The following is a 57,671-nucleotide window of genomic DNA, read 5'->3' as shown; positions in this document are numbered from 1 at the left end:
GTGGGTGGTGTCGGACCCGGACGCCTTCGCCGACCGGGCCCGCGTGACCGTCGTGGGCGCGCACCTGTACATGGGCAGCAACCTCGGCACCGAGGAGGCCCTGCTCGGGGTGTTCGAGCACGCGGTGGCCGCGGCGGGTGCGGTCCGCGCCGCGCTCGGCCGCGACCTCGCCTTCCTGGACCTGGGCGGCGGGTTCGGCGCGCCCTACGCCCAGCCGGGCCCGCTGCCGGACCTCGGCACCCTCCGCGAGCGGCTGGGCGACCTGTTCGACCGCACCGTGCCGGGCTGGCGGGCGGGTGCGCCGCGGATCGCGTTCGAGTCGGGGCGCTACCTGGCCACCGCCTGCGGCACCCTGGTCTGCACGGTGCTGGACGTGAAGCGGTCCGGTGGCAGGCGCATCGCCGTGCTGGACAGCGGCGTGCACCACCTGGGCGGCATGTCGGGCCTGGGGCACGAGGAGGTGATCGGGCCCCGGGTGCTGACGGACGCACCCGGCGCGCCGACACCGGGCTGGACGTTGGCGGGTCCGCTGTGCCACCCGCTCGACACCTGGGGCAGCGACCTCGTGCTGCCCGAACTCCGGGTGGGCGACCGGATCAGCGTGCCCAACGTCGGCGCGTACGCGCTGAGCGCGAGCCTGGTGCTGTTCCACGGGCACGCGATGCCGTGGGAGGTCGTCCTCGACGAGGGGACCGAGGTGGACCGGAGCAGGCTGACCCCGGTGCGGGAGCGGCCGTGACCAGGGTGGTGCACGTGGCCGACCACACCGGCCGGGTGCTGGTCACCCGGGACGACACCGACCACGCCGTGCGCCGGCTGACCGCCGCGCACGGGCACCGCTGCCCGACCCGGTTCGCCGAGGCGGCCACCGCGCTCTACCGCGAGTTCGGCAGGCGGGTCCGCACCGAACTGGTCTCGGCCCTGCCGCACCCGGCGGGTGTCCGGGTGGACGACTGGGACGCGGGCGCGCTGCGGCGGGCCGTGGTCGCCTCGGCCGGGCCGGGACCGCTGGTCAGCCTCGACCCGCTCCTGGACGCCGTCGGGTCGGCGCTGCGGGTCTCCCGCGGTTTCCGGCCCAGGGGCGTCCACCAGGTCGGCCTGGTGCCCCGGCCGGGGGCGCCGTCGCTGTCCGCGCAACTCGTCCGGCTGGGTGCGGGCGGCGCGCGGGCGGGCTGCACGCTGGTCGAGGACGACGTGTACACCGGTGGCACGCTGGCGGCGGTGGCCCGGCTGCTCGCCGGTGCGGGGATCGCCGTGGCCGGCGCCGCGTGCGGGATCAGGGTCCGGGTCGAGGGCGCGCCGGACACCCCGGTGCCGCTCCGGTCCACGGTGGAGTACCGGGTTCCCCTCGGCAGGCCGGACCTGGTGCAGGTGGCCGACCCGCGCAGCTTCCTGTTCGGTGTGGACGGACTGGTGGTGCGGGTGGGCGCGGACGGCTGGGGCCGGGCGCCGTACTGGGACCCGTTCGTCAGCGCCGCCGCCCGGCTGGGGGTCGCCGCCGAGCGCGAACGGCGCTTCGCGACGGCGATGATCGCGGCCAACACCGCCTTCTACCGCGGCCTCGCCGAGACGACCGGGGTGGTGGTCGCCCTCGCGGACCTGCCGAACGCGGCCCCGGTCGGCGCTCTCGACCCGACCCCGGACCCCGGGACGCCGGTGGTGGACTACCTGGCGGCCGTGGTCGACGACCTCGACCGCGCCACCGAGCGGGTGGCCGCACTGGACCGGGGCGGCGTGTCGCAGGCGGTGGCCGGGTGAGGCTGGTGCTGCTCGACGTCAACGGCACCCTGGTCCCCGCCGGGGCGACCGAGGTGGACCGGGGCGCGCTGGCGGGCGTGGTCGAGGCCGTCGAGGGGCTGCGCGGTCGTGCGCAGGTGGGCTTGTGCTCGGACTCCCCACTGCGGTCGTTGCGGGACTTCGGGACGTCGCTGGGGCTCGCGGAGGGGTTCCCGGTCGTGGCGGAGAACGGGAACGTCACGCGGATCGGCGGCGTGACGCGGGTGCGGGTGCCGTTCCCCGGGCTCGCGGAGGTCCGGGCGGTGATCGCGGGGACCGCGACCGAGCACGGGCTGCGCCGGCGCGGTGAGCAGGAGTCGCCGGAGTTCGGCGGTGCCCCGGTCGAACCGGGGGTGTGGGCGTTCGGTGCGGGCAGGGTGGCCTCGGTCGCAGTGTTCGCGGAAGGCTCGTTCGTCGAGGCCGCCGGGCGGCGGGTGGCGGAGTGGGCGGCGGACCGGGCCCCGCTGGCGGTGGACAGCAGCCCCGCCCACGGTTTCCTCGGCGTGCACCCCTACCCGGTGCTGCGGTCGGGGAAGGCGGCGGCGCTGACCGCGCTGGCCGAGGCCGGGTGGGAGCCGGTGATGGTCGGCGACACCATGTCCGACTGGGTGCCGCCGGGGACGGGGGTGCGCTGCGGGTTCGTCGGCGGGGCGCTGGTCACCGCCGAGGTGCGGGCGGCGGCGTGGGCGCTGGCCCGGTCGCCCGGCGCCGAGGGGGTGGCGGAGCTGCTGCGCAGGATCGCGGAGGAAGCGGACGAGAGGGGAACGGTGTGACTGTCGTGCGGGTCGGGGTGGTGGGGTGCGGGATGATCGCGCAGCTCATGCACCTGCCCTACCTGGTGGAACTGGCGGGCGAGTTCGCGGTGACCGCCGTGTGCGACCTCGACCGCGACCTGGCGGCGGAGGTGGCCGCGCGCTTCGGCGTGCCGGGGGTGTACGGCTCGGTGGCGGAGCTGCTCGACGCCGGGCAGGTCGACGCGGTGCTGGTGCTCACCCAGGACCACTTCGCCCCGGCCGCGGCCGCTCTCGAACGAGGGGTGCACACCTTCACCGAGAAACCGCTGTGCCACACCCTCCGGGAGGGCGAGGCCCTGGTCGAGACGGCCGAGCGGACGGGCGCGGTCCTCATGGTGGGCCTGATGAAGCGCTACGACAGCGGTGTGCGGCAGGGCCTCGCCGCCATCCGCGGCCTGCGGGAACCCGCGCTGGCCCGCTCGCACGTCGTCGTGGGCCCCCACTACGGCAACTGGATCGTCCCCGAGCTGCACACCGGCATCCGCGGGGGCGCCACCGCGCCGGGGCCCGACCCGCGACGCGACCGCGTCATCGCCGAGTTCGGTCCCGCCCCGGCGGCGATCGTCGACGCGTACATGGACATGTTCGGCGTGTGGAGCCACGACATCAACCTGCTGCGCGCCGCGTTCCCCACCGACCCGCACACCGTCCGCGCCACCGCCTCCCCGGACGGCACCGCGCTGACCGCGACCCTCGACCACCCCGGTGGCCTGCACTGCGTGTTCCAGGGCGGCAGCGTCGACGTCCCCCTGTTCGACGAGGGCCTGGCGGTGTGGTCCCGCGAGGCGGTGGTGGAGCTGACGATCACCAACCCGTTCCTGCGCAACACCCCGTCCACGGTTCGCACCCGCCACGCCGGACCGGCGGACGGCACCACCCGCCCGCCCCTGGTCGACACCACCACGACCGGCTCGCACGACGAGGCGTTCCGCGCCCAACTGCGCCACTTCCACCACTGCGTCACCACGGGCAGCCAACCGCTGACGAGCGGCCGGGAAGCGCTGGCCGACACCCGGCTCATGCTCGCCATCCTCCGGGCGGCCAACGACTCCGCCACCGGTCGCCGGTAGGGGAGGTGGGCTCGTCGCTGGTCGTCGCCCAACCCGTGCGCGGCGGGACCGCGCTCCAAGGCTTCGGCGAGCCGGTCCAACCGTGGCCGATCCAGTCGACACGACCCGCCCGGCCCCGGGTACGGGTCAGAGGAAGGTCGTCAGTGCGACGGGCACGGCCAGGCCGGACAGGCCGTTGAACAGGCAGTCGAGGTTGGGGTTGGCCACACCGACCGTCTGCGAGGTGGTGCCGGCCAGCGTGCCGCCGGTCTGCCAGGTGGTCAACTGCACGGTGCCGTCGAGCACGTTGGTGCGGACCGTGAAGTCGAACGTGGTCCCCTCGTCGCCGGGGGACCACTCGATGACGCCCGAGCCGGTGAGGGTGAGCAGCAGGTTGCACGGCACGCCGCCGAGGCTGGTCGCGGTGCCGGTGACGGGGGTCGCCACGCCGCCCGCCAGTTGCGGGTGGGAGCCGTTCGGGGACGTGCAGTTCGACAGGCCGGCGACGGCCACCACCGACGCCGTGGTCTGCACGGCGGTCATCGCCGGGCTGAAGCTGAGCTGGACGTTGATGGTGCAGGTCAGATCGGCGACCGCGGCCGCCGCGGGCGGCGCGACCGCGGTGGCCGGACCCAACGAGATGATGGACGCGGCGGTCACTGCCCAGACCCTGGCCCGGTTCCGCGTGGTCATCCCGAGACGTCTCGACATGTGCACCTGCCTCCAAGCGGGCATAAGATCGACAGTGACAGCTTGTGTACTCATCGTGATCGACAGCAAGCGGCCGAACGAGTAGCGGTCACCGGAAGCGGCGCTGGGAACCGGGTTCGGGGCAGTCGGGGGCCGGTGCGGCACGAAGGCGGTGTCACGAACCGTCCGCGGCGTCGAGGGGTGGTCCGACGACCCGGGAGTCCCCGACGAGGTCGTCGAGGTAACCGGGCAGGGTTCCGGGGCGGGCGTCGTCGACCGAGAAGCGCGCGCTCCGCCGTTGCCAGTCGTGGTTGCCGCGCACCACCGACATCAGGGCCGTGCGCACGTAGCGGTCGACCAGATCGCACTGCTCGGCGGTGAGGTCGAGTGCCGCACACGTCCGGGAGGTGCGGCCGCACAGTCGCCGGAAGGCGACGAGGCGGTCTTCGACCATGCGCCGGACGCGCGACAGCCCGTCCACGCTCCGATCCGTGGTGCTGTTCGAGGAAGAGCACGGCGTTGAGGGTGTCGCCGCGGGCGCTCTCCTTGACCGTGGAGGCCACGTCGTTGCACAGGACGACCACCTCGGTGGCCAGGTCTCGCAAAGCCTGGACGTGGTGGCTGTCCAGGACCTCGTCCGGGATCTCGAAGTGCTGGGTGCGTTCGCACAGGTCGTACACGGGCGCGGTGCCGATGGTCAGCGCGCGCAACCGGAGGTAGTCCTCCACGGACTCGCCGGGCACGTCCTCCCGCGCGACGGACTCCTCCAGGTTCCCGGTGAAGTACCGCCGCCACTCGCGGGCCGCCCTGACCCGCCACGCCGGTGACATCCCCCGGCAGGAACGCTCCCAGAGATCCGCCCACGCCGTGACCACGGGGCCGGCCCCCACGGGCGCGGGACCGGCGGGCAGGGACGTCAGGCGCAGCAACTCCTTGCTGACCGCGACCACCTCGGGCCGCAGCCCACCGGGGTGGTCGAACTGGTCGTCGAACAGGAAGAAGAACCCCATGGCGTCCGCGCCCAGGCGCAGGTCCTCACCACGGGCCTCGGGGAAGAAGCGGCCGGCCAGTTCGGTGAGCCGCCACCCCTCCACCCGTCGTGAGGCCGCGTCGCTCCGGAGCATCCCGTGCCGGCGCAACCACGCCATCGAGTCCGGGTGCACCGCGGGCACGTCGGGGCTGACCGCGCGGGGAAACGGGATGTGGAACGCGGTCTCCTGCGGTGCGGCCGATCCGTCCACCCGCTCCACCCTCCCCTGGTCGGCAGAGCCAGGATCACTGAGAAGGGTCGAGGAAAGCAACGGCCGACGAGGTGCCCGATCGCGCGACTGCGGATGGAACGGCCCTCCTGCCGACACCTCCGACCACGGCGCTGTCCGCGCGGAGGCGGACCGACGACCCTGACGGGTGATCCGCGGGAGGTGGGGAATCGAAGTGCGGCAGTGCTGCGACACCGAGCCGTTTTCGTCGTGACGTCGCAGGTCACGGTGCAGGCTGAGCAGCGGGAGCGCGGTAGGTGGGCGGGGACCGGCGCCCGGTCCCCGCCCACCGGGTCGGCGTCAGGGGGTCCAGCGGACGTTCGGGTTGAGGCGGCCGGACCAGTCGAAGACCGCCATGTTGTCCCAGCCGTTGCCGCTGCCGTTGATGTCGGCCGGGTCCCAGCCGTTGCCGGGGACCGCGTACCAGGTCGGCTCCCAGTAGAAGACGCCGATGGCGCCCGCGTTGCGCGCCGTGTTCTGCACGTGGGCGAAGTTCGTGGCCTGTCCCGCCCACGTCAGCGGGTAGTCCGCGCAGCCGGAGGTGACGGAGTTGCCCGTGCCGTCGGCGTTCTGGCCGGTGAAGGGGTACGCCGTCTCGGCGAGCACGACGTCCTTGCCGTAGCGGGAGCGCACGTCGGTGATGACGGTGTGGAGGTTGGCCAGCGTGCCGTGCCACGAGCAGTAGTAGGACAGCGCGGTGATGTCCCAGGGCACGCCCTTGGCCCTGATCCCGTCGTAGAACCAGCGGGCGTGGTCGAGGCTGTCGGCGTTCGCCGTGTGGATCATGACCTTGGTGCCGCCGTTGCACGCCTTGGTGGCGTTGTAGCCGGCCTTGAGCAGGAGGCTGAGGTTGGTGAAGTCGTTGTTGACCACCTTGCCCTCGTTCCAGAGCATCCCGACGTTGATCTCGTTGCCGATCTGCACGCTGTCGGGCGTGGTGCCCTGCGCCTTGAGGCCGCTGCACACCTCGTGGGTGTAGTTGTAGACGTCGGTCTGCAACCGGCCGATGTCGTGGCCCGACCAGGCGGCCGGCTTGTACTGCTTGCCGGGGTCGGCCCAGGTGTCGGAGTAGTGGAAGTCGATCAGCAGCTTGAGGCCCTTGGCCTTCACGGTCCTGGCGTAGGCCAGGACCTTCGCCTTGTTGTTGTAGCCACTGCGCGGGTTGTTCCAGACGCGCAGGCGGACGTAGTTGACGCCCACGCCCTTGAGGATGTCGAGCGGGTCCCGGGCGGTGCCGGACGCGTCGTAGTACCTCGCGCCGAGCTCCAGGGCGCGTTGCGCGGTCGAGACGTCGGCCCCGAGCATGGTCAGGGAGCCGGCCGCGGAGACGGTCGGGGTGATCGCGGTCAACGGGAGCACGGCGGCCGCCAGGGCGAGGGCGGCCCTGGCCGCCCGGTTCGGTCCGGACATCCGATCTCCTTCGATCGAGGGTGCGGTGGCCTGCGGCGGACTCGTGTTGTGAACGTGCACAACAAGGGAAGCGCAGATGCGGACCCGAATCAAGGCCGGAGCGGACCGAACCGGGTGGGAGCGTGCACAGGGCCGCCCCGAACCTCAGCAGCAGACGTGGTTGCCGATGTTCGCGCAGTTCTCCCCGACCTGGGCGATGCCGATCCGCGCCGCGGGAAGGGGCTGCGCGCCGGCCTGCCCGGCGCCGACCGCGGTGAGCGCGGCCAACACCAGGAATGCGGCGGAGAGCGCACGGGTGAATCGCACTGGCTTCCTCTCGATCGGTTCCCCGCGGACGGCGGACGGCATTCCGGGGACACCCTCCCGCCACGTGGGTGGGGGGTGTGGTGAAACGCGCTTCACCGCCGGTGGGATTTCGGCGCCCCGCGGCGCCGGATCGCCCCAGTCAAAACCGCCCGGTCACGCGGTGTCGAAGAACCGACACGCGGCGTTGTCCCGCGGCGGGACGGGGACCCCCGCCGGCCTGCCCGGACGGCCGTTCCGCGGCGGGACCACGGACGGGGGAGCGCACGTCACCGGATTGGCCTGTGCGGAGGACGGGTACCCGCGTTACCTTGGGAGCGCTCCCAGAGCGCTCTGCGCCATCGCCGCCGCGGAACCTTCGAGAGGAGTTCCATGCGAAGCACCCTCCGGGCCCTCGCGCTGACCGGCCTGCTGGCCGCGAGCGCGGTCGTGGCCGCCGCCGGCCCGGCCCAGGCCGACGTGACGATCTGCCAGCAGTACGGGACGACCACCATCCAGGGCCGCTACGTGGTCCAGAACAACCGGTGGGGTTCCTCGGCCAACCAGTGCATCAACGTCACCTCGACCGGGTTCCAGATCACGCAGCAGCAGGGCTCGGCGCCGACCAACGGCGCGCCCCTGTCCTACCCGTCGGTGTACCTGGGCTGCCACTACGGCAACTGCTCGCCGGGGTCGAACCTGCCCATGCAGGTCAGCCGCATCCGCAGCGCGACCTCGTCGATCAACTACCGGTACGTGGGCGGCACCTACAACGCCTCCTACGACATCTGGCTCGACCCCACGCCCAAGACCACCGGGGTGAACCAGATGGAGATCATGATCTGGTTCAACCGCCAGGGCTCCATCCAGCCGATCGGCAGCGCCGTGGGCAACGCCACCGTCGGCGGCCGCACCTGGCAGGTGTGGCGCGGCAACAACGGCGGCAACAACGTGATCTCCTACGTCGCGCCCTCGCCCATCACGTCGTGGTCGTTCAACGTGCTCGACTTCATCAACGACGTGCGCAACCGCGGCGCCATCACCACCTCGTGGTACCTGACCAGCATCCAGGCCGGGTTCGAGCCGTGGAACGGCGGCACCGGGCTGGCGGTCGACAACTTCTCGGCCTCCGTCAGCGGGTAACCGCACCCCGCCGACGACCGCACGCCGGGGTGCGCCCGACCGCCAGGGCGCACCCCGCGCCGTGATCGTCCGTTCGGGTCGCCCGCTTCCCCGGGCGGGCGGTGCTCGGCACACTCGGGCCATGCGGACGATCGACTGGGCGGACGGCCGGATCATCGCGATCGACCAGACCCTGCTCCCCGGCGAGCTGACGACCCTGCGCATCGACACCGTCGACCAGCTCGTCCACGCCATCCGCCGGTTGGCCGTCCGCGGCGCGCCCGCACTCGGCGTGGCCGGCGCGCTGGGCGTGGCGCTGGCCGCGTGCGGCGGCGGGGACGTGCGCGCCCAGGCCGCCCGGCTGCGGGCCGCCCGCCCCACGGCGGTCAACCTGGCCTGGGGCGTCGACCGGGTGCTGGCCCGGCTGGACGAGGGCCTGGACGCGGTGGTCGCCGAGGCCGTCCACGTCCTGGAGGACGACGTCCGCCGCAACCGCGACCTCGGGCTCAGGGGCGCGCGGTGGCTCCTCGACCGGCTCGGCGGACCGGTCAACGTGCAGACCCACTGCAACGCCGGCGCGCTGGCCTGCGTCGAGTGGGGCACCGCCCTCGGCGTGGTCCGCGCGCTGCGGGACGCCGAAGCCCTGGGCCACGTCTACGTCGACGAGACCAGGCCGCTGCTCCAGGGCAGTCGGCTGACCGCGTGGGAACTCGCCCGGATGGGTGTCGAGCACACCGTGGTGGTCGACTCGGCGGGACCCACCGTGATCGCCCGCGGCCTGGCCGACGCCGTCGTGGTCGGCGCGGACCGCATCGCGGCCAACGGCGACGTGGTCAACAAGATCGGCACCTACCCGCTGGCCCTCGCCGCGGCCAGGGCCGGCATCCCCTTCCTCGTCGCCGCCCCCGAATCCACGATCGACCCCGCCACCCCCGACGGCGCGGGGGTCGACATCGAAATCCGCGACCCCGCCGAAATCGTCGGCGACCACCCGACCAGAGCGCTGAACTACGCCTTCGACGTCACCCCGGCCGACCTGGTCACGGCCATCATCACCGACGAGCGGACGATTCGTGGAAAACCGCTGGGCTGAAACGCACACCGACCCCCTCGACGCCTGCGCGTACGGTTCCCGGCTGCTCGGCCGCGAACCGGACCTCGTCCTGCACGGCGGCGGCAACACCTCGGTCAAGGCGGTCGTCACCGACCTCACCGGCCGCCGGGTGGACGTGCTGCACGTCAAGGGCAGCGGCTGGGACCTGGCCGACATCGAGCGGGCCGGGTTCGCGCCCCTGCGGCTGGAGCGCCTGCGCGAGCTGCTGACCGTGCCGAGCCTGCCCGACGACCGGATGATGAACGAACTGCGGTGCGCCCTGCTCGACGCGGGCGCGCCGGACCCGAGCGTGGAGACCCTCCTGCACGCGGTCCTGCCGCACCCCGCCGTCCTGCACACCCACGCCGACGCCGTGATCACCCTGACCAACCTGCGCGAACCCCTGGTCGAGGAGGTCTTCGGCGACCGCGTCGTGGTCGTCCCCTACGTGATGCCGGGCTTCGCGCTGGCCAAGGAGTGCGCCGAGCTGTTCCCCCGGCACGCCGGCGAGCGCACCATCGGCGTGGTCCTGATGAACCACGGCCTGGTCACCTTCGGCGAGGACACCGAGGAGGCGTACGCCCGGCACGTCGAGCTGGTCAGCGCCGCCGAGGCGCACCTGGCGCGGCACCGGCCGACCCGCGCGCCCGCCGCGCCCCTGCCCCGCGTCGACCCCCGGGACCTCGCCGCCCTCCGCCGGCGGATTTCCGAGGCCGCGGGCCACCCGGTGATCGTCACCCGGCACACCGACCCGGCCATTGCGGCCTTCGTGGCCAGGCCCGACCTCGCCGACCTCGCGGGGCGGGGCCCGGCCACCCCCGACCACGTCATCCGCACCAAGCGGGTGCCCCTGGTCGGCCGGGACGTGGAGGGCTACGCGGCCGAGTACCGCCGCTACTTCGAGCGGCACGCGCGACCGGGCCTGACCATGCTCGACCCGGCGCCCCGCGTCGTGCTCGACCCCGAGCTGGGGATGCTCACGATCGGCCGGCGGGCGCGGGACGCCGACATCGCCCGCGACATCTACGCGCACACCATCGACATCCTGGAGCGGGCCGAGGAACTGGGCGGGTACCGCGCCCTGCCGCCGCGCGACCTGTTCGAGATGGAGTACTGGGAGCTGGAGCAGGCCAAGCTCCGGTTGGCGGGGCCGCCGGCCGAGTTCACCGGCGAGGTCGCCCTCGTCACCGGCGCCGCGTCGGGCATCGGCCGGGCCTGCGCCGACGCGCTGCGCGCCAGGGGCGCGAGCGTCATCGGCCTGGACCTCACCCCTACGGGAAGCCGTACCGACTACCTGGGCCTGCGGGTCGACGTCACCGACACCGCCGCGGTGCGGGCCGCGGTGGAACGCGGCGTCGAGCGGTTCGGCGGGGTGGACGTGCTCGTCGCCTCCGCCGGCGTGTTCCCCGGCAACACGCCCATCGCGGAGCTCGACCCGGACACCTGGCGACGCACCATGGCGGTCAACGCCGACTCCACGGCCGTGCTGTTCCGCACGGCGCACCCGTTCCTCGAACTCGCGCCGCGCGGCGGCCGGGTCGTGGTCATCGCCTCGAAGAACGTCCCCGCGCCGGGACCGGGCGCCGCCGCGTACTCCGCGTCCAAGGCCGCGGTCACCCAGCTGACCAGGGTCGCGGCCCTGGAGTGGGCGGCCGACGGCATCCGGGTCAACGCGGTGCACCCCGACGCGGTCTTCGACACCGGTCTGTGGACCGAGGAGGTGCTGGCCCAGCGCGCCGCGCACTACGGCCTCGACGTCGAGGCGTACAAGCGGCGGAACCTGCTGGGCGCGGAGATCACCAGCGCGGCGGTCGGCAGGGTGGTCGCGGAGATGTGCTCGGACACCTTCGCCTGCACCACCGGCGCCCAGGTGCCGGTCGACGGCGGCAACGAGCGGGTGGTGTAGACCGATCCCCCGCTGTTCGCCGGCTGTTCGCCCCGGCGCGACCATCGGCGGGTTGACGGCGGAGGGCCAGGATCGGGAACCTCGTCACCGGCCGGATGATCTCCGCGAACACCGGCCGGCGCTGAACGTCCCTGCCGCTCGACCCCGGATGGAGAGCATGGTCGCCGTGACCGCCCGAACGACGGACCGGACCCGCACCACCTCCCGCACCACCTCCCGCACCGCCCTGAGACTGCTCACCGCCCTCCTGGGCGCCACCCTGATGGCCGTCCTCGTCCCCGGGGCCGCCTGGGCCGCGCCGCCGCAGGCGCTGCCCGGGAACGCCGCCGCCGCCGACGCCAAGTGGCAGCCCGCGTTCGACTACGACACCGACGGCTGCTACCCGACCCCGGCCATCTCGCCGACCGGCGTGATCGCCACGGGCCTGAACAACTCCGGCGCCCTCAACGGCAACTGCCGCGACCAGTCCGACCTGGACAACACCAACTCGTACTCGCGCTCCAAGTGCAACAACAACTGGTGCGCCTACCTGTACGACCTCTACTTCGAGAAGGACCAGGCCGTCCCCGGCATCGACTGCTGCGGCCACCGCCACGACATCGAGCACGTCATCGTGTGGGTCAGCAACGACCAGGCCCAGTACGTCTCGACCTCCGCGCACGGCAACTACTCCACCTACCCCCGCTCCCAGGTCTCCTGGGAGGGCACGCACCCGAAGATCGTCTACCACAAGGACGGCCTGAGCACCCACTGCTTCCGGATCGCGAGCTCCACCGAGCCGCCGGAGAACCACTACGGCACCTGGCAGTACCCGGACCTGGTCAGCTGGGACCACTTCCCGGCCGGCATCCGGAACACCCTGGTGAACGCCAACTTCGGCAGCGCGAGCCTGGCCATCAAGGACGGCGCGTTCAACCACAACCTGTCCCAGGCCAAGCCGAGCGGCATCCCGTTCGACCCGAACGCCTGATCGACCGGTAACCGGAATTCCCGGAACCCGGTCGTCGGGAGCGGTCCGCTCCCGACGACCGGGTTCCGCCGTACCTGGCCGGGGTCGCGCGAAGGTGGGACAGCTCCGCGGTGACGAACCCGGGGTGCTCCTCGACCCGACAACGCCCCGACCCCGACCCCGGCACCTCCACCCGCTCGTGCTGCTCGTGCTGTCCGGGTTGGACGGTGAACGCGTCCACGTCCGGTCGCGCGACGGAGGAACCTGACCCCTTGATCGGGTTGCCGCGCCCGCAAACCCCGCCGAACGGCCACTGTGCGTAGCGCTGTGTCCGCTGTGGACTGTTCGTCGCGAACCTTATGGGTGATGTGGCAAATGGGCGTGTCGTCTCACCCGAGCGGGGTAGCCGATGGGGCGACCGGCCCTGACGATCCCGAGTCGAGGACGCGCCGGGGGCCGCCTGTAGGCGACGGGAAGGACCAGAACGGACATGTCGACCACGACACTGGCCGCCATCGACCTCAGCCAGGGCATCTCCGACGCCTGGCGCGCGGTGGCCACCTTCGTGCCCAAGCTCGTGGGTTTCCTGCTGATCCTGCTGATCGGCTTCTTCATCGCCAAGTTCCTGGCGAAGGCCGTGGACAAGGTCCTGGAGCGCGTCGGGTTCGACCGCGTCGTCGAACGCGGCGGCGTCAAGCAGGCCCTGGCCCGCTCGAAGTACGACGCCTCCGACATCATCGCCAAGCTCGTCTACTACGCGGTGCTGCTGATCACGCTCCAGGTCGCCTTCGGCGCCTGGGGCCCCAACCCGGTGTCCACGCTGCTGACCGGCATCGTGGCCTGGCTGCCCCGCGCGGCCGTGGCGATCATCATCGTCGTGGTGGCCGCGGCGGTCGCCAGGGCGGTCAAGGACCTCGTCGGCAACGCCCTGGGCGGCCTGTCCTACGGCCGCGTGGTGGCCACCACCGCCTCGGTCTTCATCATCGGCCTGGGTGTGATCGCCGCGCTCAACCAGATCGGCGTGGCCACCACCGTGACGATGCCGGTGCTGATCACCGTGCTGGCCACGGTCGGCGGCATCGCGGTCATCGGTGTCGGCGGCGGCCTGGTCCGGCCGATGCAGCAGCGCTGGGAGCAGTGGCTCAGCCGGGCCGAGCAGGAGGTGCCGCAGGCCCGCGCCCACGCCGAGGCTTACCAGCGGGGCCAGGAGGACGTGGCGCGCACCGCGACGACCGACGCGCCCACGCAGCAGGTGCCGACCCCGCAGACGACCGCGGGCCAGGTCCGGGGCGACGGTCCCGCCCGCGGCTACTGACCGCGGCCGAAGGAGCACACCTCCCGGGGGCCGACCCCCGGGCCACCAGCCGACCCGCGCGTCCGGGTTCCGCCCAGGACCACCTCCGCGAGCCGCGGGCGCACGACAGCGACGAATGGAGAACGACCGTGACCAACTCGATCCGCGAGCGCATCACCCGCTGGACCGGCCGCGACGTCCACGACCCCGCCGGTGAGAAGATCGGCGGTGTCGAGCAGTTGTGGTTCGACGACCAGGACGGCGAGCCCACCTGGGTGTCGGTCAAGACCGGTCTGCTCGGGCTGCGGCAGTCGTTCCTGCCGGTGCGCGGCCTGACCGAGGGCCCGGACGGCGAGCTGCGCACCCCCTACCCGAAGGAGCAGGTCAAGGACGCGCCCAACGTCGAGGCGTCGGACGACCACCTCGACCCGGACGAGGAGCGGCGCCTCTACAGCCACTACGGCCTCACCAGCGGCACGGGGAACCAGGCGGGCACCGGGCAGCAGGCCGCCGCCGGGAGGCAGGCCGCCGCCGGGAGGCAGAACGATGCCGGGAGGCAGAACGATGCCGGCCGACAGACCGCCACCGGTCACCAGGCCACCACCGCCGCCGCCGGCCGCCGCACCGCCGCCGACACGGGCCACGACACCTCCGGTCCGAACACCGACGACGCGATGACCCGCTCCGAGGAGCACCTGCGGGTGGGCACCGAGCAGCACGAGGCCGGGCGGGCCCGGCTGCGCAAGTACGTGGTCACCGAGACCGAGCAGGTCGCCGTGCCGGTCACGCGCGAGGAGGTGCGGGTCGAGCGCGAGCCGATCACCGAGGCCAACCGCGGCGCCGCCCTGTCCGGGCCGACCATCTCGGAGGAGGAGCACGAGGTGACCCTGCACGAGGAGCGCCCCGTGGTCGACACCGAGGCGGTCCCGGTCGAGCGCGTGCGGCTGGCCAAGGAACAGGTCACCGACACCGAGACCGTCGCCGGTGAGGTCCGCAAGGAGCGCATCGACACCGACGGCGACGTCCAGGGCGGTCGCAGCCCGCGCTGAACCCGCTCCCGCCGCCCCCCGCGGGGGGCGGACCGGGCACCGGCCGGGTTGAGGTCCGACCTTCCCTTCCCACGACCCGACCCGGACCGGCGACACCGGGACCCCGACCGTGCCGATCGCGGTCGGGGTCCCGGCCTACGCGGCCTCGGCCGTCGAGCTTCAGACCGCGGCGACGCCCTCGACGACCGACAGCCGGGTGTCGGTGGGCAGCACCCGGGTCAGCCGGAGCCCGGCGCGGGTGAACAGGGCGTCGAAGTCGGCGCGGGTGCGTTCCCGCCCGGTGAACGAGCTCATCATGAGCAGGTCGATGACCTTGCCCGGGTCGGGGTCGTTGCCGGGCGGGACCACCGCGTCGGCGACCAGGACGCGGCCGTGCGGGGACATCGCCCGCCGGCAGTGCTCCAGTACGCGCAGGGCGTGCTCGTCGTCCCAGTCGTGCAGGATGCGCTTGAGCAGGTAGGTGTCGCCGGGCGGGGCCTCGGCGAAGAAGTCGCCCGCCACGAGGTCCCAGCGGTCCTCCGCGCCGAGTTCGCCGAGCCGGTGCCCTTCGAGCACGTGCGGCTGGTCGAACAGCACCCCGCGCGCGCCCGGGTGCTCCCGCAGCACGGCCAGCAGCAGTCCGCCGTGACCGCCGCCCACGTCGACCACCACGGCGTCGGGCGGGAGGTCGAGGGCCCGCGCGACGAGGGGGTTCTCCGGGTCGGACATCGAGGCCATGCCGTCGTGGAAGACCGCCGCGGTCCCGGGGTCGCGGGCGAAGTGGTCGAAGAACGGCATCCCGAACAGCCGGTCGAACGGCGAGGTCCCGGTGCGCACGGCCTCCTCCAGCTCGCCGGCGGGGCGCCAGAACGTCGCGTCGGTGAGCATCAGGATCGCCGCGCGGAAGGACGACGGCGCGTCGGTGCGCATCGGCTCGGCCGCGGGGGTGAGCGCGAACCGGCCCTCGTCGTCCTCGGTGAAGATGCCGTGCGTGGCCAGCAGCCGCAGCGCCCGGCGCAGGTTGAGCGGGTGGGCGCCGACCGCCCGCGCCAGGTCCGCGACCGGGCGCGGCCCCCCGGTCAGGTGGTCGGCCACGCCCAGCACCGCGACGGCGCGCAGGGCGGCGGGCACCAGGTAGCTCATCGCGAGGTCCATCAGGGCGAAGCGGGGATCGGCTTCCGCCGGCGGTGCGACAGGTCCCGGGGAGTTCTCGGCGCTGGTCACCCACGGCACTGTATCGATTACCGAAAGTGATCACCAGTGCCGTGCTCGGGTTTCACCGGCCCCGAACGTGACTGCTCGTTAACACTTGGTGATCAAACGAGTACCGTCGGTATCAGGATAGGGGAGGGGTGTCATGGGTGTTCCCCGGTGGGGGCGGCACGGGGTGCGAGCCGTGCACAACGCGTTCGACGGCCACGCGGGCACGGTCCTCCAGATCGGGGTGGTCGCCGGCGACGTCGTGGCGCCCCGGGCGGGTCCCGGCCTGGACGGGACCGCGGACGGCCTGGCGGCCGTGGTGCGCCGGCAGTGGGAGGCCGAGGCGTCGGTCCGCTCGCTGCGCCGGCCCGAGCCGCTGCGCCTGCGCTGGGCCCCCACCCGCCGCCGGGTCGCCTGCCCGACCGCGCCCGTCGTCGAGGGCGGTGACCTCGACGACCTGACCCGGCGGTTCACCTCCCTGGCGGACCGGCGGCTGGTGCTGCTCGGCGGACCCGGCGCGGGGAAGTCGGCCACCGCGCTGCTGCTCACCCTGGACCTGCTCGCCCGGCGCGGGCCCGGCGAGCCCGTGCCGGTGCTGCTCTCCCCCTCGTCGTGGGACCCGCACGGCGAACACCTGGAGGACTGGGTCATCCGGCGGTTGGAGACCGACTACCCGGCCCTGCGCAACCGGAGCGCCCACGGCCGCCACGCCGCGCGCCGCTTGGTGGCCGAGCAGCGCCTCGTGCCGCTGCTCGACGGGCTGGACGAGCTGCCGGAGGCCCTGCTCGCCCCGGCGCTGGAGTGCGTCCACCGGGCGTTCGGCCGGGGCCGCCCGCTGGTGCTGACCTGCCGCGGCGACGAGTACGAGGCCGCGGTGCGCGCCTCCGGCACGGCGCTGCCCGCGGCCGCCGTCGTCGAGCTGGAGCCGGTCGCCGCCGCCGACGCGGCCGAGTTCCTGTCCACCGCGTCGCCGCAGTCGGCCGGGCGCTGGGCCCCGGTGCTCGACCGGCTGCGCACCGAGCCGGACTCGGTGGTCACGCGGTCGCTGTCCACCCCGCTGGCGGTCAACCTCGCCCGCACCGCCTACACCCGGCCCGACCGCGACCCCGGCGAGCTGGCCGACGTGCGGCGGTTCGCCGATCCCGCCGACGTGGAGCGGCACCTGCTCGACGCCCTGGTGCCCGCCGTCTACGGCGACCAGCCGACGCCGCCTCCCCGGCTCGCGCCGCTGCCGTCGGTCACCGGGCGGTACCCGGCGGACCGCGCTCGGCGCTGGCTGGGCTTCCTGGCCCGCCACGCCACCGGGCCCGCCGGCCGCGACATCGCCTGGTGGCGGCTGCCCCGCCCCCGCCTCGTGCTGGTGCCCGCGATCGCCGGCCCGCTCTGCTGGGCGGCGGTCACCGAGGGCTCGTCCCTCCCGGTCGGGTTCGCCATCGGCTTCGCGTTCACCTGGCTGATCGGCATCGCGCGCCGACGGGTGCCGCGGCGCCGGCTGCTCCTGGCCCCGGTGGTGCTGGGGGTGGCGTTCTGGTTCTTCACCTACTCGCACCCCCGGCCTCCCGGCGAGGTCGTGGTGGCGGCGGCGGGGCTGGTGCTGCTGGTCGCCATCGCGTTGTCGGCCGACCGCCCGCCGCACCGCACCGCCCTGCGCGCCCTGGGTCGCGGCCGGACGATCGCGTTCCGGGCGACCCTCGGTTTCGCGATCCCGGCGGCGACGACGGCCCCGGCGCTCGTCCTGCACGGGGTTGTGCACCCCCGGGACTGGTGGATCCCGGCCGCCCTCGGCCTGGTGGTGGCCTGGGCCGTCGGCCTCGGGACCTGGTTGACCGTGCCGCCGGACGGGTTCAGCGTGCCCCGACCCGGCCGGTCGCTGCGCGGTGACCTGGTGTCGTCCGCGGTGTCCCTGCTCGCCTGGGTCCTGGCGTTCCAGCTGCCGGTGCTGTTCGCCGTGGTCGTGAACGGCCGGTCCGTCGAGGCCACCACGGTGCTCACGGCCGCGGGTTTCGGCTCGGGCGCTGGCCTCGGGTACGTGATCGGCAACGCCTCGGTGCTGTACGCGGCGTCCCTGGCCTGGTGGGCGTTGCGGGGCAGGTTGCCGTGGCGGTTGCTGCGGTTCCTCGACGACGCGCACCGGCGCGGCGTGCTCAGGCAGACCGGCGCGGTCTACCAGTTCCGGCACAGCCACCTCCAGCGGCACCTGGCCCACGGGGACGGGTAGGCGTTCGTCGCGGTGGCGGTCCCGACCGGCAGGCGGCCGTCGCGCAGCTGCGCCGGCAGCGCCGGTCGCGCGGCGACGCCGGGGCCGTACACGTCGGTCGGCGCGCGGGGGAGGCGACGGAAGGCGGCAGCAGGGCTGAGGTGGTGATGGGGATCTCCCATGAGGTGGGTGTGGTGCGCGCCGTTGCCCGGGGTGGTGAGGTGGGCGTGGACCGCGAGGTGTGGGTGGAACGGGCCGGGAGAAGGCGTCCACCGCCGTCCCGGGTGCGACGACCTCGGGGCGGGTTGTGCGGAACAGTGGGCGAACAGCCCGGATGAGGGCCGCGTGGTGCCGCACCGTCCAACCAGCGGCACGGGCCGTACCACCTGCCGCGCCGCGCGCCGCGCACCACCCGGCGACCGCGCGCCCGAGCCCGCCGGGCACCCTTGTCCGGGCCCTGCCGGCTTCCCCGTGCGGGCGTTTCCGCACCCACTACCGAGGAATGACACGTGACACTGCCCTACGCCCCCGACGACGACCACGCCGCTGACCGCTACGTCAACAACGCGCTGCGCAGCCGAGACCCCGAGACGTGGCGACTGCTGGCCTCCGACGCCTACGTCGAGCAGACCGAGCGGGTGCTGCGGGCGATGCTCGACCGGATCACCGTGACGCGCACGCACCGCACGGCCGAGCGGGCGACCGCGCGGGCGCGGGCGCTGGAGGGGGAGATCACGCAGGCCGAGTACCAGCGCGACGCGGCCGAGGACGCCAACCGGTTCACCAAGACCGCCCACTTCGAGACGCTGGTGCGCGAGCACCAGCGGCTGATCGCGCCCGCGGCGCGGCGGCTGCGCGGCGACGACGTCCGCGACGAGCTGATGGACCTGGTGCTCGCCCTGGGCTCCGCCGTCGACGCCCACCGCGGCGCCGTGCTGGCGGGCGAGGGCGAGCCCACCGCGGCCGACCGGGCGCTGTGGGCGAGGCTGACCGCGCTCGACGTGCCGGGCACGCCGGACGGCGAGGGGCGCGCGTCGGTGGAGGAGCTGGTCAGGCGACACGCGGAGCGGCAGGACGACCTCGGGCGCGTGCTCGCGGGGATCGTCCTGGACGTGGCGGGCGACGAGGCGTCGGTGCCGCGCGCCGCGCTGCTGGCCGTGTGGAAGAAGTCGGTCGCGCCGACCCTGGCGCCCGAGCAGAAGAACGAGTTCGCGGCCAAGGGCAAGGGCTCGCTGGCGACCGAGAAGCTCCGCAAGACGATGGGCCACCTGGAGCGCAAGGGCCTGGTCAAGCGCTCGGACTCGCCGGACGGGCCGCGGCTCGACCTGCTCGACCGGGCCGGGCTGGAGGAGCTGGCCGACGGGCGGGAGCCGTGACCGCCGGGTGCCCCTCCGGTGCGCGGCGGCACCGGGGGCGCCCCGGTGCCGCCGCGCGATGTCGACCGGGGTGGTGACCTGCCCCGGCGGGGCCGGGACAGGTCGGGTGGGTTTCGACTAGTGCGCCACCGGCACGCCCGCGGTCCGCAACGCCCTGATCGCGTCCGGCACGGTGGGGTGGAGGTCGACCACCCCGTCCGGCAGCGCGATGTCCAGGGTGCGCAGGACCGCGCGCCGGGTGGAAGCCAGGGCGAAGGCCACCCCCTGGTCCCGGGCCCACGTGGTGGCCTCGACCACCAGGCGGACCCCGGTCGAGCCGAAGAAGCCGACGTCGGTCAGGTCGAGGACCAGTCCGGCGGGGCGTCGGTCGAACTGCGCGGTCAGCGCGGCGCGGATCGGCTCGTCGCAGGTCATGTCGATCTCACCGGCCACCGAGACCACGGGGATGCCGTCGCGGTCATCGACGCCGATGACGGCCACGGGTGTTCTTTCGACGGGAAAATGCCCCAATTGGGCTCCTCGGTTGGCACGAGAACCGGCAACCGAGCTTCTGCTTAACCCGAATCGTCGTTCCGCGTAGCGGACGCTTATCGCAGAGCTCCATCGTAGATCGCCACCACGGCGGGCACAACCGTGCCGGGTTCAGGCGACGCCCAGGGTGAGGCGGATGGTGAAACCGCCCTCGTCGCGGCCGAAGGTGACGTGGTGGCACAGCTGGTGGACCAGCCACAGCCCCAGGCCACCGGTGGTCCGGTCCCACGCGGGCAGCAGGCCGGCGAACGGGTCGTCGAGGCCCGCGCCGGTGTCGTGGACGGTGACGACGAACTGCCGTGGCGCCGACCACACCCGCAGCCGGACGGGCGGGCGACCGTGGCGCAGGGCGTTGGCCACCACCTCGCTCACCGACAGCACCAGGTCCTCGACCTCGGCCCGGGGCAGCCCGGTCCGGTCGTGGTCGAGCACACCCCGGCGGGCGGCGGCCGGGGTCGGGTCGACCAGTTCGAGCAGCGGCGGCGTGCGCTGGAGCGGGTGGTCGACCACCGGTCGCGGCGCGGTCAGGAACGAGGGCGGGTCGACGTAGCGCTCGTTGACCAGGCGCCGGCCGTCGGCGGTGACCACGAACGGGTGAGTCGCCGCGACGTCGTCCAGGATCCGCCGCGGGGTGGTGCGCGTGTCGTAGCCGCACATGCTGCGCAGCGGGAACTCGTCGAAGACGTGGTTGACCGCCGCCTCGTAGCGCGCCCACCAGTCCCAGCCGGCACCCAGGCCCGAAGGGGGGACCTCGCCGAAGATGCGGATGCGCCGCGCGCCACCGGCCACGAGGTCGGCCATCAGCCCCCGGTAGGACTTGATCGCGACGGCGGGTCGGGCGTAGAGGTCGTCGGAGGTCGGGAACACCACGTCCGAGGCGTCCGGCAGCGCCTCCCGCACCAGCTCGGCCTTGTGCCGCTCCAGCGACACCACGGTCGCCTCACCGGCGTCCAGCCCGGCGCGGACGAACGGCACCGCCACGGCCAGGAGTTCGTCGTGGGAGCGGTAGTGGACCGCGGCGTGGTCGTAACCGCGCGGCCGGGAATCCGCGCCGGTCCTCATGCCGCCCGCTCCATGGCACCCGCTCCGCGCGAACCGGTTCGGGTCCTGCACCTCGAAGGATCGAGCGGGACCGGACGACGGCGGTCGCAACACCGTCGCCACGAGGTATGCGCAGTGTAGTGGATTCGCGGGGTACCGGTGTCGGGCGGCGCGGGCACGTCGCGCCCGAGGTGCCTCGGCTCGACCCATGAGCGCGGCGGGCCGGCACGGCACCGGGTTCTGGAACCCGCGTGATCCCGCTACCGGATCACCGATCCGATCGGGATACCGCAGGCGAGTGCGTAAGGGCCGTGCGGGACCAGTTGGCGTACATGCCGTAGGCCAGTGCGCGAAAGGTTGTTCCTGGCTCCCTTGGTCGTTGTCCTATCGCGACTGTGTGGGGACTTGTCGGGCTGGGGCACCACGTTCGTGGATGGGATATCGGTGTCGCCGATATGCGCAGGTCGGTGCGCATCCGCGTGGCTACACTCGGGTCCAGTCGCAGGTCAGGGGTGGTGATGGGGGCAAGGCGGAACCGTCGGGGCTGCCGGGGGCGCGGGGCTCGGCTGGCGGCGGACAACAGCACGGCGCTGTGTTCGGCTTGTGCGCGGAGGGAGGCTCGGGTTGTCCACGCGCCCGAGAAGCCGGCGAGGTTCTGGGCGACGCCGGAGTTCCGGGAGGCGTTCGCTCCTCGCCACTTCGGGCGGGTCCTGAAGGTGTACCGGTATGCCCACGACCCGCCGCTGACGCAGGCTCGGTTGGCGCGCTGGCTCTACATGTCGCAGCCGCAGGTGTCGTACCTGGAGCGTGACCGGACGCCCGCGCCGAGTGACCTGGTGCGGTTGGAGCGGTGGGCCCGGGCGCTGCGGGTGCCTGAGGCGCTGTTGTGGTTCCGGTTCAGCTCGTCACCGGATGTGGCGGGGGAGCAGCAGGGACGCTCGTTCGGGTGGTTCACGGTGGGCGCGTCGGTGCCTGCTGCGGATCGGGTTGTGGGGCTGCCGGAGGTGGAGACGTTGCGGGCGATGACGCGGACGTTCCGGCGGCTGGACAACCGGTTCGGCGGTGGGCACGCGCGGTCCACGGTGAGCCGGTACCTGGTGGCTGAGGCCGTGCCGCTGCTGTGGGCTGGGCGGTTCCGGGACGGGGTGCGGCGTGAGCTGTTCGGGGCTGTTGCGGAGATGAACCAGCTCGCCGGGTGGATGGCGTACGACGTGGGGGACGTCGAGGTCGGGCGGAAGCACCTGCGGTTGGCGTTGCGGTTGTGCAAGGACGTGGGAGATCACGCTCTGGCGGCGGAGATGCCGGCGGGGATGAGTCATCACGCGGCGTTCTTCCGGTCGTCATTGGTGGCGGTCGACCTGGCGCGCGGCGCTCGGGACAACGCGTCGCGGACCGGGCTCGGGGTGCTCCAGGCGGAAGCCGCAGTGATGGAGGCGCACGGGCTCGCGTTGCGGCGTGACTCCAAGGGAGCGGTCGCGGCGCTGCGGGACGCCGAGGCGTTGTTCTTCGGTGCCGAGGGCTCGGCGGTGCCGGAGTGGCTGGACTACTTCGACGCGGCGTACCTGGCGGCGAAGTTCGCGCACACCTTCCGTGACCTCGGGCGGCCTGACGAGGCCGAGGGGTTCGCCCGGCGGTCGCTGGAGATGACCGAGGGCTACGAGCGGGGGCGGCTGTTCAACACGGCGTTGCTCGCCTCGATCCTGGCCGATCAGCGGCGGGTGGAGGAGTCGGTCGAGGTCGGGTTCTCGGCGCTGCGGATGGCGGGCAACCTGAACTCGGTGCGAACGGTGGCCTACCTCGCGGACGTGGCCGCTCGGCTGGCACCCTTCAAGCAGGAGGCGGTGGTGGTGGAGCTGTTCGCGGAGATGCGGGCCATGGAGATCATCGGGTCACCGGAAGGCCAGCACGTGTAGCAGACCGATCTGCGCGGCGGCTCCGATGATCTCGCCGCCTGCGAGCATGTCCTTGATGTCGGCGAGGGGAATCCAGGCGACGCGCTCGGCCTCGTTGATGTCGGCCTGCCGGCCGGTGTCCTCGGCCCCGTGGCCCACGTAGATCAGGTTCTCGAAGTCGGCGGTGCCGGTGAGCGGCTGGAAGGTGGTCAGCAGCTCGACGCCGCGGGGCTTCCAGCCGGTCTCCTCGACGGCCTCGCGCAGGGCGCAGTCGGCGGGGTCCTCGTCCGGGTCGAGGTAGCCACCGGGCAGTTCCCAGGTCCAGCGGTCCATGACCCAACGGTGGCGGTAGATCATGAGGACGTTCTCGCGGGCGTCGTCCAGGACCAGCGTCATGACGGCCTTGGGCATCCGCAGGACCCACTGCTCGAAGTGGACGCCGTCGGGCAGCTCGACGTGGGCGATGCTGACGTTGAGCTTGCGGGTGTCGTCCACCAGGCGCTCGCCGTGGATCGTCCAGCGGGTCAGCTCGGCGGGAGTCTCCTCGGCAGCCACGTGGTCGAACGCTACCGGAACGTGACTGGCCGATCAGGAGCGCCGGACGAGCCGGTCCGGGAGCAGGATCAGTCCGGAGAAGGATTCCCCCTTCGGGGAACGTCCGAACCAGCCCCGATCCCACCCCGCGTCCGACCCGCCACCCCGCGTGGAGGCGGGGCTGAGCGCAGACGCACCGGCCTCGACGAGCGACAAGGGGGCGGCGCCGCGGCACCGCCCCCTCACCACGACACCCACTACCCCTGCCGGGATTCCAGCACCTCGATGATCCGCGGCCGCAGCTCGGCCGCCCGGACCACCGAGTCCACGGACCCGACCTCGACCGCGCGCCCGATGCTGTGCACCCGGTCGAACTCGCCCGCGACCTCGCTCAGCTTCTCGGCCCGCACCGACGAGCGCAGCTCGTCCAGCTCGGCGGTCAGCGCCGCCCGGTCGGCACCGGCCGCGGCCGCCGCCCTGGCCTGCAACTCCCGCACCCGCGGGTCGGCCGCGGTGCGCGCGGTGACCTCCCGGGTGAACACCACCGCGGCCGCGGGGGCGCCGCCGAGCACCGAGGCGAACGAGCCCTCCACCGCGAGCACGGTCATGTTCGGGTTCAGCGCCTTGGAGAACACCACGAACGCGCCGCCGTGGTAGCGGGAGATCACGCAGAACACGATCGGTCCCCGGAAGTTCACCACGGCCCGCCCGATCTCCGCGCCGTACTCCAGTTGGAGCTCGCGCATCGACTCGGGCGAACCGTCGAACCCGGACAGGTTCGCCAGCACCACGACCGGCCGGTTGCCGCTGGCCGCGTTGATCGCCCGCGCCACCTTCTTCGACGACCTCGGGAACAGCGTGCCCGCGGTGTAGGTGTCCGGGCCGTCGGTGGGCGGGAAGCCGCGCCGCTCCACCGGCCGGGACTCGATCCCCAGCAGGCAGACCGGGATGCCGCCCAGGTGCGCGTCCTGCACCACCGCCGTCTCGGCGTCGGCCATGCCCGCCCAGCGCTCCAGCACCGGTCGGTCCTGGTCGGACAGCGCGCGCAGGACGGACCGGATGTCGAACGCCTTCTTGCGGTCCGGGTTGTCCAGCGGGGAGAAGATCTGCCCCACGGTGGTGAAGTCGCTGCCCACCGCCTGGTGCGGGTAGCCGGTGATGTCGCGGTCGTGCGGGTCGCTCGTCCCCACCCGGCGCGGCCCGTCCTCGCCGGGCGCGACGTAGGTGTGCTCGTAGTGGGCCATCAGCACGTCCCGGGCCGAGACCAGGTCCGGCGCCCAGTACTGCGCCTGCCCGTTGGGGCCCATGACCCGGTCGTACCCGCCGATGCCGAAGTTGTCCTCCGCGGACACGCCGCCGGAGAAGTCCAGCGACTGCTTGCCGGTGAGCACCATGGCCGAGTCGGGGGTCATCACCAGGATGCCCTTGGTGTGCATGAGCATCGTGGCCTCGGCGTTCCAGTACGGCTGGGCGCCCACGTTGATGCCCGCGACCACCACGTTGATCTCGCCGCCGGCCTGGGTGAACTCGACGATCCGCTTGAGCGCGGCCGCCACCCAGTCCATGTTCTCGGTGCCGGACTCCATGGAGATCCGGGCGCCCGCGGACAGCGCGTACCACTCCACCGGGACCCCGAGCCGCTCGGCCAGGTCCAGCGCGGCGACGACCCGGCGGCACTCCGGTTCGGACAGCGCGCCGAGGGAGTCGGTCGGGTCGCCGAGCAGCACGACCCGGGTGACGCCCTCCGGGTGGCGCGCGGTCGGGGTGCTGACCACGCCCGCGACCACGGCCGCGGTGTTCTGACCCCTGGGGCGGTCCACCGGCACCAGCGCGTGGTGCTCGTCGAGGTCGTGCTCGGTGAACTCCCCGATCATGCCGGTGATCTCGTACGGGTACACCGTGTTGCGGCTGCCGGCCCGCAGCACCTTCAGCCGGTAGCCGTCCAGCGGCGGGATCGGCGCGTCGGAGGGCTCCCCGATGGTCAGCGCCGGGGCGCCGCCCGCGTCGAAGGAGATCCGCAGGGCGATCCGCACCAGCTCGCCGGTCGCCAACCGCTGCCGCAGGATGAACTCGATCTCCTCCAGGCCCGCACCGGCCGTGGTGGGCAGGACCCGCTTCGCCAGCAGCTCCAGCTCGTCGGCGGTGATGTCGCTGGTGGGCCAGACGTAGATCACGATGCGGTTGGTGTTGAACCGCGCCGACGACGGCCGCAGGGACTGGGCGCGCCGGATCGAGTCCAGGCACGTCGCCAGCGTGTCCTCGGCGGTGGGCAGGGCGGCGAGGCGCCCCTCGTGGTCGCGCAGCGCCACCAGGTCCCGGACCTGGCTGAACGCCACGATCCGCTCGTCCGCGCGGTTCTCCCGGGCGACGCAGTGGAACAGGTACACGTCCTCGTCGGAAGAGGACAGTCGCGTGAGGTCGAACTCGCGCAGCCGCGCCAGCTGCATCCGCTGCGCGATGTACGGGTGCAGGCCCCGGAGCAGCCGGTCCTCGGCCATCCCGGCGCCCGAGGGGCGGAACGTGACGTGCTGGTGCATGGCCGCGCCGCCGCGGCCCGCGACGGTGAGCGTGAGCCGGCGGACCTGCTCGGGCAGCGGGTGCGCGGCGACCACGGCCGCCAGCGCGGCGGCCAGGTCGGCGGCGTCCTCGGGCTGGTCCCGCCACGCCAGGTAGACGTCGGCCTCCAGCGGACCGTTGTCCGAGGCCAGGGCGCCCAGGCCCCGCAGCGCCTCGCCCAGCTCGGCGTGGTGGGTCGCGGTGGACACCACGGTGAAGTCGGTGCGCTCGGCGGTCACGAAGGTGCGCTCGCCGATCGTGCTGGTCCGGATGTCGACCAGGCGGTTGTTGCCGTAGTACCGCCGGGTCAGCACCTCCAGCATCAGCGCGTCGTCGAGCGTGCTGCGCTCCAGGTACCGGCTGAACAGCCGCACCAGGGGCTCGGTCGTGCGCACCATCCGGGCGACCCGCTCATCCCGGTCCTCGGCCCGCGGGTGCGCGGTCAGGTACCGCACGTGCCGGCGGACCTCGGCGTAGCTGCGGGCCCGGTTGCGGCGCAGCAGCGGCTGGCCCAGCCAGGCGAACACGACGCCGCGCGCGAGGTCGGAGACCACCGGGAAGCGCACCTGGGTCGCCGAGATGAGGTGCTCCAGGGCGAGTCCGACCGTCTCGCGCAGCGCGTCGTCCGGCGGCGCCTCGTCCAGCCAGGCCCGCAGGAGCGCGACCACCACCCCGGCGTCGGCCGAGGCCCGCTGGAGGGCCAGGAAGATCCGGAACACGGCGGCTTCCAGGTCCGGGGTGCGGTCCAGGCCGGTGACGCCGTAGTGGCCGAGCGCCTTGGCGAGCCTGTCCCGGAACCGCTCCGGCACGCCGGACCGCTCCACGTCCAGGCTCTGGAGGTAGGTGTGGAAGTACTCGCGGGCGCTGTGCACGTGGCCCTCGCCGCCGGTGTCCTCGCCCGCCGGGCGGTTGCGGCTGAGCTCGGCCAGGTCGGCGAACGCGATCAGCAGGGCGACCTCGCCGGCCAGCGGTCGCCGGCCCGCCTCGGTGGCCTCCCGCCGGGTGACGAGGTAGTCCCGCAGCACCCTGCCGTCGTCGTGCGGGTCCACGTCGAAGCCGAGCAGCTGCCCGCGCAGCTCCTGGAGGCCGCGCTCGGCGCGGTCGGCGGGGGAGGCGTCCGGGAGGTCGGCCAGGTCGAGGTCGACCGGCTGCTGGGCGGCGGCGGTGTCGACGGCGTCGTTCTCGGCGAGCGGCTCCAGCCGCAGCAGCGGGGCGCCGGTCCCCACCTGGCTGCCGACGGCCACCGCGCACTCCTTCACGCGGGCGGCGAACGGCGCGCGCAGCACCGTCTCCATCTTCATGCTCTCCAGGACCAGCACCGGCGCGCCGGCCTCCACCTCGGCGCCGACCACGACCGGGGTGGCCACCACCAGCGCGGGCGCGGGGGAGCGCAGCACGCCGCCCTCGTCCCGGCTGACCCGGTGCGCCACGCCGTCGACCTCGACCAGCACCACGGGCCCGGTGGTGCCCACGAGCAGGCGGTGGCGGGTCCCGTTGACGCGGATCTGCCCGACGTGCTCGTCGAACCGGTCCAGTTCGACATCGGCGGTGCGGACCTGGGACCCGGCCTCGATGCCGACCCGGAACCGCTGCGCGCCGACCCGGGTGACCCGGACCCGGTACGAGGCGCCCCGCAGCTTGAGGTCCAGCCCGCGTCCGGACTCGTGCCGCACCTGCGGGCGGCCGCCGAACGCGGTGGACAGCAGCCGCTGCTGCTCGGCGCTCTCCTCCTCCTCGTACGCCTGGATGGCGGCGGCGGCCACGGCCACGGCGGAGTGGCGGTGCGCGACGAGCCCGCCCTCGGCCCGCACCCGGTCGATCCAGCCGGTGTCCGCGGTGGCGTCGACGACCGCGGGCTGGTCGAGCAGGTCCAGGACGAAGCTCTTGTTGGTCGCGCCGCCGTCGATGACCACGGTGGTGTCGGCCATGGCCCGGCGCAGCCGGCCCAGCGCCTCGGCCCGGTGGCGGCCGTGGGCGATGATCTTGGCGATCATCGAGTCGAAGTCGGCCGGGATGGTGTCGCCCTCGCCGAAGCCGGTGTCCACCCGGATGCCGGGCCCCGAGGGCAGGTCGAGCCGGACGATGCGCCCCGGTGACGGGGCGAAGTCGCGGTCCGGGTCCTCGGCGTTGAGCCGGGCCTCGACGGCGTGCCCGCGCTCGACCGGGGGCGCGCCCTCCAGCCGGTTGCCGGCCGCCACCCACAGCTGGGCCTTGACCAGGTCGAACCCGGTGGTGGCCTCGGTGATCGGGTGTTCGACCTGGAGCCGGGTGTTGACCTCCAGGAAGGCGAACGCCCGGTCGCCGGGGTGGTACAGGAACTCGACGGTGGCCGCGCCCCGGTAACCGACCGCGACGGCCAGCCGCTCGGCGGACGCCTTGAGCTCGGCGGCCTGGTCGGCGTCGAGCACGGGGGAGGCCGACTCCTCGATGATCTTCTGGTTGCGCCGCTGGACCGAGCAGTCGCGCACCCCCAGCGCCCACGCCGTGCCCTGGCCGTCGGCGATGACCTGCACCTCGACGTGCCGGGCCCCGGTGACCAGGCGCTCCAGGAACACGACCCCGCTGCCGAACGCCCGCGCGGCCTCCTGGCTGGTGCGCTCGTAGGCGTCGGCCAGGTCGGCGTCGCTGGTGATCACCCGGATGCCCCGCCCGCCGCCGCCCGCGGTGGCCTTGAGCATCAGCGGGTAGCCGATGCCGGCCGCGGCCTCCAGTGCGGCGTCCAGCGACTCGACCGGGCCCCGGCTCCACGGCGCGACCGGGACGCCGACCTCCTCGGCGATCAGCTTGGCGCCGATCTTGTCCCCGAGCTTGCGCATGGCCTCGGGGCTCGGGCCGATGAAGGTGACCCCGACCTCCTCGCAGAGCGCGGCGAACGCCGGGTCCTCGGCGACGAAGCCCCAGCCGACCCAGGCCGCGTCCGCCCGGGTCTCCACCAGGGCTTTCTTGAGGACCTTGAGGTCGAGGTAGGGGCGGGCGGACGCCGGTCCCAGGTCGTGGGCGACGTCGGCTTCGCGGACGAACGCGGCACCGCGGTCCACGTCGGTGTGCAGGGCGATCGTGTCGATCGCCGTGCCGGTCTCCTCGGCCAGTTCCCGGGCCGCGTGGATGAGCCGCATCGCGGCCTCTCCCCGGTTGACGATCGCGATACGGCGGAACATCCGACCGACCATTCCCTTCTGTACGTGAACCACGAGCCTGGGCGTCCGTTCAGGTCGCGTCCACACTCTGCCTGGTGGCCCGGCCGGTGCTGTGCCGGGGTGGGCTCGGGACGAGTATGGCCAACCCGCCGGCGGGGAGACCCCGTTGACGGTGCAGTACAGGGCCCCCTAATAGCCGCGGCGGCGACCCCGGCTCCACGCCCGCCGGTCCCGAAACGACCCCCACGACGCCCACGACCTGCGGTTTCGTTCCCGCTGCCCGGTGGCCGGCGCTCGGCGGGAGCCGGCCACCGATAGGGGTTGAGGGGGTTTCCCACATTCTGTCGACGCTGTTCGGTTTTTCTTCACCCCGCCCGGCCGCCGAGACCCGGTCCGGGACCCCTTCGCCGGCGTGGCGCCCGGCCGTCGCGGTGCTTTGGCGTCGGCCTCGGGTGGGAAGTTTCGGCTACTTATATATTAAGTAGTTGTGAGGCGTCGCGTCGAGCCGGACGCGGCCGGGCTTCGAGCGGGTACGGTGGGTCTCACCTGCACTGCGGACAGTTGCACGAGGAGGTGTGACGCGTGGCGAAGTCCTTGACCGGAAGGTCCGCAGGGGGTACCAGGTTGCCATTGACTAAAAAATCTGATACTTATCAGGACGTGTCGGGTGGCAGCGCGTACTGTCGGGAGCGACGATGGTTTTGGAGAGGCGACTAGCGGACGCGGCCGATGCCTACGTCGCACGCTCGTCCCACGACGGCGCGGGCCGGGACGAACCGCTGAGCGGACGCAGGCGGGCGACCATGCGGTGGAACCCGGACTACTGCCGTCGGGTCGCCCGGTGGTTCGACCGCGCCCCCCACCTGGCCTACGACGCCCGGCTCAGCCGGCTCTACCACCGGTTCAAGTGGGAGACGCTCCAGCAGTACGAGGTGATCCGGCGGGTCGGCATCACCGTCGAACCGTGGGCCCGCCCGGGGCAGCCGTACCGGGATTCCGCCGACCTGCGGGCCTCGGTCCTCTCGACCGGCGTGCTCCACGTTTACCTCACCGATTCCGGGCACGGTTCCGGGCACGGCGAGGGTGAAACCGGCTACCACCCCATGCTGGCCCCCACCGGCCTGAGCGTCGGCGGGGTCGATTTCCGGTACAACGACGTTTTCCGCGCGGTGCACGACATCTTCGGGCACGTCATGTTCGACAACGATTTCTCCTCGCGCGGCGAGTTCCGGGCGGCCTTCTGCCACATGGGGATGTACTCGCCGGACGTGCACCCGGTGCTGTTCTCCGAACAGGTCGCCCAGATCTGCTGGTACTTCTTCGGGCCGCACCTGGAGCGGGGCGAACCGCGCCGGTACTCGGACCAGAAGGTGCTGGAATTCCCCCCGTCGTTCCTGGACGAGTTCACGGGGATGTTCGTCACGAGCGACACCAAGGAGTCCGTGTGACCAACGTGGTGAGCCCCGGCCACCGTGCCCAGACCGCAGCGGGTGACCGGGTCCGGGAGGACTTCCCGATACTCGGCCGGTCGTTCGACGGCAACCCGCTCGTGTACCTGGACAACGCCGCGACGACGCAGAAGCCCCGCGCCGTGCTGGACGCGCTGGTCACCTTCTACGAGACCGCCAACAGCAACGTCGGGCGCGGCTACCACCGCCTGGCCTTCGAGGCGACGGACGCGTACGAGGAGAGCCGCGCCGTCGTGCAGCGCGCGATCAACGCCGAGCACACCGACGAGGTGGTGTTCACCTCCGGCACGACGGCGGCGGTGAACATGCTCGCCGACACCCTCGGCCGCGCCGTGCTGGCGGAGGGCGACCAGCTCGTGGTCACCGGCATGGAGCACAACTCGAACCTGCTGCCGTGGCGCCGGCTCTGCGAGGCGACCGGCGCGGAGCTGGTCGTGGTGGACGCGGAGCAGGGCGGCGGGGTCGACCCGGCCCGGTTCGCCGAGGGCCTCGGACCCCGGGTGCGGCTGGCCGCCCTCACGCACGTGTCCAACGTGCTGGGCACGGTGAACCCGGTGCGCGAGCTGGTCGCCGCCGCGCACCGCCGGGACGTCCCCGTGGTGGTCGACGGCGCGCAGGCGGTGCCGCACCGCAAGGTCGACGTGCGCGACCTGGACGCCGACTTCTACTGCTTCTCCGGGCACAAGGTGTACGGGCCGATGTACACCGGCGTCCTGTACGGGAAGCGGGAGCGGCTGGCCGGGCTGCCGCCGTGGCAGGTCGGCGGCGGCACGGTGAAGGACGTGACGTTCGAGGACCCGGTGCGCTACGTCGGGGTCCCGGCCAGGTTGGAGGCGGGCACCCCGAACATCGCCGGCGCGGTCGGGCTCGCCGCCGCCTTCGACTACCTGGACGCGATCGGGTGGAGCGAGATCCGGCGGCACGACGAGCTGCTCGTGCGCACGGCCGTCGAGGCGTTCTCCGCCGTGCCGGGGGTGCGGGTGGTCGGTGACCCGGCCGCCGACCCCAGCGGCATCGTGTCCCTCGTGGTGGACGGGATCCACCCCTACGACGTGGGCGACCACCTCAACCGGCACGGCGTCGCGATGCGGGCCGGGGTGCACTGCGCGAACACGTTCGTGGACACCCTCGACCCGGTCGGTACCGTGCGGCTCTCCTTCGGCGTCTACAACACGGTGGAGGAGGTCGAGTTCGTGTCCCGGGCGCTGCGCACCGTCAAGGCCGGCGTCTGGACGACCGAGCACCCCACCGAGCGGTTCCTGTAGCACCGTTCACAGTGGACCGACGTGGGTCCTGACCCACCCCGAGGGGCCCGGCCGCCGGCCGGGCCCCTCGGGGTGGGCGGGACCGCTGGTCAGGACTGGCAGCCCTCGACCACGCCGGTGCAGTCGTCCGGCGCGTTGCCGGTGACGACGCTGCCGGTGGTGACCGTGACCAGCCCGTTGCCGAGGTTGGCCAGGCCACCGCCGCCGAGCGCGGCGCTGTTCCCGGTGATCCGGCTGCGCTCCAGCGTGATCACGCCACCGCCGGTGTTGGCCACCGCGCCGCCCGACGCGTCCGAGCGGTTGCGGGTGAACTCGCTGTCCTTGATCGTCACCACGCCGCCGAGCGCGCTGATGACCCCGGCGCCGGGCCCCGGCGCGGAGTTGTCCTCGACCTTGCTGTTGGTCACCTGGAGGGCGCCGCCGCCCAGGTTGCCGATCGCGGACTCGTTGTGCCCCGACACCACGCTGCGCAGGATGGTCAGGTTGCCCGCGTTGGTGAACCCGCCGCCGCACAGCGACGGGCCGGGGCACCGCAGCACGGTGTTCCGCGAGACCGTGCTGCCGATGATGCTCAGCGAACCCGCGCTGTTGACCACGCCGGCGGCCGCGCCGTCGGAGGTGTTCTCGCTGATCTCGCTGCCGATGACGTACGTCGTGGCGCCCGCGTTGATGAGGCCGCCGCCGTAGAGGCCGTTGTTGCGGGTGATCCGCGAGTTGGTCACCACCAGGAAGCCGGTCGAGCCGCTGTTGCCGAGGCCGCCGCCCTGGCCCTGCGAGGTGTTGCCGGTGATGGTGGTGTCGTTGATGGTCATCGTGCCGCCGCTGTTGACCAGGCCGCCGCCGAAGAACGCGCGGTTGCCGGTGATCGTGCTGCTGTTCACGAACACCGTGCCGCCGTAGTTGTTCACCACGGCGCTCGACGTCGCCCCGGAGAGGGTGAGGCGGTTGATCGTCAGCACCCCGCCGTTGCGGACGTCGAACACCGAGTCGCCGCCGTGCAGGGTGAGGTTGGCGCCGACGGCGGTGAGGGTCAGCCGGCCGCTCAGCGGCTCCAACCCGGTCGGGCCGACGGGCACGGTGCACCCGCGCGTGCCGGTGTTCACCTTCCTCAGCACGGCCGCGCCGCCGTTGGCCCGGCGGATCCAGTCGTTCACGGTGGACTCGGTCACCTCCGCGCACGACACCGACTCCCGCCCGCGCGGGTCGGCGTGCGCGCCGGAGGTCGTCGCGACCAGCCCGGTGACGACGACCAGCGCCGTGGTGAATGCTCGTCGACTCGCGGAACGTGCCCAGGGCAGGCGCATGGCCACCTCATCCTTGCGGGGTACAAAATTCGAAGTGATGCTAGCTGCTCGTCGTCACGGATGGGTGTGGAGATCACGGGTAAATTTTAGGCCGAACGGGCTAAATTAGTGCGCAAACGGGTGTGTCAGTGCCCGTGGCGGCGGTGAGGGCCTCGACAAGGGCCATCTATATTGGTTAACTATTATACAGTTACTCGCGTCCGATGTGGACTTCGAGCATCGGGCGCGACCCCACGACGGGAGCGTGACCGTGACGGAGTTGAACCGGCGAGGTTTCATGGCCGGTGCCGTGGCAACCGGAACCCTGCTCGGTGGTGCGGCGAGCGCCGACGCCGAGCCGCGTGCGGTGGCCGGCGGCGAGGAGCGGGCGGCGACCATCGCCGCCGGCGATCCGCGGTACGACGCTTTCCTGCGAGGTGACAACCACAGGTTCGTCGGCAGGCCGGACCACGTGCGGGTGGCGACCAGCACCCGCCAGGTCGTCGACGCCGTGTCGGAAGCGGTCGCGAGGGGCAGGCGGATCGCGGTGCGCAGCGGTGGCCACGGGTGGGAGGACTTCACCACCTCGTCGGACATCAAGGTGCTGCTGGACCTGTCGCTGATGGACCAGGTGCAGTTCGACCGCTCCAAGCGGGCGTTCTCGATCGAGCCGGGCACGACGCTCGGTGAGGCGTACCGGTCGCTGTACAGCCGTTGGGGCGTGGCGTTCCCCGGTGGGGACTGCCCGGAGGTCGGCGTCGGCGGGCACATCGTCGGCGGGGGTCACGGACCGCTGTCGCGCCGCTTCGGCGCCACCGTCGACTACCTGCACGCGGTGGAGGTGGTCGTGGTCGACCGCTCGGGCCGGGCGCGGGCGGTCGTCGCCTCGCGCGACCGCCACGACCCGAACCGGGAGCTGTGGTGGGCGCACACCGGCGGTGGTGGCGGGAACTTCGGCATCGTGACGAAGTACTGGCTCCGCGATCCCGACGTCGCGTCGGCGGACCCGACCGCCCTGCTGCCGAAGCCGCCCGCGCGGTGGCTCGTCGGCGACCTCATGTGGCGCTGGGACTCGCTGACCGAGCAAGCCTTCCACGCGCTCGTGCGCGAGCACGGAGCGTGGTTCGAGCGCAACAGCTCCGCCCACTCCCCGTACGCGAACCTCTCCGGCTGGCTGGTGCTCGGGCACCGGGCGGGCGGGTTCGTGTCGCTGACCGCGATGATCGACGACTCGCTGCCGGACGCGGCCGGGCTGCTGAACGCGCACTTCGGCGAGATCACCGCGCGGATGGGCGTGGCCCCGGTGGTGGACCGGCGGCAGTCGGTGCCCTGGCTCTACCGGATGACCTACCCGGGCGCGGGCAAGTGGGGCGACCGCGACACCCGGCGGTACAAGGCGAAGTCGGCCTTCCTGCGCAAGGCGTACTCCGACGGGCAGATCTCCACGCTGTACCGGTACCTCGACGGGGCCGCGCCCGCGAACCCGAACGCGCTGGTGATCCTGCTGCCCGCCGGCGGCCGGGTCAACTCCGTGCCGGCGGGGGCGACGGCGATGGCGCACCGGGGCTCCGTGCTCAAGATGATCTGCGGCGCGAGCTGGCGCACCGAGGCGGAGGACGCCGCGAACCTCGCCTGGGTGAGGGGGCTCTACCGCGACCTCTACGCCGACTCCGGCGGCGTCCCGGTGCCGGGCGAGGCCAGCGAGGGTGCCTACATCAACTACGCGGACGCCGACCTCGCCGATCCGGTGTGGAACGCCTCCGGGGCGCCGTGGACCTCCCTGTACTACCAGGGGAACTACCCGCGCCTCCAGGCGGTCAAGAAGCGCTGGGACCCGCGCGACGTCTTCCGCCACGCGTTGTCCGTGCGGCTGCCGGACTAGCCACCTCCCCCCACCGACCAACCGGATGAAGAACGGATGTCCACATCGAGTTGGAGGAAACCATGAAGGCTCAACCCGGTTCCGCGCGCGTCAAGTTCGGGCTGGCCGCGGCGGCTGCCCTCGGCCTGTCGCTGGCGGTCGTGCCGACCGCCGTCGCCCAGCCGCAGGTCCTCGCGGCGAAGGTCGTCGTGTCCCCATCCGCCGCCCTGCCGGCCACCACCGACGTCACGGTCGACATCTCCGGCTTCAAACCAAGGTCGGCGGTGTTCACCCAGCAGTGCGCACAGGTGACGGAGACCGTGATCGGTTGCGACTGGGGCAATACCCGGTCGTTGATCCTGGGCGAGGGTGGTGAGGGCAAGACCCAGCTCACCGTGCGCCGCGTGTTCGAGGCGCACGACGAGAACGGCAACCCGATCGGCTCGATCGACTGCGCGTCGGTCAAGCCCGGCTGCTTCGTCGCCGTCGGCAACCGCCAGGAGGGTTCCGGCGTGGTGCTCGCCTTCGCGTAAAGACCGCGAGGGGCAACCCGAACGACCGCCGGGCCCCGGCTTCACCACATCGGGAGCCGGGGCCCGGCGCTCCCGCCGCGCCCCGGGGCGCGACCTTCACCTGCCGGACGGGCCAGGACCGCGGCACCCACAGCGGACTCGAACGAGCGTGGGTTCCGCGTGCCGGTCGAGCGGTGTTCCCGGAACACCGCGGGCACGCGTCCGTGAACGGCCGACGCCGGTGGGAACGCGCCCTGCGCGTGGTGCACGTCCCGACCGCTCGGTGCGGCCTGGCTCGACGCCGCCCGCAGCGGTACAACCCACGACAGCGGGGAAGACATGACGGACAACATCAAGACCAGGGGGCAGCTCGACGCGGTCGAGCGGTCCCTGAGCACGGCCGACAACGGTGAGAGATGGCACGTGGTGGCGACGCTCAGCCAGGAGTACGCCACCGACGTCGCCGACCTGTGGGCCGCCTGCACCACCCGGGAGCGGCTGGTCCGCTGGCTGCCCGCGGTGTCCGGCGACCTCCGGGTCGGCGGCCGGTTCACGATCGAGGGCAACGCGGCGGGCACCATCGCGACCTGCGAGGCGCCGCACGGGTTCTCCTCCTCGTGGGAGTTCAAGGACCGGATCTCGCGCATCGAGGTGCGGATGGAGGCGGTCGGCGACGAGCGCTCCCGCCTCACCCTCGTGCACACCGCCGACGTCGCGGCCTACCGCTGGGCGCAGTTCGGTCCCGGTGCGACCGGTGTCGGCTGGGACTGCATGTTCCTCGGGTTGGCCTTGCACGTCTCCACCGGCGCCGTGCTCGCGGAGGAGGGCAAGGTGTGGGAGGTGACCGACGACGCGAGGCAGTTCTTCGCCGACAGCAGTTGCCGGTGGGCTGACCTGGCCGTGGAGGACGGCATCCCGGAGACCGACGCGCGCGCGGCCGAGAAGCGCACGACGGAGTTCTACTTCACGGGCGTCGAGCAACCCCTGTAACCACGCTGCTCCACGCCGGTGGGCGCGGCCGCGGTCCGGTGTGACCGGCATCCGCCGTCCACACCGGACACGTGGTGCTCCCCGCCGCGGGCACGGGTCCTCACGGACCGGACAGCGCGCGACGCGGTGGCGTCGGCGGGGGAGAGCGGTCCCGGACCCCCGCCGAGCCCGGCGTCGCGGATCGACGGACGAGGCCGCGGGACGAGGTCGTGGGTGAGGTCCGGCGCCGGTGCGCGACCCGCCTTTCGCACGAGGTCAACCCCGATGCGTGGTCCGAAGGAGGTCGTGACTTTCACTTAAGTGGTCTATAGCATACCGACCTGTGCTACGCGGGTCTGGTGAACCGCGGCCCGGTGGGAGGCTCGATGCGCGGTTCAGGTCAGGTTCAAATCCCTGGTGACGAGCAGGCGAACGTACATGCGATCGCCTATATGAATTCGTGGGGGTTTTGGACGGCCGGGACCGACTCCAGCGCCCGCGCGGGCGGTGCCGGGTGAGCGGGGCGCGGGTCGGTGACGGTTCGGCGACGGCTCGGCGCGGCGTGGCCATGGTGCTGCTGTGCGGCGCGCAGCTGTTGCTGCTGCTCGACTTCTCCATCGTCAACCTGGCGCTGCCGGACATGCGCGGCTCGCTGGGGTTCAGCACGTCCGGCGTGCAGTGGGTGGCCAGCGCGTACGCCGTGACGTTCGGCGGTTTCCTGCTGCTCGGCGGCAGGCTGGTCGACCTGCTGGGCGGTCGCCGGCTGCTGGTGACCGGGCTCGCGGTGTTCGGCCTGGCCTCGCTGGCCGGCGGCTGCGCGCCGGTCCCCGAGGTGCTGGTGGCCATGCGCGCGGTGCAGGGCGTCGGGGCGGCGATGGTCGCGCCGGCCGTGCTCGCGCTGATCACCACGACGTTCCCGGAGGGACCGCACCGCAACCGGATGATCGGCTGGTTCGTCGCCGCCTCGGCCAGCGGGTTCGGCCTGGGCGTGCTGCTCGGCGGCGTGCTGACCGACGGGTTCGGGTGGCGCGCGGTGCTGCTGGTGAACGTCCCCCTGGTGGTGGCGGCGGTGGCCGCGGCGTTCCAGGTGCTCGGCGCGCCGGGGGAGCGGGTGGAGCGCCCGCGCGCGGAGGTGTTCGGCGCGGTGCCCGGGATCGCCGGCCTGATCCTGGTGATCTACGGCTGCACGGTCCTCGCCGGCGGCGAGACGGCCACGTCCGCCGCGGTGCTCGTCGCCCTCGGCTGCCTCGGCGTCGGCGTGTTCCTCGCGGTGGACCGCCGGCTGCGCCGCCCGCTGCTGCCGTCGCAGGTCTTCCGCCTGCGCAACGTCGGGGCGGTGAACGCGCTCGGCCTGCTCGGCAACGGCACGTTCGGCGCGTCGACCTCGCTGCTGTCGTTGCAGCTCCAGGACGCCACCGGGCTGACGCCGCTGGCCGCGGGCCTGTTCTTCGTGCCGTTCGGGGTGGGGGTCGCGCTCTCGGCGACCTCGACGTCACGGCTCGTCGCGCGGTACGGCGCGAAGCGCGCGCTGGTGGGCGGGTCGGCGGTCATGGCGGTCGGGACCGCGCTGCTCATGCGGGCCTCCGCGGCGAACGGCACCTGGGACGCCCTGCTGCCGGGGATGCTCCTCGTGGCGGTCGGGGGCGGCGCCTTCTACACGGCGGTGACCATCATCGGCACCGCCGGCGTCCCCGACCGGCAGCAGGGCCTCGCCTCGGGGCTGCTCAACATGACGACCCAGCTGGGCACCGCGCTCTGCGTCGCGGTGCTGGTGACCGTGGCCGGCGCCGGTGGCGGCTCGGGCGCGGTGGTGACCACCTCCGGGACCGCCGCCGCCTTCGGCGTCGCGACCGCGGTGGTGGCGGCCGTCGCGGTGCTGGCCGCGCTCACCGTGCGCGCCCCGCACCCCGCTCGCTGACCGACCGGCCGGGCCGCTTTCGGTGAATTCCTCGCGGATAATGGACTTCGCTCGTGGGGAAATCGCCGGAACGGCGGATCGGCCGGTCATCCCACAGGTGTCCGATGCGGACCGCGTTCGTGTGCTGACTCCACGTGATGACATTGTTCGACTGTGACGCACAATGCTATGCGTCTTCGTAGCCACCGGTGCGTTTCGGACGATTACGGCTCGTGTTCTTCCGTTACGGGACTGGAACTCCCCTGGTCACGGGCCATAGCGCGGTATCGTTTCGAATAGTATTCTCCACATCGGACAGTGGGTGCACGAAACGAAACGGGGAGTGCTCATGCAGGCGTCGCGCAGGCGGATGCTCAATGGCGCGGTAGGGGCGGCGCTCGCCCTCGTGGTGGTGGCTCCGCCCGTGTCGGCGGAGCCGACGGCGATGGTGTGCGCGACGCTGTCGGGGACGGTGCTGAACGACTGGATCAGGCAGGCGAACGCCGGCACCCCGGTGACCCAGGAGATCGCCATGGACGCGGAGGGCTGCACGGTGTCGGTCGGGGCCGACGGCCTCGTACCGCTGACCGGCAGGCTGACCCTGACGGCGCCCGCCGGCGGGCTCGTGCTCAGCGGCGGCGACTCGGTCTTCGACGTCCGCTACCGGGGCGTGCTGGCGCTGACCGGCGTCACCGTCACCGGCAGCACGAACAGCGGCATCGTGAACGCTTACGGCGGCTCGGTCGAGGTGACGGACGGCAAGATCACCGGCAACACCTCCACCTTCGGCGGCGGGATCGAGAACAGCGGCGGCGCGGTGCGCCTGGTCCGCACCGAGGTGTCGGGCAACACGTCCACCGGCAACGGCGGCGGCATCAGCAGCTCGGGCGTGGCCTCGACGCTGACCCTGGTGGACAGCGTGGTGAAGGACAACACCTCCCTCTACGGCGGGGGCATCGGCAGCAGCAACGGCAAGGTCGTGCTCCAGAACTCCACCCTGTCCGGCAACCGGGCCGACGCCGGCTCCGCCGTGGTCAACAGCGCGGGCTCGATGACCATCACCGGCAGCCAGGTCCGCAACAACGTGTCGCCGTACTCGGGCGGCGCGCTCACCAACACCGGCAAGCTCGACGTCGTCAACAGCACGATCGCCGACAACCAGGGCGGTGGCGTCGTGGTCGTCGCGGGCGGGCCCGTGACGGTCAAGGACAGCAAGGTGCTCGGCAACACCACCGACGGGTCGGGCGCGGCCGTGCTCAACGGCAGCGGCGCCGTGGTGACCGTGGAGCGCACCGAGGTGTCGGGCAACCGGGCCGCCGGTGCGGGCGGCGGGCTGGTCAACGGCGCGGGCGGCCTGTTCCGCGTCATCAAGAGCACGGTGCGGGGCAACACCGCCGGCGCGCCCGGCGGCGGGATCGCCAACCTGTCCGGCGGCACCATGACCGTGACCGGTGGCCTGATCAGCGGCAACGCGCCGGACAACTGCGCCGGGTCGATCAGCGGGTGCCGGGCCGGGAGCTGAGCCCCACCGCGCGAACCCCGACGAGGGGCCCGGTTCCGAGGTGCGGAACCGGGCCCCTCGTCCGTCGGTCCTGCCGCCGGTGCCCGGTCACGTGCTCGGTGGTGCTCACGTGGACCCCTCGGGCGCGGGTGCCGTGGTCGCCGGCCCGTGCAGGCGGTCGGTCTGGTCGTCGAACTGCCCGTCGAGGCGTCGGCGGAGCAGCGCCACCCAGGGGGCGGGCAGCACGCCGGGGTGGTCGAGCAGGGCGCGGGCGGCGGTCCGGTCGGCGCGGTCGACGTTGAGCACGCGGTGCGCCTCGGCCGCCGTGATGCCGTGTCGCGGCCGGTGGACCAGCTCGACGAGGTCTTCGGCGGCCACCCGACCGGGGCGCAGCACCCGGCAGTAGAACCCGGTCCGGCCGCTGCGCTGGATCAGCACGGCCAGGTCCTCGACGCCGTGGTGGGCGGCCAGCCTGAAGCAGGGCCGGCGCGGCTGGGTCACCTGGAGCAGGGCGGTGCCGACGGCGTAGACCGACCCCAGCACGGCGTCGCCCTCCAGGACCCCGGACGTGGTGAGGTTCTCGCCGAACGCCGGTGGGGTGAGGTCGCCCAGCTCTCGGGCCCACGCCGGGTAGTGCTCGTGGGGGTGGACGAGGACCGCTTTGTCCGGCCCGCCGTGGTGCTTCCGATCGCCCTGCTCGTCGCCCGCCAGGCCCAGCCCGGTGACCTCGACCGGGCCCGGGACGGGGGCTTTCCGGATGCCCGACGCCACGGTGCGCCCGTGCCAGGGCAGCGGTCGCACCGCGCCGACGGACACGACCAGCACTCGTGGGCCGTTCGCGGTGGGCACGGGACCTCCTCCTGGTCGGGCCGACCGGAAGATCATGCCACGAGATGGATAGCAGTCCTATCCACTTCGTCGCACCACCATCGGGTGATGACCACCCGGAGTGGTGAACCGGGTGCTCTTGGCGCTGCGGGTTCGGCGGTGACTCGCTACTTTCCCCGCGAACCTGCGGTCCGGCCGCACCCGACGAGAGGGAGATCGCACTGTGTGGGACCAGGATTTCGAGGACTTGGTCGTGCGGCACCTGCCCTTCCTCGGGGCGGGTGAGCGGTTGGAGCCCGACAGCGGCCTGAGGGACTACGGCCTGGACTCGATGGCCGTGATCGAGCTGCTGACCGAGGTCGAGACGGCCTACGACATCAGGTTCGAGGGCGCCCACCTGGCCGTGGAGACCTTCGAGACCCCCGGGCGGCTGTGGGAGGCCATCACGCTGTCCCGGGCCCGGGGCTGACGGGACCGTGGCTGACGGGGCCGCCGACCGAGCGACCCCTGCGCGGACCCGCGCCCAACGGAAGGGAAGACCTTGTCGGACGGTGCCCTGGACGGGACCCTGCACGGGCTGGTGGACGACGCGGCCGCCGAGGCCCCGGAGCGGACCGCGGTGCGCGACGCGGCGGGTTCCTGGACCTACTCGCGGCTGAGGCGGCTGAGCTTCGCGGTGGCGCACTGGCTCGCCGCGCGGGGCGTGCGCCCCGGCGACCGGGTGCTGGTTCGGCTGCCCAACTCGCGCGAGTTCGTCGCGCTGCTGCACGGGACGTCCCGGTGCGGCGCGGTGTTCGTGCCGGTCAACCCCGCCATGAAGGCGTTCCACCTGCGGTCGGTCGTCGCCGATGCCGAACCGGGGTTGCTGGTGGTCGACGACGCCGAGGTGGACGCGGTGCGCGCGCTGACGGCGGTGCCCGTGCACGGCCTGCGGGAGGTGTGGGCGGGGTTGGAGGTGGCCGGGCCGGAGGTGCCCGGGCCCGAGGCGCCCAGGCCGGGGGTGGCCGAGCCGGGGGTGGCCGGGGCCGAGGTGCCCGGGTCGTCCGCGCACGACGTCTTGCCCGAACGGGTGAGGGTCGCGGGCACCGACCTCGCCCTGCTCATCTACACCTCCGGCAGCACCGCCGCGCCGAAGGCCGTGGTCTGCCCGCACGGGCGGGTGCGGTTCGCCGCCGCCGCCGTCCAGGCCGTCCTGGGCTACCGGCACACCGACGTGGTGTTCTGCCGGCTGCCGCTGTCCTTCGACTACGGCCTCTACCAGGTGCTGCTCGCCGCCCTCGCCCGCGCCGAGGTGGTGCTGGCGGGCGCGGAGCCGGAGTTCCGGCTGCTGGACGCCATCCGCGACTGCGGGGCGACCGTGGTGCCGGTCGTGCCGTCGCTGGCGTCGATGGCGGTCGCGCTCGCCGCGCGCGGGTCCGGGCCGGCGGCCCCGGTGCGGATGTTCACCAACACCGGCGCCGCGCTGCCCGAGGCGACCACCGACGCCCTGCGCGCCGCGTTCCCCGGCGCCCGGGTGGTGCGCATGTTCGGCACCACCGAGTGCAAGCGGATCACGATCATGCCGCCGGAGCGCGACCGCGAGCTGCCCGGCTCCGTGGGTCCCGCCCTGCCCGGCACGGAGGTGTTCGTGGTGGACGACGAGGGCCGCCCGCTGCCTCCCGGCGAGGTCGGCCAGGTCGTGGTGGCGGGTCCCCACGTCATGGCCGGCTACTGGCGCGCGCCCGAGCTGACCGCGCGCACCTTCCGCCGGGACGGCGACCGCACCGTGCTCCACACCGGCGACTACGGCCGCCTGGACGAGGTGGGCAACCTCTGGTTCACCGGCCGCCGCGACGACCTGTTCAAGCGCCGGGGGGCCCGGATGAGCACCGTCGAGATCGAGGCGGCGGCGATGGACGTGCCCGGCGTGCGGGCGGCGGCCGTGCTCGCTCCGACCGAGGGCCGCGACCTGGCCATCTGCGTCGCGACCGACCTGGCGCCGCACCAGGTGCTGCACGAGTTGGGCGCCCGCCTGGAGCCCGCCAAGGTGCCCGCGGTCTGCCACGTGCTGCCCGAGCTGCCGCTCACCCCGAACGGCAAGAACGCGCGCGGCGACCTGGCGCTGCTGCTCGCGGGCGGCGGGCGGTGAGCCGGCCCGCGGTGAGCCGGCACGCCGAGTGGGTCCGGCGCTACGGCAGCCCGCTGTACGTCTACGACCTGGACCGCGTCCGGGCGGCGCGGCGCGACCTGCGGGCGAGCCTGCCGGAGGAGTGCGCGCTGTTCTACTCCCTCAAGGCCAACCCGCACCCGGACGTGGCCCGGGCCCTGCGCGAGGGCGACGGCCCGCCGTGCCGCGCGGAACTCAGCTCGACCGGCGAACTGGCCGCCGCGCTCGCGGCCGGCTACGACCCCGCCCAGGCCCTCTACACCGGGCCGGGCAAGACCCGCGCGGAACTGGCCGAGGCGGTCCGCGCGGGCGTGCGCGCGTTCTCCGCGGAATCGGTCGGTGACCTGCGCCGGATCGGCGCGGTGGCGACCGCGCACGGCGTGGTCGCGGACTGCCTGCTGCGGGTCAACAGCGCCGCCGGCCACGCCGCCACGGGCATCCGGATGACGGGCGCGCCCTCGCAGTTCGGCTTCGACAGCGAGGTGCTCCCCGACCTGGTCGACGAGCTGACCTCGGTGCCGGGCGCCCGGATCACCGGGCTGCACCTGTTCCCGCTGAGCAACGCCAGGGACGAGGCGAGCCTGGTCGGCGAGTTCCAGCACAGCCTGGCGACCGCGGCGCGGCTGCGCGACCGGACGGGGTTGCCCCTGCGGCTGCTGGACATCGGCGGCGGGTTCGCCGCGCCCTACGCGGTGCCGGGGGCGCGGCCGGTCTACGACAAGCTGCGCGTGGAGTTGTCCGCCGCGCTGGACCTGCACTTCCCGCACTGGCGCGCGGGCGATCCGCTGGTGGCCTGCGAGTCCGGCCGCTACCTGGTCGGCGACAGCGGCGAGCTGCTGTGCTCGGTGGTCGACGTGAAGGTCAGCCGGGGTCGGCGGTTCCTGGTGCTCGACGCCGGGATCAACGCCCTGGGCGGCATGGCGGGCCTGGGTCGGCTGATGCCCCTGGCGGCCAGGCCGGACCGGGACGACGTGGCGCAGGTCGCCAGCCTGGTCGGACCGCTGTGCACGCCCGGTGACGTGCTGGCGCGCGAGGTGGGGTTGCCGGGCCTGGGCGTCGGCGACGTGGTGGCGATCCCCAACGCGGGCGCCTACGGCGTGACGGCGAGCCTGCTGGCGTTCCTGAGCCGGCCCGCGCCGGTCGAGCTGGTGGTGCGGGGCGGGCACGTGGTGTCCGCGTCGAGGCTGCGGCACGACCGGGTCCCCGTCGGCCCGTCCGCCGACTGACCGGGTCCGCTGACCGGGTCCGAGAGGGGGACGTGGGGTGCCCCGGGTTCCCCCAGCGGTCCGGGACACCCCACGGTCGTGCCCCGCGGTGAACCGGCCCCCTCGGAGGTCCCCCGTCCCGGGCACCCGAGCCGACCCCCTCGGGGGTCGGTCCCGGTCACCGGCAACGCTAGACTCCCGGGGCGAGCCGCCCCAGTGCCGGTGTGCACAGTGCGTCCGGCATCCGGTCACCTCCCGCTGCGCCGACCCACCCGCGCCACCCCGGTCCCGGGCGGGGAGGACCACGGACGGGGGAGCTGCCCGGAGTGCCGAGCCGGCCCACGCGGACGAGCGCGAACCACCACACCGACGACGACCACCCGCGGCTGCTGTACCAGGAGGCGACCGGACCGGACGGCGTGCGGCGCGTGCTGGAGCTGCTCGCCCTCCGGTTGGCCGGCGAGGTCGTGCTCACCGGGCCGCACGAGGAGCAGGCGGTCGCCGTCCCGCCGGGCGCGGAGCGGCTGCTCCGCGTGGTCGCCGAGGACGTCGACCGGGTGCGCGCCGGGGACGTCGACTCCGCCGCGGTGCACGCGGACGGCCACGACGTCGCCGTGCTGCCGGTGGGGCCACCGCCCGCGCGGCCGGTCCTCGTCGTCGCGCGCCGGGGCCCGCTGACCGCGGCGGACCGGGGCCTGCTGGCCGCCGCGGTGGACCCGCTCCGGCTGTGCCGCCGCGCCGCGATCGCCGAGCAGCGGGTCGAGCGGCTCGCCGCCGCCGACGCGGCGGTGCGCGAAGCGGTGCTGCACCTGCTCATGGTCGGACACCTGTCCGGCGCCCGCCGGACCGCGGCGGTCCTCCGCCCGCCGCTGCCCGACCTGGCGCGGGTGTACCTCGTCTCGGGCGCCCCGAACACCCGCGGCCGGCTCTCCGCGCGGTGCCGGGACGTGTTCGGCGAGGCCGCCTGGGTGGTGCCGTGCCCGGTCTACAGCGGGCACGTCATCGTGATCGCCCCGGCCGGGCCCGCCGGCGCGCCACCGGCGACGCACCTGATCCGGGAGCTGACCGACGCCGTCCCCGACACCCGGATGGGCGTCGGGCTGCGGGTGGCGCTGCGGGACGTCCCGGTCGGGTACAAGCAGGCGTTCCACGCGCTGTCGGTGGCCCGCCGCCGGCCCGAGCGGTACGCCCGGTTCTCGCCCCGCGGCGAGCTGGGCGAGCTGCTGGGCCACGCGGGGCAGGCGTGGGCCGCGAGCACGCTCGCACCGCTGCTGGCGCACCGGCCCGCCCGGACCCAGGACCCCGACGCCTTCGAACTGCTGGCCACGCTGCTGTCGTGGCTCGACTTCGGCGCCCGTGCGGCCTCGCAGCTCAAGGTCCACCGCAACACGCTGGCCGCGCGCCTGCACCGCATCGGCGCCGAGCTGCGCTGCGACCTCACCCGCTTCGACGTCCAGGCCCGGCTCCACCTGGCGGTGCAGCTGATCGACGAGCGGCCGCACCCCGACGCGGCGGCGGGGGTGGTCGGGTTCCCCGAGCTGTTGGACCACCCGGAGGTCCGGCGCTGGGCCGAGGACCGGCTGGCCCCGCTGCTGCCCGCCAACCGGGCGACGCTGCTGACCACCGTGCGGACCTGGTTCCACCACGACCTGCGGACGGCCACCGCCGCGGCCGCGCTGGGGATCTCGGCGCACGGGCTGCGCAAACGCCTCTCGCGGGTCGAGGAACTCCTGGGCCGGTCGCTGGTGGACGGCCCGTCGGACCGCTACGACCTGCACCACGCGCTCCTGGCGCACCCCGGCTTGCCGCCGCCGGGGTGACCCGTCGGGGTTCGTTACCCGCGCCGGGGCTCACGCCCGCGCCGCGCCCACACCGGCACCGCCCGCGCCGTGACCTCTGCGCCATGACCCCACCCCACGGCTCGGGCGAGCGGCCGGTCAGGGGAGGTTCTTCTCCAGCGCCGCCACATAAGCCTTCACGAGGTGGTCGCGCATCCCGTCGCTCGCGGGGGCGAGCGGGTCGGAGGTCATGCCCCTGCCGCGGTCGAGCAGCCCGGACACCACCGGCATCGACTCGCGGACGCGGCCGGAGGAGTCGATGTAGCGCAGTGCCCGGACGTGGTGGAACACCGGCTCGGGCGGGACCTGGGCGACGACGTCGTTGTTGTTGACCACCCGGAACGTGCGGTCGCCCAGGGCCTCGTCGTACGCCTCGGCCAGGACGCGGTCGCAGGTGCGGGGCTGGCCGAAGGTGTAGACGCCGTGCGCGGAGAGCCAGGGGTCCTCGAAGTGCAGCCAGGCCGCGGCCGGCATCGCCAGCGCCCCGCCCAGGCTGTGCCCGGTGAACCACACCGTCTGCTCGTCGTCGCGCAGTTCCTCGACGGCCGCGAGCACCGAGGGGAACACCGCCCGCAGCGCCTCGGCGAAACCGTGGTGGACCAGGCCGGTGCGGGCCGGGCCGGGCCACGGCGGGGTGCTCGTGTCCGACAGCCAGTCCCGCAGCTGGGCCGGCTCGGTGCCGCGGAACGCGGTGACCACCATGGTCGGGCTCGCCATGGTGTAAGCCTGGGTGTCGCTCAGGGCGAACGGCGGGCTGAACGTCGAGTGGTGGTGGCGGACCCGGTCGAACCCCCACCCGGCGGCGGTGGCCTCGATCCGCTCCGGGGTCTGGTAGGCGAGTTCGGCGGCCTCGGCCATGCAGTACGCCTGGCGGGCGTCGTACCCGGTGGCCTGGTGGTTGAGCGTCGGCGCGGACATCATCCATCCTCGGGAAGGCGACAGGTGGCGGGCGGACGCGGTTGCGCCCGCTCCTCGTGCCTACCGGGTGGTGCCGCTCACCGCACCACCGCCCGCGCCCCCTCACCTCATCGAGGGGTCGTGTCACCCGTCCTCACCCGCCGTCGGCGAACCGGAACTCCAGCAGGCAGCGCTGCCCGGTCAGCCCGGTCACGGTGTCGAGGACCAGGCCGTGCGGTGAGGCGAGCGCGCGGAACTCGTCGTCCCACCCCACGAGTCCACTGTGGCGGGTGCGTCGACGGAAAACCCGCCGCCCGGGGGAAAACCCGGGTGCGCCGACCGCCGGGGCTGTCCTACCCTGGCGCCCGTGATGCAGCACCTGTTCTTCCTCTGAGGGACGACGCCTCCGCCGGTACCGCGAACCGCGGTACCGGAGTTCGCCCTTCCCGCTCATCACCTCTCGTCGGAGGCAAGTCCCGCATGTCCTCACCCCTCCCGCCCGCACCCGTGCGCGCGGCGCACGTCCGCGCGTCCGGCGTCCACCTCTCCTTCGGCGGGCGGCCCGTGCTCGCCGGGGTCGACCTCGCCGCCGCCGCCGGTGACCGGGTCGCCGTCGTCGGGGAGAACGGTCGCGGCAAGACCACCCTGCTGCGCGTCCTCGCCGGCCACCTGCCCGTCGACCGCGGCGAGGTGCGCCGCGCGGGCTCGGTCGGCGTGGCCGACCAGCAGCTTCTGCTCGGCGCCGGCGACACCGTCGGCGCCCTGGTCGACCTCGAACTGACCGCCGTGCGCGGCGCCCTGGCCCGCCTGGCGGAGGCCGCCGACGCGCTCGCCGACGGCGCCCCCGGCGCGGACGACGCCTACGCCGCCGCGCTCGCGGAGGCCGAGGCGCTCGACGCGTGGGACGCGGACCGGCGGGTCGAGGTCTCGCTGGCCGCGCTGAACGCCGTCGACGACCGCGCCCGCCCGCTCGGCACCCTCTCGGTCGGGCAGCGCCACCGGGTGCGGTTGGCCTGCCTGCTCGGCGCCGGGCACCCGGTGCTGCTGCTCGACGAGCCCACCAACCACCTCGACGCGGCCGGGCTCGACCACCTGACCGAGCGGCTGCGCGCCCACCCGGGCGTCGTCGTGCTGGTCAGCCACGACCGGGCGCTGCTGACCGACGTGGCCACCTCCGTGGTCGACCTCGACCCGTCCTCCGACGGCCGGCCGCGGTACTGCGGCGGCGGCTACCCCGCCTACGTCGAGGCCCGCCGGGCCGAGCGCGCCCGCTGGGAGGCGCTGCACGCCGAGCAGGTCGCCGAGCGGCAGCGCCTGGCCGACGACCTGGCCGCGGCGCGGAACCGGCTGCGCGACAACTGGCGGCCGGCCAAGGGGCACGGCAGGCACACCCGCGCCACCCGGGCGCCCGGCCTGGTCCGGGCCGTGCACCGGCGGCAGGAGGAGCTGACCGCGCACGTGGTGGCCGTTCCGCCGCCGCCGTCCCGGTTCGCGATGCCGGAGCTGCCCGGTCCCGGCGGCGCGACCCTGCTGCGGGCCGCCGGGGTGGGCGTGGCCGGCAGGCTCGCGCGCCCGGTCGACCTGGCGCTGGACGCGGGGGACCGGCTCGTGGTCACCGGGCCCAACGGCGCGGGCAAGTCGACCCTGCTGACCGTGCTGGCCGGCGACCTGGCACCGGACGCGGGCACGGTGACCCGAGGCCGGTCGGTGCGGGTCGGGCGGCTGGCCCAGGAGTCCGATTCGCCGGGCCGGCGCACGGCGGTGGAGCTGTACGAGGAGCGGCTGGCCCGGTCGGGCGTGCCGGGCCCGGGGCTGGGCGAGCTGGGCCTGCTCGACGGGTACGACGGGCGCAGGCCGGTGGCGGAGCTGTCGGTGGGCGCCCGCAGGCGGCTGGACCTGGCGCTGGTGCTGGCGGTCCGCCCGCACGTGCTGCTGCTGGACGAGCCGACCAACCACCTGTCGGCCGCGCTCGTCGACGAGCTGACCGACGCCCTGGGCTCCACCCCGGCCGCGGTGGTGATCGCCACGCACGACCGGCAGTTGTCGCGCGACACCGGGTCCTGGCCGCGGCTGGCGCTGTGAAAGCGGCGCTGTGAAAGCGGTCCGGTGCGGCGAACCGCGTGGAACGGCCCGGTGCGGAGGTCCCGCGAAACGGCCCTGTGAAACGGTCCCGGCGCCAGTCCGATCGCATCGGTTCGCCGCGATCGGGCGCGGCCGGGGCCCGGTCGGTCAGGGTGGAACCCGGAAGGAGGTCCCGTGATCTCGGCACTCAACCGGCTCGTCGACCTGGTCGAGGAGCACCTCGGCGAGGAGCTCGACGTCGACTCGGCGGCCAGGGAACTCGGCACGACCGGGTACCACCTGCGCCGGATGTTCTCGTCCCTGGCGGGGATGCCGCTGTCGGAGTACGTGCGCCGGCGGCGCATGACCGTCGCCGCCGCCGACGTCGTGCGGGGCCGGGGCGACCTGCTGGACATCGCCGTCCGGCACGGCTACGGCTCGACCGAGGCGTTCGGCCGCGCGTTCCGGGCGGTCCACGGCGCGGGCCCCGGTGACGTCCGCCGGGACGGAGGCCCCCTCCGCTCACAACCGCAGCTCAGGTTCCGCCTGACCGTTGAAGGGAGAACCCCCATGGACACCCGCCTCGTCGACCACCCCGCGTTCCGGCTCGTCGGGCACGCCGCCCGGGTCCCGCTGATCCACCACGGCGTCAACCCGCACATCCAGCGGCACATCGCCGCGCTGCCGCCGGAGGAGCACCAGCGGCTGAAGTCCCTCGGCGACGCCGAACCGCGGGGCCTGCTCCAGGTCTGCGACGACCTGGACCCCGACGCCACCGAGGGCAGCGAGCTGACCTACCTGCACGGGGTCGCCCTGACCGGCGACACCCCGGTCCCCGGCGACCTCGACGCCATCGAGGTGCCGGCCGGCCGGTGGGCGGTCTTCCGCACCTCCGGACCCCACCCGGAGGCCCTCCAGACGGCCTGGGCCGCGACCGCGACCGAGTGGTTCCCCTCCAACCCGTGGCGCTCGCGGCCGGGGCCCTCGATCGTCGCGGTGCTCGACCGCGCGGCCGACTTCGGCACCGCGACCTGCGAGCTGTGGCTGCCCGTCGAACCGGCGTGAACACCCGGCCGGCCGTGTCCCCCGGGAGGCGGCCGGCCGGTACCGCATTGTGCGGCCTGATCCGGAGAATCCCCGCCTACCATGGGCTTTTCGCGACCACGGGGGGAACGGGCCGATGACTGCTCCATCGCGGGCGCGCAAGCTCGCGGAGCCGGTGGAACGGCTGTTCGGCGGGATCGCCGGTTCGGTGTGCGGGGTGCGGACCGAGGCACCGCACGTCGTGCTCACCTACGACGACGGTCCCGAGCCGGGCGGCACGGAGGGCGTGCTGGCGGCACTCGCCGATGTCCGCGCCACCGCGACTTTCTTCGTGCTGCTGACCCGTGCCCGGCGCTTTCCGGGGCTGCTCGCGGACATGGTGTCGGCGGGGCACGAGATCGCGCTGCACGGGGTGGACCACCGCCGGCTCACCGGCCTGTCGTCGGATGAGGTGGAGCGGCGCACCAGGGCCGGCCGGGCCGAGCTGGAGGACCTGATCGGCCGCCGCGTCACCTGGTTCCGCCCGCCGTACGGCACGCAGTCGCCGCGCACCTGGCGCGCGGTGACGCGGGACGGGCTGGTGCCGGTGCTGTGGGGGCCGGTGCTGCGCGACTGGCAGGACGTGCCGCAGGCCGACCGGGTGGCCGGCGCGGTGCGCGACAGCCGGGCCGGGTCGATCGTGCTGGGCCACGACGGCTTCGCCGGCCCCGCCGACGGCGTGGAGGACGGGCCCGCGCCGGCCGTGGACCGGGGCGACCTGACCCGCAGGCTGCTCGGGGTCTACGGCGAACGCGGTCTGGTCGGCCGTTCCCTGGGCGAGGCGTTGACCGTCGGGCGGCAGTACCGGCGCGCCTGGTTCCGCCGCTGATCCGCCGCCGCTCGTTCGGTGGCAGGTGGCCGTCACAGCAGCCGGTCGGGGGTCAGCGGCAGGTCGCGGACGCGCTTGCCGGTCGCGTGGAAGACCGCGTTCGCCACCGCGGCGGCCGTCCCGGTGACACCGACCTCGCCGATGCCGCGCGCGCCCAGGGGTGCGCGCGGGTCGGGGACGTCGGTCCAGATCACGTCGATCTCCGGCACGTCCAGGTGCACGGGCACGTGGTGCTCGGCGAAACCGGCGTTCACGACGCGGCCGGTGCGCTCGTCGACATCGGTCCGCTCCACCAGCGCCGCGCCCAGCCCCATGACGATCCCGCCCCGGACCTGGGCGGCGGCGGTCCTGGGGTTGAGGACCCGCCCGCAGTCCATCGAGCCGAGGAAGCGGCTGACCCGCGCCTCACCGGTGACCGCGTTGACGCGGGCCTCGCAGAACATCGCGCCGAAGGAGTGCATCGACCAGGTCGCCGCCTCCAGCGGTGGGGGACCGCTCGCCTCGACCACGACCTCGGCACGTCCGGCGCGGGCGAGGACGGCGGCGTAGCTCTCGTGCCGGGACGGGTCGTCGAGCTTGGCCAGGCCGCGGTCGAGGGCGCCGACCTCCTCCGCCGCGAGCCCCGCGAGCGGTGACCCGTCGCCGACGAGTTCGAGCAGCTCGGCCACGAGCACGCGCCGGGCCGCGATCACGGCCGCGCCGATCGACGCGGTCTGCTGCGACCCGGCGGCCATCACCAGGCCGGGCATCCGCGAGTCGCCGTAGGCGAAGGACACCCGGTCCGGCGGGAGCGCCAGCAGCTCGGCGACGACCTGGGTCTGCGCGGTGGCGGTGCCCATGCCCATCTCGTGCGCGGCGACCTCCACGAGGGCGCGGCCCCGGTCGGTCAGCGTGATCCGCACGGCTCCGCCGGGCATCCGGACGTAGGGGTGCGACGCGGTCGCGCAACCGGTGCCCACCCACCACTCGCCCTCGCGGACCGCGCCGGGGGTCGGGTCGCGCCCGTCCCAGCCGAACCGCTCCGCGCCCGCGCGCCACGCCTCGACGAGGTGCCGAGAGGAGAACGGCCTGCCGTCCACCGGGTCCCGGTCCGGCTCGTTGCGCAGGCGCAGCTCGATCGGGTCCACCCCCAGCGCGAACGCCAGCTCGTCCACGGCGCACTCCAGGGCGTAGCTGCCGACCGCGCCACCCGGCGCCCGCATGGTGCTGTTGGCGACGACGTCCAGGTACGCCACCCGGAGGTCGAGCTTGACGCTGCCCACCGCGTAGTGGCTGCGCGCCGGCGCGGTGAACGGCTCGGGCATGGCGTTGTGCCGGGTCGTCGCCTGCGTCCCGGTGTGGACGAGGGCGGTGAACCGGCCGTCGCGGTCGGCGCCGATGGCCACCCGCTGCTCGGTGGGCGCGCGGCCGCCGACCACCCGGAACACGCCCTCGCGCGACAGCGCGATCCGCACCGGCCGGTCGGCGAGCCTGGCCGCCGCCGCGCCCAGCACCTGGTGCTGCCACAGGAGCTTCCCGCCGAAGCCGCCGCCCACGAAGGGCGAGGTGACGCGGACCCGCTCCTCGTCGACGCCGAGGACGTGGGCGAGCGACCAGGCGGTGTGGGCCACCGACTGCGAGGCGTCGTGCACCACCAGGTCGTCGCCGTGCCACACCACCGTCGCCGCGTGCGGCTCGATGGCGTCGTGGTTCTGCGGCGGCGTGCGGTAGGTGGCGTCCACCGACACGGCCGCCGCCGCCAGCTCGGCCTCCGCGTCGCCGATCTCCAGGTGCAGCGGCCCGCGGAACCACCCGGCCTCGGTGCCGGCGGCCTTCGCCCGCGCGAAGGAGGTGGTGGCGGGCTCCGCCTCGTAGGTCGCGCGGACGAGCGACGCGGCGTGGTCGGCCTGCTCCTGCGTCCCCGCCAGCACGACCGCGATCGGCTGGCCGTTCCAGTGGACGCGGTCGTCCTGCATGATCGGCAGGGTGTCGTAGCCCGCCGCCTTCTCGCTGGTGTCGAACTGCGGCATCGGGCGCATCCGGGGCGCGTTGCGGTGGGTCATCACCAGCACGACCCCCGGTGCGGCCTCGGCCTCGGCGGTGTCCAGCGTGGTGATCCGCCCCTTGGCGGTGGTGCTGAAGGCGAGCGCGGCGTAGACCATGCCGTCGAGCGCGACCTCGGCCGCGAAGGTCGCCTCGCCCCGCACCTTGAGCGGCCCTTCGACGCGCGGCACCGGCGCGCCGATCCACCCCCGGTCGGGCCGGGTCGGCGGGGCGGGCTCGTCGTCGGGTTCCCGGCCTTCCGGGTCGGGGTCGCCATCTGGCTCCCGGCTTTCCTGGTCGGGTCCGCCACCCGGCCACCGGCTCTCCGGGCCCGGCCCGGGGACCTCGCCCGCCGGGCCCGGCGCGGTGCCGCCCACTCCACCCACGCCGCTCACGCGTCGCCCCCCGCCAGCTCGCCGAGGACGGCGGTGACGACGCGCCGCGCGAGTTCGACCTTGTACCCGTTGTCGCGCAACGGGGTGGCGGCGGCGAGCTCGGCCTCGGCGGCGGCGCGGAACGCCCGCACGGTGGCGGGCCCGCCCCGGAGCGCGTGCTCCGCGGTGCTCGCGCGCCACGGCTTGTGCGCGACGCCGCCGAGCGCCAGCCGCACGTCCCGGACGACGCCGTCCTCCACCACCAGCACGGCGGCGACCGACACCAGCGCGAACGCGAAGCTCGCCCGGTCGCGGACCTTGCGGTAGGCGGAGCGCGCCCCCGGGTCCGGCGGCGGCAGCCCGACCGCGGTGATCAGCTCGCCCGGTTCCAGGACGGTCTCGACCTCGGGGCGGTCGCCGGGCAGCCGGTGCAGCTCCACCAGCGGCAGCGCGCGCGTGCCCCGGACGCCCCGCAGGTGCACCACCGCGTCGAGCGCGGCGAGCGCCACGCACAGGTCCGACGGGTGCGTGGCGACGCAGGCGGGGGAGGCGCCCAGGACGGCGTGGGTCCGGTTGATCCCGTCCACCGCGTCGCAGCCCTGCCCGGGGTCCCGCTTGTTGCAGCGCGACCCGACCCGGTCGTGGAAGTAGGCGCAGCGCGTCCGCTGGAGGATGTTGCCGCCGACCGTCGCCATGTTGCGGATCTGCGCCGACGCGCCCGCCAGGACCGCGCGGGAGAGCACCGGGAAGCGGGTGCGGACGGCGAGGTGCTCGGCGACCGCGGTGTTGCGCGCCGCCGCGCCGATCAGCAGGCCGCCGTCCCCGCGCTCCTCGATGCCCGAGGACAGGCCCGTCACGTCGACCAGCGCGGCCGGTCGCTCGATCGTGCCGCGCATCAGGTCGACCAGGTTCGTGCCGCCACCGAGGTAGCGGGCGCCGGGCGCCGCGGCCGATCGGACGGCCTCGGCCTCGTCGCCGGCCCGGGTGTAGGTGAAGGGCCTCATCCCGCCGCCTCCGCGCAGGTCTCGGCGATCGCGGCGATGATGCCGTTGTGCGCGCCGCACCGGCACAGGTTGCCGCTCATCCGCTCGCGCAGCTCGTCGTGGGTGAGCGCGACCCGCTCGGCCGACAGGTCGGCCGTGACGTGGCTCGGCGCCCCGCGCGCCACCTCCGCCGCCAGGCCCACCGCCGAGCAGAGCTGGCCGGGCGTGCAGTAGCCGCACTGGAAGCCGTCGTGCTCCAGGAACGCCCGCTGCACCGGGTGCGGGCCGTCCTCGCCGGCCAACCCCTCGACGGTGACGACCTCCCGTCCCGCGCACTGCACCGCCAGCGCCAGGCACGACACGATGCGCTCGCCGTCGAGCAGCACCGTGCAGGCCCCGCACGCGCCCTGGTCGCAGCCCTTCTTCGTGCCGTGCAGGTGGAGCCCCTCGCGCAGCAGGTCGAGCAGCGACACGCGCGGGTCGGCCGGCGGGTCGACCGCGGTGCCGTTGATCAGGATCGGACCACGCCTGTCGACCACGCTCGCTCCCCGCGGTTAGGCCGAAGCAACCGGAACACCGGTCCGCAACGATACGGAGCACTGTTCCGGTTGGCAAGGTCGCGGGCGATCTTGTCAGCGCTCGTCGGCGCCCGGCGGCGCGGTGCTGGCGCGCACGACCAGCTCGGTGGCGAACATCGAGCGGTGCCCGGCGGCGGTGGCGCCCCGCGCGAGGTCGATGACCACCCGGGTGGCGGTGGCGGCCATGTCGCGCAGCGGCTGGCGCACGGTGGTCAGCGCGGGGATCGCCCAGGTCGCGGTGGGCAGGTCGTCGAACCCCACCACGCTCAGGTCCCGCGGCACGCGCAGCCCCAGCCGGTGGGCCGCCTGGTAGACGCCGATCGCCTGGGCGTCGTTGAACGCGAAGACGGCCGTGGGCGGGTCGGGGAGGGTGAGCAGGTCCAGGCCGCGGGCGAGACCGTCATCGAGGTGGAAGCCGCCCACCCGCACCAGGTCGGGGTCGATCGCCACGCCGGCGGTGTCCAGCGCGGTGCGGTAGCCGTCGAGCCGCGCCCGGCTCGGCAGCGACGAGGGCGGTCCGGTGATGGCCGCGATGCGCCGGTGCCCCAGCCGCAGCAGGTGGCGCGTGGCGGCCAGGCCGCCGCCCCAGTTGTCGCCGGAGGTGGAGGGCAGCTCCGGGCCGGGTTCACCGGCGGGGTCGACGAGCGCGAGGGGGATGCCCCGGCTGCGCAGCTGTCCCTGCTGGGCGGGCGTGGGACCGTCCAGGACGGCGACGACCCCCGCGGGACGCCGGGCCAGGACCGCCTCGATCCAGTTGCGGCCGGGCACCCGGCTCTCCTGGAGCTCGGAGACCACGAGCGCCAGTTCGTGCTCCACCGCGACGCGTTCGACGCCCTTGATGACCTCCATGCCGTAGGCGCCCTTGATCTCGTGCAGGACGAGTTCGACGAGGGTGGGGCGGGCGCCCTTCCTCGGCCGGCGGTAGCCGTACTCGTGGATGATGTGCTCCACGGCGGCCCGGGTGTCGGGGGCGACGTCGGCGCGGCCGTTGACCACCTTCGAGACGGTGGCCGTGGAGACCCCGGCCAGGCCGGCGATCTGGGCGATCGTCGCACCGCCGCGGTCGGAGGAGCCCGGCGCGGGCCTCGACGCCGGGGTCATGCGCGGGCCTCTCCTTCCGTGAGCGGGGAGGCGTCGGCGGTCGTGGTCACCCACCGTGCCCGCTTGAAGTTTCGGGCAATGCCCCGAAACGTGTCAATGCCACCGGCTCGCGCGGGCCGCGTCCGTGGCGGAAGCCCTTGGCGCGGCGAAACTTCCGCGCAACATCGCGTCTCAACGGGCGCTCGCCGGTTCGCGTCGTACCGTGGGTGTGCCGGGGTGCGGTCACCCCGGGCCGACCAGCCGGGCCGGCCCGACCGGGGTCCCGCGCCGCCGTCGTTCTTCGTCGTTCGTCGGACCATCTCGCGGACAGGGACAGGCATGAGCACGTCGCCGCAGTCGTGGAGTTCAGGTGCGCAGCGGGTGCCGGACCAGCGGGTCGGCACCCCGGGCGAGCCCGTCCTGGCGGGGCTGGGCACGTCGTCGGCCGCCGGTGACGCCCGGTCGGGCGGGGGAGGGGCCGCGGAGCGCCACCCGCACCGGACGGCGCCCGACCGCCTGCCTACCCGGCCCTCGCTGCTGGAGCTGGTGTTCGACCACATCCACTCCGAGTGGGCGATGGAGATCATCCGCGGGGTCGAGCAGGTGCTCTCCGCCGAGCAGGCGGCCCTGGTGCTCTCCGAGCTGGGCGGCGACCACCGGCCCCGCGACGACTGGTTCGACGACCTGCTGGACCGCCGGCCGCTCGGCGTGGTCCTCGTGGTGGTCGAGCTGGGCGACGGGCAGCGCAGGCGGCTGACCGCGGCCGGCATCCCGTTCGTCTTCGTGGACCCCGCGGAGGAGCAGCCGCCGGGCGTGCCCGTGGTGGGCTCGGCGAACCGGGTGGGCGGCGAGGCCGCGACCCGCCACCTGGTCGAGCTCGGGCACCGGCGCATCGCGGTGATCTCCGGGCCGATGAGGTTGCCGTGCAGCCGCGCCCGCGTGGAGGGGTTCCGCGGCGCCCTGGCCGCCGGGGGGCTGTCGGCGGCGCCCGACCACGTCCGCTACGGGGAGTTCCGCGCCACGAGCGGCTACCGGCACGGCCTGGAGCTGCTGGGCCGACCGGACCGGCCGACCGCCGTCTTCGCGGGCTCGGACTACCAGGCGCTCGGCGTCATGCGCGCGGCCCACGAGCTGGGCCTGTCGGTTCCCGACGACCTGTCCGTGGTCGGCTACGACGACCTGTCGATCAACGAGTGGAGCGGTCCGCCCCTGACCACCGTGCGGCAGCCGCTGCGCGACATGGGCGCGGTCGCCGCGCGGATGGCCATCACCCTGGCCCGGGGGCAGCGCCCGCCTCACGAGCGGATCGACCTCGCCACCGAACTCGTGGTGCGGCAGAGCACCGCCCCGCCCCGCCATCCCTGACGACCGGCCCGATGCCGGGGGGGGTCCGGTTGCCCGGACCCCCGCCGGCGTCACCGGGTCGTCATCGATCGTCAGCCGGCCCGGCAGGAGAGGGCGGGCCAGTTCCAGTTGCCGCCGTGCTGGACGGTGAAGCCGAACACGTTGCCGTTGCCGTTGGGGCGGGCGGTCATCACGTTGCCGGCGGAGTTCCAGCTCACACTGGTGTTCCAGGTGGCGATGACCTTCTGCGGGGACGACAGGGTGACCGTGACCACCCAGTCGTCGGTGCCGGAGACGGTCACCTGGCCGTTGAAGCGGTCGTTCCACTTCTGGCCCTCGGCGTAGGTCGCCGTGCAGCTCCCGCCGCCCGGGGGGTTGCTGGTCGTCGTGGTGGTGGTGGTCGTCGTGCCGGTGGTGGTCGTGGTGGTGCCGCCCGGACCATCGGTCAGCGTCGGGGTGGTCCAGTCGCGCCACTGGGAGAGGGTGCCGGTGGCCTTGCTGTGCATGGTGATGCCGCCGGTGAAGCTGCC

43 protein-coding genes and 2 pseudogenes (1 of these 45 running past the window's edge) are annotated in these 57,671 nt (G+C 73.9%); 28 read left to right on the top strand and 17 right to left on the bottom strand.

Annotation, left to right across the window (positions count from 1 at the left end):
• The 4 genes in view from ACFP3R_RS28000 to ACFP3R_RS27985 are tightly spaced (each overlapping or abutting the next) and all read left to right on the top strand, a layout consistent with a single transcriptional unit that may run on beyond the window.
• Nucleotides 1-739, top strand: the 3' portion of a protein-coding gene (locus tag ACFP3R_RS28000) for a type III PLP-dependent enzyme domain-containing protein (RefSeq protein ID WP_380640015.1). Its footprint begins 458 nt before the window's first position; only the last 739 of its 1,197 coding nucleotides appear in the window; its start codon lies off the left edge, out of view; the stop codon is at nt 737-739.
• Nucleotides 736-1,758: a hypothetical protein gene (locus ACFP3R_RS27995; RefSeq protein WP_380640013.1), complete on the top strand. Its 1,023-nt coding sequence runs from the start codon at nt 736-738 to the stop codon at nt 1,756-1,758. Before ACFP3R_RS28000 ends, ACFP3R_RS27995 begins: the two co-directional genes overlap by 4 nt.
• On the top strand, nt 1,755-2,549 hold the full coding sequence (locus ACFP3R_RS27990; protein WP_380640011.1) for an HAD family hydrolase: 795 nt from the start codon (nt 1,755-1,757) through the stop codon (nt 2,547-2,549). Before ACFP3R_RS27995 ends, ACFP3R_RS27990 begins: the two co-directional genes overlap by 4 nt.
• Nucleotides 2,546-3,640, top strand: coding sequence for a Gfo/Idh/MocA family protein (locus ACFP3R_RS27985; RefSeq protein ID WP_380640009.1), 1,095 nt, complete (start codon nt 2,546-2,548; stop codon nt 3,638-3,640). Before ACFP3R_RS27990 ends, ACFP3R_RS27985 begins: the two co-directional genes overlap by 4 nt.
• 126 nt (nt 3,641-3,766) lie before the next feature.
• Here the strand turns inward: ACFP3R_RS27985 and ACFP3R_RS27980 are convergent, their stop codons facing one another.
• The 4 genes and pseudogenes from ACFP3R_RS27980 to ACFP3R_RS27965 all read right to left on the bottom strand — a co-directional run bounded on the left by ACFP3R_RS27980 (nt 3,767) and on the right by ACFP3R_RS27965 (nt 7,284).
• Complete coding sequence (locus tag ACFP3R_RS27980) at nt 3,767-4,279, bottom strand: hypothetical protein (RefSeq protein WP_380640007.1); 513 nt, start codon at nt 4,277-4,279, stop codon at nt 3,767-3,769.
• Between the two features lie 205 nt (nt 4,280-4,484).
• A pseudogene (locus tag ACFP3R_RS27975) lies at nt 4,485-5,550 on the bottom strand (terpene synthase family protein).
• Between the two features lie 318 nt (nt 5,551-5,868).
• Complete coding sequence (locus ACFP3R_RS27970) at nt 5,869-6,978, bottom strand: glycoside hydrolase family 53 protein (protein WP_380640005.1); 1,110 nt, start codon at nt 6,976-6,978, stop codon at nt 5,869-5,871.
• Between the two features lie 144 nt (nt 6,979-7,122).
• A complete protein-coding gene (locus ACFP3R_RS27965) occupies nt 7,123-7,284 on the bottom strand; it encodes a hypothetical protein (protein ID WP_380640003.1) in 162 nt (53 codons plus the stop codon).
• A gap of 369 nt (nt 7,285-7,653) precedes the next feature.
• Between ACFP3R_RS27965 and ACFP3R_RS27960 the strand changes: the two genes are divergently transcribed.
• From ACFP3R_RS27960 to ACFP3R_RS27935, 6 genes are all read left to right on the top strand, one after another.
• Entirely contained in the window at nt 7,654-8,403 is a 750-nt protein-coding gene (locus ACFP3R_RS27960; protein ID WP_380640001.1) for a GH12 family glycosyl hydrolase domain-containing protein, read from the top strand.
• Nucleotides 8,404-8,524: 121 nt separating this feature from the next.
• The gene (gene mtnA / locus ACFP3R_RS27955; protein ID WP_380639999.1) at nt 8,525-9,475 is read left to right on the top strand and encodes an S-methyl-5-thioribose-1-phosphate isomerase; all 951 of its coding nucleotides are present in this window, start codon (nt 8,525-8,527) and stop codon (nt 9,473-9,475) included.
• On the top strand, nt 9,456-11,381 hold the full coding sequence (locus tag ACFP3R_RS27950; protein ID WP_380639997.1) for a bifunctional aldolase/short-chain dehydrogenase: 1,926 nt from the start codon (nt 9,456-9,458) through the stop codon (nt 11,379-11,381). Before mtnA ends, ACFP3R_RS27950 begins: the two co-directional genes overlap by 20 nt.
• A 262-nt stretch (nt 11,382-11,643) precedes the next feature.
• Complete coding sequence (locus tag ACFP3R_RS27945; RefSeq protein ID WP_380640051.1) at nt 11,644-12,351, top strand: NPP1 family protein; 708 nt, start codon at nt 11,644-11,646, stop codon at nt 12,349-12,351.
• 469 nt (nt 12,352-12,820) lie between these two features.
• Complete coding sequence (locus ACFP3R_RS27940) at nt 12,821-13,645, top strand: mechanosensitive ion channel family protein (protein WP_380639995.1); 825 nt, start codon at nt 12,821-12,823, stop codon at nt 13,643-13,645.
• Between the two features lie 128 nt (nt 13,646-13,773).
• Nucleotides 13,774-14,673, top strand: a complete 900-nt coding sequence (locus tag ACFP3R_RS27935; RefSeq protein WP_380639993.1) for a PRC and DUF2382 domain-containing protein — start codon at nt 13,774-13,776, stop codon at nt 14,671-14,673.
• A 159-nt stretch (nt 14,674-14,832) separates the two neighbouring features.
• On the opposite strand, the gene ACFP3R_RS27930 is transcribed toward ACFP3R_RS27935, so the two are convergent.
• Nucleotides 14,833-15,876 (bottom strand): methyltransferase, encoded by a 1,044-nt coding sequence (locus tag ACFP3R_RS27930; protein ID WP_380639991.1) that lies wholly within the window; start codon nt 15,874-15,876, stop codon nt 14,833-14,835.
• A gap of 133 nt (nt 15,877-16,009) precedes the next feature.
• Between ACFP3R_RS27930 and ACFP3R_RS27925 the strand changes: the two genes are divergently transcribed.
• Both ACFP3R_RS27925 and ACFP3R_RS27920 read left to right on the top strand, forming a co-directional pair.
• Entirely contained in the window at nt 16,010-18,070 is a 2,061-nt protein-coding gene (locus ACFP3R_RS27925; RefSeq protein ID WP_380639989.1) for a hypothetical protein, read from the top strand.
• A 488-nt stretch (nt 18,071-18,558) separates the two neighbouring features.
• Nucleotides 18,559-19,425 carry a nuclear transport factor 2 family protein gene (locus ACFP3R_RS27920; protein ID WP_380639987.1) on the top strand — a complete coding sequence of 289 codons (867 nt, stop codon included), beginning with the start codon at nt 18,559-18,561 and terminating at the stop codon, nt 19,423-19,425.
• 117 nt (nt 19,426-19,542) lie between these two features.
• Here ACFP3R_RS27920 and ACFP3R_RS27915 read toward each other — a convergent pair whose 3' ends face one another.
• On the bottom strand, nt 19,543-19,905 hold the full coding sequence (locus tag ACFP3R_RS27915; RefSeq protein ID WP_380639985.1) for an STAS domain-containing protein: 363 nt from the start codon (nt 19,903-19,905) through the stop codon (nt 19,543-19,545).
• 162 nt (nt 19,906-20,067) lie between these two features.
• Nucleotides 20,068-21,018, bottom strand: coding sequence for an anti-sigma factor RsbA family regulatory protein (locus tag ACFP3R_RS27910; RefSeq protein ID WP_380639983.1), 951 nt, complete (start codon nt 21,016-21,018; stop codon nt 20,068-20,070).
• A 695-nt stretch (nt 21,019-21,713) separates the two neighbouring features.
• Between ACFP3R_RS27910 and ACFP3R_RS27905 the strand changes: the two genes are divergently transcribed.
• Nucleotides 21,714-22,910: an XRE family transcriptional regulator gene (locus ACFP3R_RS27905; protein WP_465270000.1), complete on the top strand. Its 1,197-nt coding sequence runs from the start codon at nt 21,714-21,716 to the stop codon at nt 22,908-22,910.
• Here the strand turns inward: ACFP3R_RS27905 and ACFP3R_RS27900 are convergent.
• Both ACFP3R_RS27900 and ACFP3R_RS27895 read right to left on the bottom strand, forming a co-directional pair.
• Nucleotides 22,887-23,444, bottom strand: coding sequence for an NUDIX hydrolase (locus tag ACFP3R_RS27900; RefSeq protein WP_380639979.1), 558 nt, complete (start codon nt 23,442-23,444; stop codon nt 22,887-22,889). The two genes, ACFP3R_RS27905 and ACFP3R_RS27900, sit on opposite strands and share 24 nt — an antisense overlap.
• A 236-nt stretch (nt 23,445-23,680) precedes the next feature.
• Complete coding sequence (locus ACFP3R_RS27895; protein WP_380639977.1) at nt 23,681-29,137, bottom strand: ATP-binding protein; 5,457 nt, start codon at nt 29,135-29,137, stop codon at nt 23,681-23,683.
• A gap of 674 nt (nt 29,138-29,811) precedes the next feature.
• Between ACFP3R_RS27895 and ACFP3R_RS27890 the strand changes: the two genes are divergently transcribed.
• Both ACFP3R_RS27890 and ACFP3R_RS27885 read left to right on the top strand, forming a co-directional pair.
• Nucleotides 29,812-30,564 carry a crotonobetainyl-CoA--carnitine CoA-transferase gene (locus ACFP3R_RS27890; RefSeq protein WP_380639975.1) on the top strand — a complete coding sequence of 251 codons (753 nt, stop codon included), beginning with the start codon at nt 29,812-29,814 and terminating at the stop codon, nt 30,562-30,564.
• Nucleotides 30,561-31,850 carry an aminotransferase class V-fold PLP-dependent enzyme gene (locus ACFP3R_RS27885; RefSeq protein ID WP_380639973.1) on the top strand — a complete coding sequence of 430 codons (1,290 nt, stop codon included), beginning with the start codon at nt 30,561-30,563 and terminating at the stop codon, nt 31,848-31,850. Before ACFP3R_RS27890 ends, ACFP3R_RS27885 begins: the two co-directional genes overlap by 4 nt.
• Nucleotides 31,851-31,939: 89 nt before the next feature.
• Here ACFP3R_RS27885 and ACFP3R_RS27880 read toward each other — a convergent pair whose 3' ends face one another.
• Complete coding sequence (locus tag ACFP3R_RS27880) at nt 31,940-33,154, bottom strand: hypothetical protein (RefSeq protein ID WP_380639971.1); 1,215 nt, start codon at nt 33,152-33,154, stop codon at nt 31,940-31,942.
• Between the two features lie 289 nt (nt 33,155-33,443).
• Between ACFP3R_RS27880 and ACFP3R_RS27875 the strand changes: the two genes are divergently transcribed.
• The 5 genes from ACFP3R_RS27875 (at nt 33,444) to ACFP3R_RS27855 (ending at nt 39,894) form a co-directional block, all read left to right on the top strand.
• The gene (locus ACFP3R_RS27875; protein WP_380639969.1) at nt 33,444-35,015 is read left to right on the top strand and encodes an FAD-binding oxidoreductase; all 1,572 of its coding nucleotides are present in this window, start codon (nt 33,444-33,446) and stop codon (nt 35,013-35,015) included.
• Between the two features lie 62 nt (nt 35,016-35,077).
• On the top strand, nt 35,078-35,527 hold the full coding sequence (locus tag ACFP3R_RS27870; RefSeq protein ID WP_380639967.1) for an enediyne antibiotic chromoprotein: 450 nt from the start codon (nt 35,078-35,080) through the stop codon (nt 35,525-35,527).
• A gap of 318 nt (nt 35,528-35,845) precedes the next feature.
• Nucleotides 35,846-36,496, top strand: coding sequence for an SRPBCC domain-containing protein (locus ACFP3R_RS27865; RefSeq protein ID WP_380639965.1), 651 nt, complete (start codon nt 35,846-35,848; stop codon nt 36,494-36,496).
• A 493-nt stretch (nt 36,497-36,989) separates the two neighbouring features.
• Entirely contained in the window at nt 36,990-38,393 is a 1,404-nt protein-coding gene (locus ACFP3R_RS27860) for an MFS transporter (protein ID WP_380639963.1), read from the top strand.
• Between the two features lie 328 nt (nt 38,394-38,721).
• A complete protein-coding gene (locus tag ACFP3R_RS27855) occupies nt 38,722-39,894 on the top strand; it encodes a right-handed parallel beta-helix repeat-containing protein (RefSeq protein WP_380639961.1) in 1,173 nt (390 codons plus the stop codon).
• A 105-nt stretch (nt 39,895-39,999) separates the two neighbouring features.
• Here ACFP3R_RS27855 and ACFP3R_RS27850 read toward each other — a convergent pair whose 3' ends face one another.
• The gene (locus ACFP3R_RS27850) at nt 40,000-40,722 is read right to left on the bottom strand and encodes an MOSC domain-containing protein (RefSeq protein WP_380639959.1); all 723 of its coding nucleotides are present in this window, start codon (nt 40,720-40,722) and stop codon (nt 40,000-40,002) included.
• A gap of 202 nt (nt 40,723-40,924) precedes the next feature.
• Here ACFP3R_RS27850 and ACFP3R_RS27845 point away from each other — a divergent pair, with 202 nt between their 5' ends.
• From ACFP3R_RS27845 to ACFP3R_RS27830, 4 genes are all read left to right on the top strand, one after another.
• Nucleotides 40,925-41,170, top strand: coding sequence for an acyl carrier protein (locus ACFP3R_RS27845; RefSeq protein WP_380639957.1), 246 nt, complete (start codon nt 40,925-40,927; stop codon nt 41,168-41,170).
• Nucleotides 41,171-41,242: 72 nt separating this feature from the next.
• Nucleotides 41,243-42,829, top strand: a complete 1,587-nt coding sequence (locus ACFP3R_RS27840; RefSeq protein ID WP_380639955.1) for an AMP-binding protein — start codon at nt 41,243-41,245, stop codon at nt 42,827-42,829.
• An 11-nt stretch (nt 42,830-42,840) separates the two neighbouring features.
• On the top strand, nt 42,841-44,073 hold the full coding sequence (locus tag ACFP3R_RS27835) for a type III PLP-dependent enzyme domain-containing protein (RefSeq protein WP_380639953.1): 1,233 nt from the start codon (nt 42,841-42,843) through the stop codon (nt 44,071-44,073).
• A gap of 305 nt (nt 44,074-44,378) precedes the next feature.
• Nucleotides 44,379-45,872: a helix-turn-helix domain-containing protein gene (locus ACFP3R_RS27830; protein WP_380639951.1), complete on the top strand. Its 1,494-nt coding sequence runs from the start codon at nt 44,379-44,381 to the stop codon at nt 45,870-45,872.
• Nucleotides 45,873-45,989: 117 nt separating this feature from the next.
• Here ACFP3R_RS27830 and ACFP3R_RS27825 read toward each other — a convergent pair whose 3' ends face one another.
• Nucleotides 45,990-46,808, bottom strand: a complete 819-nt coding sequence (locus ACFP3R_RS27825; protein WP_380639949.1) for a lipase family protein — start codon at nt 46,806-46,808, stop codon at nt 45,990-45,992.
• Between the two features lie 459 nt (nt 46,809-47,267).
• Between ACFP3R_RS27825 and ACFP3R_RS27820 the strand changes: the two genes are divergently transcribed.
• From ACFP3R_RS27820 to ACFP3R_RS27810, 3 genes are all read left to right on the top strand, one after another.
• On the top strand, nt 47,268-48,869 hold the full coding sequence (locus ACFP3R_RS27820) for an ABC-F family ATP-binding cassette domain-containing protein (RefSeq protein ID WP_380639947.1): 1,602 nt from the start codon (nt 47,268-47,270) through the stop codon (nt 48,867-48,869).
• Nucleotides 48,870-49,043: 174 nt separating this feature from the next.
• Nucleotides 49,044-49,913, top strand: coding sequence for an AraC family transcriptional regulator (locus ACFP3R_RS27815; RefSeq protein ID WP_380639945.1), 870 nt, complete (start codon nt 49,044-49,046; stop codon nt 49,911-49,913).
• A 115-nt stretch (nt 49,914-50,028) separates the two neighbouring features.
• Nucleotides 50,029-50,760, top strand: coding sequence for a polysaccharide deacetylase family protein (locus ACFP3R_RS27810; protein WP_380639943.1), 732 nt, complete (start codon nt 50,029-50,031; stop codon nt 50,758-50,760).
• A 32-nt stretch (nt 50,761-50,792) separates the two neighbouring features.
• Here ACFP3R_RS27810 and ACFP3R_RS27805 read toward each other — a convergent pair whose 3' ends face one another.
• The 4 genes from ACFP3R_RS27805 to ACFP3R_RS27790 all read right to left on the bottom strand — a co-directional run bounded on the left by ACFP3R_RS27805 (nt 50,793) and on the right by ACFP3R_RS27790 (nt 55,818).
• Nucleotides 50,793-53,177 carry a xanthine dehydrogenase family protein molybdopterin-binding subunit gene (locus tag ACFP3R_RS27805; RefSeq protein ID WP_380639941.1) on the bottom strand — a complete coding sequence of 795 codons (2,385 nt, stop codon included), beginning with the start codon at nt 53,175-53,177 and terminating at the stop codon, nt 50,793-50,795.
• Nucleotides 53,174-54,160, bottom strand: a complete 987-nt coding sequence (locus tag ACFP3R_RS27800) for an FAD binding domain-containing protein (RefSeq protein WP_380639939.1) — start codon at nt 54,158-54,160, stop codon at nt 53,174-53,176. The genes ACFP3R_RS27805 and ACFP3R_RS27800 overlap by 4 nt, the downstream gene beginning before the upstream one ends.
• Nucleotides 54,157-54,678, bottom strand: coding sequence for a 2Fe-2S iron-sulfur cluster-binding protein (locus ACFP3R_RS27795; RefSeq protein WP_380639937.1), 522 nt, complete (start codon nt 54,676-54,678; stop codon nt 54,157-54,159). Before ACFP3R_RS27795 ends, ACFP3R_RS27800 begins: the two co-directional genes overlap by 4 nt.
• Before the next feature lie 93 nt (nt 54,679-54,771).
• On the bottom strand, nt 54,772-55,818 hold the full coding sequence (locus tag ACFP3R_RS27790) for a LacI family DNA-binding transcriptional regulator (protein ID WP_380639935.1): 1,047 nt from the start codon (nt 55,816-55,818) through the stop codon (nt 54,772-54,774).
• 318 nt (nt 55,819-56,136) lie between these two features.
• On the opposite strand from ACFP3R_RS27790, the gene ACFP3R_RS27785 reads away from it, so the two are divergent.
• Nucleotides 56,137-57,162: a substrate-binding domain-containing protein gene (locus ACFP3R_RS27785; protein WP_380639933.1), complete on the top strand. Its 1,026-nt coding sequence runs from the start codon at nt 56,137-56,139 to the stop codon at nt 57,160-57,162.
• A gap of 71 nt (nt 57,163-57,233) precedes the next feature.
• Here ACFP3R_RS27785 and ACFP3R_RS27780 read toward each other — a convergent pair.
• Nucleotides 57,234-57,671, bottom strand: a pseudogene (locus tag ACFP3R_RS27780) (hypothetical protein); the annotation flags it as partial.

It is taken from the genome of Saccharothrix lopnurensis (genome assembly GCF_042658445.1).
Lineage (GTDB): Bacteria > Actinomycetota > Actinomycetes > Mycobacteriales > Pseudonocardiaceae > Actinosynnema > Actinosynnema lopnurensis.
This window is presented reverse-complemented; position numbering and strand designations above follow the sequence as displayed.

Coding starts and splice junctions, on each gene's coding strand:
- ACFP3R_RS27970 (WP_380640005.1), bottom strand. CDS start 6,978: ATGTCCGGACCGAACCGGGCGGCCAGGGCCGCCCTCGCCCTGGCGGCC.
- ACFP3R_RS27960 (WP_380640001.1), top strand. CDS start 7,654: ATGCGAAGCACCCTCCGGGCCCTCGCGCTGACCGGCCTGCTGGCCGCG.
- mtnA (WP_380639999.1), top strand. CDS start 8,525: ATGCGGACGATCGACTGGGCGGACGGCCGGATCATCGCGATCGACCAG.
- ACFP3R_RS27945 (WP_380640051.1), top strand. CDS start 11,644: ATGGCCGTCCTCGTCCCCGGGGCCGCCTGGGCCGCGCCGCCGCAGGCG.
- ACFP3R_RS27940 (WP_380639995.1), top strand. CDS start 12,821: ATGTCGACCACGACACTGGCCGCCATCGACCTCAGCCAGGGCATCTCC.
- ACFP3R_RS27925 (WP_380639989.1), top strand. CDS start 16,010: ATGGGTGTTCCCCGGTGGGGGCGGCACGGGGTGCGAGCCGTGCACAAC.
- ACFP3R_RS27910 (WP_380639983.1), bottom strand. CDS start 21,018: ATGAGGACCGGCGCGGATTCCCGGCCGCGCGGTTACGACCACGCCGCG.
- ACFP3R_RS27895 (WP_380639977.1), bottom strand. CDS start 29,137: ATGTTCCGCCGTATCGCGATCGTCAACCGGGGAGAGGCCGCGATGCGG.
- ACFP3R_RS27890 (WP_380639975.1), top strand. CDS start 29,812: ATGGTTTTGGAGAGGCGACTAGCGGACGCGGCCGATGCCTACGTCGCA.
- ACFP3R_RS27880 (WP_380639971.1), bottom strand. CDS start 33,154: ATGCGCCTGCCCTGGGCACGTTCCGCGAGTCGACGAGCATTCACCACG.
- ACFP3R_RS27870 (WP_380639967.1), top strand. CDS start 35,078: ATGAAGGCTCAACCCGGTTCCGCGCGCGTCAAGTTCGGGCTGGCCGCG.
- ACFP3R_RS27865 (WP_380639965.1), top strand. CDS start 35,846: ATGACGGACAACATCAAGACCAGGGGGCAGCTCGACGCGGTCGAGCGG.
- ACFP3R_RS27855 (WP_380639961.1), top strand. CDS start 38,722: ATGCAGGCGTCGCGCAGGCGGATGCTCAATGGCGCGGTAGGGGCGGCG.
- ACFP3R_RS27825 (WP_380639949.1), bottom strand. CDS start 46,808: ATGTCCGCGCCGACGCTCAACCACCAGGCCACCGGGTACGACGCCCGC.
- ACFP3R_RS27820 (WP_380639947.1), top strand. CDS start 47,268: ATGTCCTCACCCCTCCCGCCCGCACCCGTGCGCGCGGCGCACGTCCGC.
- ACFP3R_RS27810 (WP_380639943.1), top strand. CDS start 50,029: ATGACTGCTCCATCGCGGGCGCGCAAGCTCGCGGAGCCGGTGGAACGG.
- ACFP3R_RS27800 (WP_380639939.1), bottom strand. CDS start 54,160: ATGAGGCCCTTCACCTACACCCGGGCCGGCGACGAGGCCGAGGCCGTC.
- ACFP3R_RS27790 (WP_380639935.1), bottom strand. CDS start 55,818: ATGACCCCGGCGTCGAGGCCCGCGCCGGGCTCCTCCGACCGCGGCGGT.
- ACFP3R_RS27785 (WP_380639933.1), top strand. CDS start 56,137: ATGAGCACGTCGCCGCAGTCGTGGAGTTCAGGTGCGCAGCGGGTGCCG.